Here is a 57,671-nt window from a genome sequence, read left to right as displayed (position 1 = left end):
TCCTTAAGTCCAGCGCCATAGTCCGTATTTAAGCCCGCTTGAGCCCCAACTGCTCTGCTTTCGCGAGCCACCGCTCCCGCTGCTGTGGCGTAGAACTGCTGACCGGCGTCAACTCGGTGATGCGCACCGGGTTCACCCCGCAGTATTGAAGCGTTGCGCGCTTCATGACGTGATGGCCGCCCTGCCGGTAGACGAGGCGGTTGTACCAGGACGGCGTATCCATCGTCACGAGGAGGCGCGCGGACTTGCCTTGCAGCAGCTTATCCCACAGGACGGAGCCTGCGCGTTTTTGGTATGCGAAGCCGGGGAGAAAGGTGCGGTCGATGAAGCCTTTTAGCAGGGCAGGGATCGTTCCCCACCACGTCGGATACACGAATACCAGGTGATCAGCCCAACGAATCGTTTCCTGCGCCGCGAGCAGATCAGCTTCCAGCTCCATGCGCTTCGAGTAGCCGTAGGCCAAATTAGGCTCAAAATGAAGAGTGCCCACATGGATATGACGGATTTCGGCTCCGCTGTTCAGCGCGCCTTTGGTATAGGCTGCCGCGAGGGCAGCGCAGTAGCTTTCGGAATGGGGATGTCCTTGAATCATCGCGATACGGGATGGCATTGGGGTCGTTCCTCCTTGTGATGCACAGCGGCGGCCGCCTGTGGCAGACTTAGCTATTCTACGGCGGCTTCCGTGCGTGGTAAGATATAGAAATCATACGTTAGACCGTGGAAGCGCGGTAGGATCATTCACGCGAAAAACATGCGCAAACGTGCAAAAAGGAGAAGCTTAACGATGAATAGGAGTCCGGTGAGCGGGGTGTCGATTTCGTTTGTGCATCCCATTTTAAAAAGGTGCGTCTTCAGCGGTCTTGACCAAGGGGAGCTGCTGCGCGAGGCGGGCATCGATCCTGCGCTGCTGCAGCAAATTGATGCTCGCCTCACTAACGAAGCATTTGAGAAGCTCACCATCCTCGCTGCGGAGATGACAGGGGATCCCGCCTTCGGCCTGCATCAGGGCCAGGCGATGGAGGTGTCCGATCTCGGCCTTGTCGGCTACGTGATGCAGCATTCCCAGACGCTGGGCCAAGCGATGGAGGCTTACGGTAAATACAATGCCATCGTATGCAGCGGTTTTCACGTGGATTGGGAGCAGGAGGGGGAGGCCGTCTGGATCACGCTGGCTTATCAGCATACACAACATCCGCCGACTCGGCACTGTGTCGAGGACATTGCAAGCTCCATCCATCACATCCTGCAGCGGCTCAGCTGCCGGCCGATTCCTCTGTTGGAGGCGAGTTTTGCGCACGGGCGAGGGGCGGCTGAAGAAGAATACCGCCGTGTGTTCGGCATCGTCCCGCAGTTCGGCCGACAGAGCAATCGGCTGCGGTATCCGATGGAGATTTTCGGCTATCCGGTTCTGTTTGCCGACAGCCAGTTGCGGGCGACGTTCGAAGGGATCGCGGAAGATGCGAAGGATCGGCTGCTGCGCGGACGCCTTTTCTCGGATGAGCTGTATGCGTGGATGTTAAAAAGCATGCCCGGCGGCCTGCCTGCACTGGGAGAAGCCGCGGTGGCGTTCGCGATGAGCACGCGCAGCCTGCAAGCGAAGCTGCAGCAGGAACAGACGACCTATCAGGAGATGCTGAACCGCGTCCGGCAGGAGCTTGCCGCGAGCTATTTGGCTAAGCCCGGCTACAAAATCTCCGAGGTCGCCTATTTGCTGGGCTTTTCGGAGCCGAGCGCCTTTCAGAACGCATTCAAAAAATGGACCGGCCAAACGCCGAAGCAATACCGGCTGGCGCACATGCTCTGAACGGGGCGGACGGCTCCAAAATTCACAAAATCATGGGCAGGAATTCCCGAAAAGTTTGTCGAAATATAGGGGACTGTTGACCTATCTTGTAAATTTGCAAGTCATTTTCATTATGCTTTCGTTGGACATTTTTGGAGGTGCTTTGTTAACCATGCCACAACCGCAAAAGCCTGGCAATCCATCATCCGTTTCTTATTTTCGTTCCATTGTGTTCAAAATCTCCGCGTTAACCGCGACGTGCTACATTATTCTCTGTGCACTGCTCACTTTCATTTCCTATACGCAGCATCAGGGGCAGATGACGGATGAACTGACGGCGATGGAGGAGATTTTCCATGCGCCGTTAGTACAGAAGATCGGCAGTATCGAAAAGTCCAAAGTTGAACTCAAAAAAAATCAGGAAGCCTACAAAACCGTACCGGAGGTCATTGAGGTCCAGCAGGATATGGACCGCGTTTCGACCAGTGAGCTGGTGGAAAACGCATATTTGTTCTACCCGGACTGGATCACGTCTGACGGTGAGCCTGCGCTGTTGAACTTGTTATCCAACTCGAATCTGTATGTGGACGAGAAGCCGGCAGAGCCGTATGTACCGGTGAAGGAGCTTCGCGATGCGCTGGAGGATGCGGAAAAAACAGGCTTCGGCATCACGGGTGTCTATAAAGATTCGGTGGGCACTTGGGTCAGCGCGGTGAGCGCGATCCGGGATAAGGACGGCAAGCTGGTTGCTTTTGCGGGGCTTGATTATGATTACAGCATTCTTCAAAAACAGATGCATGGCTATTTAATGCAATCGATCTGGACCGGCTTGATCGCGCTGGCTGTGGGCATGGCGTTCATCTCGACTGTTGTGCGTCTGCTGATGCGCCCGGTCCGTCCGCTGCTGAAGCTGATACAAGCCGCTTCGCAAGGCGATTTGTCTGTCGCGGATATGCCCTACAGTCGTCGGAAGGATGAGCTTGCCCTGCTCGGCAATCATTTTAAAGAGATGATAACGAACCTCAGGTCGCTCGTTCAGCATATCGGTCAAGCGGCGCAGCAAGTATCGTCTGCTTCGGAAACGTTGATTGCCGGCGCGCAATCGTCGTCGGCCTCGACGGAGACAGTCTCCGGCATGATGGGACGTCTGGCGACGCAGTCGGAGCAACAGCTCCAAGGCACGCAGGAAAGCTCGCTGGCGATGAACGAAATGGCCGTCGGCATCCAGCGCGTTGCGGAATCGGCCGGGCAAGCAACGGATTTGTCGGAGCATGCGCATGTGCGTACGGAAGAAGGCAATGAGCGCATGCAGAGTAACTTGAAACAAATTACCGAAGCGCTCGGCTCGGTGCAGCAGGCGGTGTCGGCGCTTCACAGCTTGAAGCAGCTGTCGGAGGAAATCGGCGACATCACCGTGCTCATCTCAACGGTGACGAAGCAAACGAACCTGCTCGCATTGAACGCCTCCATTGAGGCGGTGCGGGCCGGCGAGCACGGCAAGGGCTTCGTCGTCGTCTCCGGCGAGATCCGCAAGCTGGCGGATCAATCGAAGCAGGCGACGGAACGCATTGCCGACCTCGTGGAACGCGTCCAGTCGGAGACGGAAGCGGCCGTCGTGGCCATGGATCGCGGACTCGCCGAGGTCGAGGCGATGCAGTCCGTCGTGGAGCAGACCGACGGCACGTTCAAGGCGCTGGCGGCCACCGTGCAGCAGGTCGTGGACCAGATGGCCGAAGTGTCGGCCGTGTCCGAGCAGATGTCGGCATCCTCGGAGGAGGTGCTGGCCGGCATCGTCGAGATGGCCGACCTGACGCGGATGACGACGGAGCTGACGCAGGCCGTCGCGACCGCGTCCGAGCGTCAGCTGGCGACGATCGCCCAGGTGTCGCGCACCGCGTCTGGATTGAGCAGCATGTCGACGGAGCTGCAAGAGGCGGTTTCGCGGTTTAAGGTGTAAGCAGGTAGCCCCCGGTGTCCTATGGATGCCGGGGTTTCTCTTTTTCCAGCGAGAAATGCTTGACAATTATATTGATAATGATTATCATTACTGATAACTGGAATAGACCGAAATGTTACTCTGGCATACTTCTGTACCTATTTGAGCCAAAGGGGATGTTCGCCTTGCAATCGACCGCTACACGGATTTATACGGAACAGCTGCATGTTTCCTATGAGAAACTGAATATTATCAACGACCTCAATGTCGAAATTCCAACGGGCAAAATCACAGCGCTCGTCGGCGCGAACGGATCCGGCAAATCGACGATTCTCAAAGCCATGTCGCGTTTGCTGAAGCCGACGAACGGCACGGTGTATCTGGATGGGCACTCGATCCATCATCAATCTACGAAGGATATCGCCAAGAAACTGGCGATTCTTCCGCAATCCCCGACGGCGCCGGAAGGCATTACGGCGGAAGAGCTGGTCGGCTACGGCCGCTTCCCGCATCAGCGCGGCTTCCAGAAGATGACGAGCGCGGATCGCGACATCGTCAACTGGGCTTTTGAAGTAACCGGCATGACGGCGTTCAAGGATCGCCCGATTGACCACCTCTCCGGCGGTCAGCGTCAACGGGTATGGATCGCCATGGCCCTCGCGCAGCAGACCGATATGCTGTTCCTCGACGAGCCGACGACGTACCTCGATATGGCGCATCAGCTTGAAGTGCTCTGCCTGCTCAAGGAGATCAACGAGCAGCACAAAACGACGATCGTCATGGTCGTGCACGACTTGAACCATGCGACGCGCTATGCGGATCATTTGATTGCGATCAAGTCGGGCAAAGTGGTGTACGAAGGCAGCCCGCTCGAGGTTGTGACCCCGACGATGCTGATGGATGTGTTCGGGATTTTGGCCGACGTTATCGTAGACCAAAGAGCCGGCGTGCCGCTCTGCATTCCGTACGGTCTGAAAGAAGAGGCTTAAATGTGCGAGGTGCCCCAGGTTAAACTGGCGGGCGCCTTTTTTCTTGTGAGGACGGGTGCGCTGATGCGCCTGCGCCTCTTGTGTTCAGGGCAGATTTTTGGCACAATACTAAGAAGTACTCGTGGAATGTAACGGAGTCTCGAAAAGAGGATAAAGGCTATGAATAAACCTTCCATATATGGATTAACCTTCGACCAACTGGTCCTGTGGCTGCAGGAAAAAGGCTTCAAAAAATCTCGCGCCCTGCTCGTCTGGGACTATTTGTACCGCAAGCGGGTGCATGCTTTCGCGGACATGACGGACCTGAAAGCAGACTGCCTCGCGTGCCTGGAGGAGCATTGGGTCATCGGCACCCTAACCCAGCATACCCGCCAAGAATCGGCGGATGGCACGAATAAGTTCCTGTTCAAGCTGCAGGACGGCAACCTGATCGAAACGGTGCTCATGCGCCACAAATTCGGTCTCTCCGTCTGCGTGACGACGCAGGTCGGATGCAACATCGGCTGCAGCTTCTGCGCAAGCGGACTGCTTGCGAAAAGCCGGGATTTGTCCGCGGCGGAAATCGTGGAACAAATCATGCGCGTGCAGTTCATGCTGGACGAAGCGGGGGCAGGCGATCGCGTCAGCCACATCGTCGTTATGGGGATCGGCGAGCCGTTTGATAACTTCGAGAATATGACGAATTTCATCCGCATCGTGAAGGATCAGAAGGGCTTGGATCTCGCGGCGCGGCATATCACGGTGTCGACGAGCGGTCTGGCCAAAAAGATTAAGGAATTCGCGGACTCCGACCTGAAGGTCAACCTCGCGATTTCGCTGCATGCGCCGAACAATGCGCTGCGCTCGCGCATTATGAAGATCAACAACGCAATTCCAATCGAAACGCTGATGGAAGCGATTGAATACTACCTCATGCGGACGAAGCGCCGCGTGACGATTGAGTACATCCTGCTCAAGGATGTCAACGACCAGCGGGAGCATGCGCTTGAGCTTGCAGGGCTGATCGGCCACATCAGCCAGCTGGCGAACGTGAACCTGATCCCGTACAACCCGGTCGACGAGCACAGCCAGTACCAGCGGACGGATCGGGAGGTCGTGAGAGCTTTTTACGATACGCTGAAAAAGCAGGGCATCTCCGTCTCCGTGCGTCTCGAGCACGGCACGGACATTGACGCCGCCTGTGGACAGCTGCGCAGCAAGCAGATCAAAAAATCCGCCGCCGAGGAGAACGTTGTGGCGGGGTGAATTGAAAAGAGACTTGGCTCCGATGGAGCTAAGTCTCTTTTTTATGGATTTCGCAAGGCCTCATCATGGTGTCCACAATTGCGCAGGACAATCGTATCCGGCTTTTCGTAGTGGAAAGTCATTCGGATATCCATGTTAGCGCTAGCCTCAAAGATATGATCATGCCCTTCCATTTTCTTGGTCCGCACCGAGGGATGGCGCGGATTGTCCAGCATGATACGCAGCGCCTTCTGAATCGCTTTCCTAGATTGGCTGTCCAGTTCGGCAAGCTTTTCCTTAAAGTTATCCGTCAGTCTTAACTGCGCCATTACTTATCCAAGGTGTCGAAAAAAGCATCCAGCTCTTTTTCATCCGAGATGTCGGTTAAGCGGCCTTTTTCTGCATCCCTCTCTGCCTGCCGCTCTCCTTGCTGCCAAGATTCCGTCCAAAACCACGCCTGATCTTTCGCAATCGTGACCGTTGGAATCAGGATGATGCGTCCATCCTCAACCTGAATATTCAAATTATCGCCTTCATTCAAATGCAACTGTTCTACAATTTCGGTGGGAATGGTTAATTGAGCTTTTTTTCGGAGACGAACGAACTTTTGCACGTTGGACACCTCTTTCCAAGCGGCATTTGCCATCAGGATTTCCACCTTTCTATTAAGATATTCATAAAATCTGAAAACGTGACAATGGGAAAATCAAATTTTCCAACTTTCTGACTTTTATTGTACAACGGATTCCCTCTGCCTAACAAGGGAAGCATCTCCTTGCATGCGGTGCCGATTACAAAAAAAGCCCCAAATCCCACAAGGATTGGAGGCTTTGCACATGCGCTCCGCTACACCCGCGCCGCCAGCACCGGAAAGAGCCGGCCCTGCAGCGGCTCGCCGTCTTGCAGGCCGAGCTCCCGCGTGAGCTCGTGGTTGCTGCGGCCGTTGAACGTCGCCCGAGCGGACATGTACACGATCGTCAGCACCCGCCGGGGCTTATCGGTTTTATTGGCGTAGGCATAGTGGAACGTCAAGCCGTGGTGAACGGTGCAGCTGCCTTTGTGAAGCGGCACGATGACGGGTTGACGCATCTCGGTGTGCGGATTAGCCTCCCGAGCCAGCTCGAATATGTCGATCGGATTTACGAAGTCCACGTTCGTGAGCTTCCCGACGCGATGCGAATTCGGCACGAAGGAGAGGCAGCCGTTATTTTCGTCCACGTCATCGAGGGGAATCCACATCGTCAGCACGTCTGGCTCCTTCATCGGAAAGTAGGTAGCGTCCTGATGCCAAGGCGTCGGTTTGGAGTCGCCGGGCATTTTCCAGAAAGCCTGATCGTGGAAAAATCGTATCCCGTCCGTCTGCGCGAGCTTGAGCGCGATGTCCGCCAAATAAGGGCTAAGCGAATATTTGGCCATCCCGGCGGAGTCCTTCCAGGTGTTCATGCGGCTGTTCAGGATGCGATAGAAGTCGTCTGAGGCGCCACCGTCAGGCAGCGCTTGATCCAGCATGACATCGTTCAAGTAATAAGTGAGCTCCTCGATCTGAGCGGGCGTCAGCACGTTGTCCAACTGGACAAAGCCCTGGTTATGATAAAAAGCAATTTGTTCATCCGTGACATGATAGGTCATGGGATCCCTTCCTTTCTTATCAGCAGCATAGGTTCGAAACAACAAGCCTTATGAGTGTAGTCAGGTCGGGTCCCCTTCCATTGCGAAAATGGTGATCTACCTCCATCGTAATGCCGGCCGGAACCAAGGGTCAAACCGATTTGGCGGCAGTGCCAAAGGGGCTCGGCCTCTTTTATGCCGAAATCCAAAGCGATGCATCTGAAATGGACAAATCTCGCATATACTGAGAGTAAGAGAAGGCTGCTGAGAGGAGCGTGGCGTGTGTGCGGATGAAGAAATGGGTGCTTGGCGTTAGCGCCGGTGCAGTGATGGTTGCGGCTTCAGCAGCGTACGCCTCGGAGGTGCTGCCTAAGGGCAGGCAGGTCGCGGTAAATCATCAACTCCTGCACACCCCGGTTGAAGTGGCGAAGGACGGCACGACGATGACATCGGCTAGGGCGGTTGCCGAGGCGCTTGGCGCCAGCGTGAACTGGAACGAGCGAACGAACACGGTGGAAATTCAGCATGCGGATCCGGCGTATCAGCACGATCAGGCACAGGGGGCCTCTTTTCTCAGCTCGCTGCTCCATGGTCGATTCAGCTTGCAGGTCGAGGTGATCGGGCACAAAGAGCCGGGGACGACGATTGTTTTCTCCGATGGGTATGTGGATGTGCCGGAAAATACGGATTTCCAAAAGGTTTTTCTAATGCTGCTAGTAGAGCAGCTGAGGGATCAGACGAGCCAAAAGATAGAATTCTGGTCCAATAAAGAGCTTGCCCAGGCGTATGTGGAAGGCCGCTACAAAGCGGATACGCTGGAGGGCTGGTCAGGACTGAACGCCCGATTTGGGGAGTTGACGCGCGAGGGGGATCAAGCGTATCTCACACATATTTTGAGCGTGCATGAGCGCGATGCCGTTATCCTTGGCACATACAAAGAAAGGCCGCTCCGGTAAAGTCCGGAATGGCCTTTTCTTGTGTGCGGCTTAGGAAGCCTATGAACGACTCCGCATCAGCATCATGGCTCCGCCCACCACGATCAGCGCAATCGCGATGATGGATTGATTGTGGAACACGCTGCTGATCAGCGAACCGATCGAGAAAATCGCGAAGAACAGCAGGGACATCACGGCCAAAATGTTAATCGGAATCAGCAAATACCGGTTTCTTCCGCCGAACCAGTACAGTTCAAACAGTCCGACGGCGACTGCCATCATAAACCCCGGCCACATCAAGCCCCAGATGTTGAAAAGGGTGGAAAGTTGGCACACGATCCCGGCAGTCAGTAGGATGCCGCCCGGCACGAGAACCCCGACGCCTCTGCGCTGCAAGATGAAGAAGTACAGCCAGTGGAAGAACACCCCAACCGGAATGACGAACAGCGTCGGCCAAAAATTCGCGAAAATCGACCCCGTGCTGAACGTGACTTCCCCTTTTAGAAACAGAAATACGCCAAGCAAAATCAAGATCGGGCCGATGAATGCGCTGCGATTCATATTCATACTCAAGTCACTCACTCCTGCTCATTAGTTTTCATTGAACCCAGTATAGCACGGCGTTCGTCCAAGTGTCCTCCGACCTAGGGAGAGAACCTTTTCAGTCTCGAGACTGATTTCAAAATGAAAAACCTCCAACCGCGGGTAGGGGCTGGAGGTTGAAGTCGCCTGACGAGGCAGGGCGGACCAAGCTAAGTGGCTGCGCCATCCTTCACGGGATGTGCGTTTACGGGTGCATGGTTGCTTTAGAAGAAGTTGACGAGCTCGTCTTTGATCGCGTCGTTGGAGCCGCCGACGACCTTTTGGAATTGCGGCTTCTCGAACAGCGCCTGAATCTGCTCCGGATACGTCTGCTGAATGCCGCGGAGGCGGATCGACTCGTCGAATTTGGCCGGGTGCGCCGTGGAGAGCGTCACCGTGATCTCGCCCAGCGTCGCCAATTGATCGGCTGCGGCAATGCCGCAAGCGGTATGCGGGTCGAGCAAGTAGTTATACTTGCTGTAATAACCGCTGATCGTGTCGAGGCACTCTTCGTTCTGTACGCCGTAAGCCGCGAAATCGGCCTGTACGGCTTTCAGCTTGTCGGCAGGGATGACAATGCGGCCTTCTGCTTTGAACTGCGCCATCAGCGTCGTAACGGCCTCTGTGTCTTCGCCGTACAAGTAGAACAAGTAACGCTCGAAGTTGCTCGCCACCTGGATGTCCATGGACGGGCTGTACGTGCCGCGGAACTCGCCCGGCTGGTACACGCCTTCCTTGACGAAGCGCTCCAGGATATTGTTCTCATTCGTCGCGAGGATGAGCTTGTTGATCGGCAACCCCATTTTTTGCGCGAGGTAGCCAGCAAAAATATCGCCGAAATTGCCCGTCGGCACGCTGAAGTTCACGCGGCTGTCGCCGATGGCTGCGTTGTCCTTCGCCAACTGGAAGTAGGCGTAGAAATAGTACACTGTTTGCGCGAGGATACGCGCAATATTGATGGAGTTGATCGCGCGCAGGTGATAGCGCTCCTTGAACGCCACGTCGGCGAAAAGCTCCTTAATGATGCGCTGGCAGTCGTCGAAGGTGCCTTCGACGGACAAGTTCAGCACATTCGCGTCGTTCACCGTCGTCATTTGCAGTTCCTGCACCTTGCTGACCTTCTGGTGCGGATGCAAAATGCAGATGCGGATGCCTTCCTTGCCCCGCACGCCTTCGATCGCGGACGCGCCGGTATCGCCGGACGTCGCGCCGAGGATGTGAATGATCGAGTTCGTTCTGCGCGAGACGTAGCCGTACAGATTGCCAAGGAATTGCAGGGCAATGTCCTTGAACGCGAACGTCGGGCCGTGGAACAATTCGAGCACGTACGTCGTGTCGGACAGCTTCTTGACCGGTGTCACTTCCGCATCGCGGAACGTGCCGTAGCTGTCGTCGACCAGCTTTTTCAGCTCGTCGCGTGGAATTTCGCCTTCCGTGTACAGCGAGAAAATTTCAAGCGCCAGCTCCGGGTAGGAGAGCTTTTGCCATTGTTTGAGCGTGTCAGCTGAGAGCTGCGGGATCACCTTCGGAACGAGTAGGCCGCCGTCGTTGGCGAGTCCCATTAAGATCGCATCGATGAAGCCGAGAGGTGCTACTTTGCCGCGCGTACTAATGTATTCCATATGAATCCCCTTATACGATTGAATTTTCAGTTATTGTACCAAAAAACGCTACGTTTGGACAGTGTTCATCCGTCTGGAAAGGGAAAGGTGGGGGCGGCGCGGCATTGGTGCGAGTGGGAGCGGTTACATTGGGAGCGAGTGAATGGCATTCGGGATGGGGCATCGATCAAGCCTGCAAAAAAGCAGGAATTTCCCACCGTGCCCTCCTGATTCGATGTAATAGCTGCGAAATGGCAGGTATTTTGGGCGAGCGCCCCCTTAGCTGAGCCAATCTGGCCGAAAAACTGCTTTATCGCAGGCATTTTGAGAAAGCCGCCATATTTGTGGAAAAAGCCTGCTGATTTGCAGGAATCCGTTTTCTGCGCGGCTGCTGGCACCAGAATCTAAAAAGCTCCAGGCCTACGCAGTTCCCTGCGCGTTTAAACGCATGTGGAGCGAACGACACGCTTGGCAGCTCCACGCCACAAATGGAAAACCGCCCTCACCAAGGAGGGCGGCCCCGCATTACTCTTCCGTCGGCACGACGACGACTTTCCAGGCGTTGCCGATCGGCGGCAGGCTCTTCGTCAGCGCCGGGCCGTAAAAGCCAATGACAGACGCGCCTTTTACCAGCGCGGCTTTATTGACCGGCTCGCCGTTCGGGTTCACGACGGCGGTGTCTTCACTTAGGTGCAGCACGACTTCGTCCGGTGCTGTCTCAGTCAAACCGCTGCCTTTGATGAGCAGGCTGCCGTTGTCCCGCACGTCTTCAATCGTACCGGCGGTTCCCACCGTGCCTGGATGCAGCGCAGGATCCAGCACGGTCAGCTTCGTCGCTTGGGTCTGCGGCGGCAGGCTCAGGGTCATGGCCATCGAGTGCTCCGCAGACACCGTCAGGCCCGGGTGCAGGTCGGACAGGCTGAGCGCCTTGCCGTCCAGCGTCTGGTACGTAGTGTCTGCGCCCACGTTCAGTACAATGCCGTCCAAGCCGGCGCCTTGAATGTGGATGGCGGCGTTAGCACCGTCCACGCGGATCGTGGAGATGACGCCGGTGGATTGCACTTTTTTGGCCTCGTCGCTCAGCGAGACGGAGATGGAATTGCCCTTCGTTGCGACGGAACCGTGCAGCACTTTCGAGACAAAAGAAGCCGGCACGTACAGACGGCTGTCCACCAATTCCGGAGCGGTGCCGAGCGTTGTCAGCATTTTATTGATTGAATAGGTATCCTTGCCCGTCGTGACGATTGTATAGATGTTACCTCTGGTTAATTCGACAGCGTATGTGTCGGGATGCCATGTCAGTGCGAAGCCCAGACTTTCGGTCACAGCGCGCAGCGGCAGCATCGGCTCTTGGCCGGCAGGCTTCATAAAGCCAGTCTCTTCAATCGCCTTGCCATTGACTTGGATCGTGTATGGAGCTGGGATAGGAGCGGAGATGGGCACTATAGCGTTAATAGGGTCAGCCACAGGGACAGGGGCATCTGCGTACGCAGCACCGGCTCCCAGCACGCTGGTTACGGAGAGGATGGCCAAACTTTTTTTCATTAGAGATTTCATGCGTGATCGTTTCCTTTCTGTATGTAAATGTGATCGTGTGCTGCCCTACCTAACGGGAGGGGGGCAAGGAAAGTTGCAGGCAGGCTTGAGAAAAAGACAAAAAAAGGCCCGGGAATCCCCGAACCTAACATGAATCAAAGTGTGCTGCGCTCTCTGACGACGCTGCACAGCAGAAGGAGAAAGCCTAGTCCGGTCACGCCTGCACCGATCCAGGGCAGCGACGCAAGGCCGAGATGCGTGATCGCCCAACCGCCGAGAAAAGCGCCTCCGGCATTGCCTAGATTCAGGGCGGAATGCGTCGAAGTAGCGGCGAGTTCCGGGGCTTTTTTCGCCAGGTTCATGATGCGTATTTGCAGGCCTGGCAAAATGCCGAAAGCGGCTACGCCCCAGACGAAGATCGTGATCATCGCCGGAACCTTGGCATGATCGGTAAAGGCGAAAACGCACAAGATCAACGCCAGCACTGCGAAGTTGACCACCAAGGAGGGGAGCAGCTTCCAGTCCGCCAGCTTGCCGCCGATGATATTGCCAAGCGTCACGCCGCAGCCGAATAGTATCAGAATCCACGTCACGGCGCTTTCCGAAAAACCCGTAATTTGAATCAGAATCGGCGCAATATAAGTGAACACGGCGAACAGGCTGGAGCAGCCCAACGCACCGATCAGAAAAACAAGCAACAGCTTCGGCTTCACTAATTCGCGAACTTGTTGCATGAGACTGGTGTTCGTTTTTTGCTGAATGTTCGGGATGAAAATTAGTATGCCCACAAGTGAGATAATACCCATGATCATCACGGAGACAAAGGACGCGCGCCAGCCAAGATTGTGGCCGATGAACGTGCCGAGCGGCACGCCGACGATATTGGCAATGGCGAGCCCGGACATCATGAGGGCGACCGCGCTTGCGCGCTTATCGGGCCGGACAAGGCTTGCAGCGATGACGGAGCCGACACCGAAGAACGTACCATGTGCCAGCGCCGTAATGAGGCGCGCGAGCATGACGATGCTGTAGTTGGGCGCAGCCGCGGCGAGCCCGTTGCCCAGTACGAAGATGAGCATGAGCACGAGGAGCAGCCTTTTTTGCGGCAGCCGGTGGGTCAGCATCGCCAGGATTGGCGCGCCGAAAGCAACACCCAGCGCGTAGCCGGTAATCAGTTGTCCTGCCTGGGAAATACTAACGTGAAGGCTGTCCGCCACACCGGGCAAAATACCCATGATCACGAATTCCGTCATCCCAATAGCAAAGGCGCCGACCGTTAAGGATAAAAGGGAGATGGGGAAGCGTTCTTTCTCCGCCGTCGTCCCGGATAGTAAATTTGAAGCTTGCATACGGTTCTTCCTCCACCTTTTTTGAAAACTCATGATGAAAATGAATGAAATCGACTAATCATAGCACGCTTTTCTTGCTTTGTGCAGTGTTTTTTGATGTACTGGTGGTCAGTTGCAGGCAATGGCAAGTTATCTTCGCCACCTGCTGTTTGTTCAAGTCCAGGGCAAGGTGAAGGGCGGAAGCGGGGAGTAAAGATGTAACGGGCGCCACAGCGCTTATTGCTCTCAAAATCGGTCATTCCAAATTGTAACGGTTGTCCCAGTGCTTATTTACACCAAAATCGGTGGAGTCTGCCCGGTTTCATCTAAATAGGCGCTGCTGTAACCGTTATGCCCGAGAATCAAGGCTTTTTGCCAAAATAAGCTCGCTGGCGCCCGTTAGCGGCGGGGAGGGGCGTTCCGGTGAGGTGCTCGTCCATCACGCGCTCGCCCCGCTATTCTTCCCTCTACAGCCCCAGCATTCTACAAACCTCTCCACCCTCAATATCTGTGGCTTTTTTTCAATCCGGCAATTTGCCTGTTGACAATAATCTTAATTTGCATTATCTTTAATTCAAGACATTAAACAAAAACGAACCGAGGTGAAGGACATGAGTGATGCCAAGATCTCCGATAAAAATATCGCCCTGGATTTATACATTGCACTCTCCCGCGCCAGCGAATGGGTGAATGCTCACGGTGATCGCGATATTCGCAAGCACGGCTTGAATCGTACAGAATTCGGCGTTCTTGAACTGCTGTATCATAAGGGACCGCAGCCGATTCAACAAATTGGCAGCAAGGTGCTCATGAGCTCGGGGAATATTACGTACGTGGTCGATAAGCTGGTAAAGAAAAATTACGTGATCCGCAACACGTCGGCCGAGGATCGACGGTCGGTCTTTGCCGAGATTACGGCGGAGGGCAAGCAGTTTATTGAAGAAGTATTTCCAAGTCACACGGAAGTGATTGAGGGGGCCGTCGCCGGGCTTACACGCGATGAGCAAAGAGTGGCAAGCGCGCTGCTCAAGAAGCTTGGCAAATACGCGCAAGAAGGATTCAAGTAGAATCCTTCCATGCATGTGCCAATCCCTGGCATATCGTGTGCCGCAAATGCAGGGAAGGTCGAACTGCATGAGCAGAGTGAGAAGCGCAACGAGGAAGTTACTTTTTTAATCTCAAATATCTTAAATTAAAGAATCTTAATTATAAGGGAGTTGGCTAAAAATGACACAACAACAACAAACCGCAGGTATCCACCATATCACCGCTTTTGTACAAAGCGCGCAAGGAACCGTTGACTTTTATGCTGGCATTCTAGGGCTTCGCTTGGTGAAAAAAACGATTAACTTTGATGCGCCTGAGGTTTATCACCTCTACTTTGGGAATGAAATGGGCGGTCCCGGCACGATTATTACCTTTTTCCCATGGGCGGGCTCACGCAAAGGGCGCATCGGCGGCGGGCAAGTCGGCATCACAACCTATGCCGTTCCGGCAGGCAGCCTTGGCTTCTGGGAAGCGCGGCTGAACCAGTTTGGGGTCGCGTTTGAACGAACTGTCCGCTTTGGCGAAACCTACCTGCAATTCGCGGATCGCGACGGCCTGCAGCTGGAAATCGTGGAACGCGCTGGAGGCGCGCCGAGCCAATGGGCTTTCGGCGGCGTACCGCTTGAGCACGCGATCAAAGGCTTCGGCGGTGCGGTGCTCTACAGCACCGCGCCGGAACGCACCGCCCACCTCGTTGAACACGTGATGGGGCTGACTAAAGTCGGGCAAGAGGGTGCCTACGCCCGGTTCAAAGCTTTCGGTGACATCGGCAACGTCATCGATATCAACATCACGCCGATGGCTTATGGCGCAGGCGGTGCAGGCACAGTCCACCATATCGCATGGCGGGCGAAAGATGACGCTGAGCATGCGCTCTGGAGAAGCCATGTAGAAAGCCAAGGATACCATCCGACGCCGATCGTCGATCGTCAGTATTTTAACGCGATCTACTTCCGAGAAGAAGGCGGCATTCTGTTCGAGATCGCGACAGATCCTCCAGGCTTTGCCCGCGACGAAGAGCCGGACGCGTTGGGCGAGAAAATCATGCTGCCCGCTTGGTTTGAGGAGCACCGCGAGCAAATCGAGCGCAATCTGCCGCCGATTGCCGTGCGGGTTTTGGAGGAGGATGCGCAATGAGACATCTATATCAGCAAGGTTCGGATGCTGCGGCGCCAGTCTTGGTGCTCTTTCACGGCACAGGCGGGACGGAGACGGATCTCCTCCCGCTCGCCGAGGCGATTTCACCGGGGTCCTCGGTGCTTAGTGTGAGAGGAAACGTGCTCGAGAACGGCATGCCGCGGTTTTTCCGCAGGCTGGCGGAGGGGATTTTCGATGAAGAAGACTTGATCTTCCGGACGACGGAGCTGTATAACTTCCTCGACGAAGCTGCGGCTGAGCACGGGTTTGACCGCCGCAATCTGGTGGCGGTCGGCTATTCCAACGGCGCCAACATTGCCGGCAGTCTGTTGTTCCATTACCCGGATGCGCTGCGCGGGGCGATTCTGCATCATCCGATGGTGCCGCGGCGTGGAATCGCGCTGCCGGACCTCACGGATGTGCCGGTGTTTATCGGCGCCGGGCGCAATGATCCGATCTGCTCACCGGAGGAAACGACCGAGCTGGAGGCTTTGCTCAGCACAGCCGGCGCCGAAGTTCAAGTGCACTGGGAGTCGGCCGGTCACCAACTGACGCGTTCAGAGGTCATTGCAGCCGCTGCGTGGATGAAAAACAGCTTGCTGTGAGGGAGTGATGACAGATGGCGATGCGTGCGATTGATCCAGCAGCGCAAAGCGAACGGGACAATTATAAGCTGCTGATCGGCAGCATTATTCCAAGGCCGATTGCGTTCGTGACGACGCTGTCGGAGGGCGGTGTGCTGAACGCAGCCCCGTTCAGCTATTTCACGATTGTCACCGCGGACCCACCGATGGTCGCGGTGTCGGTCCAGCGCAAGCAAGGTGTTCGCAAGGACACCTCGCGCAATGCCGTCACGACGGGGGAGTTCGTCGTGCACATCGCGGATAGCTCCTATATCGGAGCTATCAATACGACCGCCGCGCCGCTCCCTCCGGAGGAGAGCGAAGCGGCGCTGGCGGGGTTGACGCCGGCGGCGAGCCTCGCCGTCGCCGTGCCCGGGATCGCCGAAGCCTCCATCCGCATGGAATGCGTGCTGGAGCAGGCGATCCCGCTCGGCGGCACCGCGGATGCGCCGGCCGCCGATCTGTTGATTGGCCGCGTCGTGCAGTTTCACGTCGCGGAGGATGTGATCGATGACCGGGGTCACATCGATGCTGGCCGGCTTCAGCCGGTAAGCCGCCTCGCCGGCAACAGCTATGCGAAGCTCGGCGAGCAGTTCGAGCTGGAGCGGCCGGTATGACGGCTGCACATGGATCCGCCCATTCCCACAGTCGAGGGGAATGGGCTTTTTGTGCGATCGGCTGTACATGTTAATCCGGCGAAGAAGTGTAGATTGCTGCAGCGACTTATCGTCGGTAAGGTAAGTCTGAAAAGCAATGAAGTGAACACTTGGATGGGAAGGGGACTCCATCATGACGAAACCTTGGGAACAGACGCCAGCTTGGCGCTGCCGTTGGGTGACTTGCCCGGAAGCGGGACGGCCTCCCTTCGTAACCATGTATCGCTGTACATTTACACTAAGTGAAGCGATTCGAGTGCGTATACATGTATCGGGAGACGAAAGGTATGAGCTTTATCTGGACAGGCAACGAATCGGTCGGGGAAGCGAACGGGGGGATCGCAGCAATTGGTTTTATGAAACCTACGAGGTTGAGATCGCCGCAGGGGAACACCAATGGATAGCGAGATGCTGGGCGCTGGGGACTTACAAGCCTTGGGCGCAGGCCAGTGTACAGCCCGGTTTCCTGCTTAGTCCGGAAGAGGAGGCGCTCGAGCCTCTGATGGGCACCGGGATTGCCCGGTGGGAGACAAAGCCTATGCTCGGCTATCAGTTCATTCCAACGCCTTCCGGTATCGGCACAGGCGCCAAGCTGGACATTGACGGCGTTGCCTTCGACTGGGACGCGATGTCGGGAGAAGGCGGCGGTTGGGTGCTTGCGCAGCCTGGGGAAGATGTTGTGCTTAGAGCGAATAACTATCATCTTTCATCCGTGCAGCGCCTGATGCGCCCGGCTGTTCTGCCCGCGATGCAGGAGGTTCGGTTCTATCCGAAAACGGTGCGATATATTGCGGAGGCCGGTGTGTTGGAAGCCGGCAGCCAGCCGATCGACACCGGCCGTGATCTATCAGAGGAGCACGCGCACTGGAGCGGCCTCTTAACGGGCAACCCTGTGGAGGTGCCGGCGCACACCCGCAGGCGTATCCTTTTGGACTTAGGCGACTATTATTGTTTGTATCCGGAACTCGTCGTATCGGGTGGGAAATCCGCGTTTATTCGGCTGCATTGGGCAGAGGCTCTTTATGAAGGGGAGACCAGCGAAAGGAAAACGAAAAGGGACGAGCTTGCAGGCAAATGGTTTCGCGGCGTTGGGGATACGTTTCGCCCGGATGGAGGAGCGTTCCGCAAGTTTGACACGCTATGGTGGCATGCAGGGCGGTATGCAGAGCTCATCATCGAAACAGGAAGCGACGCGCTCTGTCTGGAAGAACTGCGTTTACTGGAAACAAGATACCCTCTAGTCATGGAAGGTGCTATCCACAGCAGCGATGAACGATTAAATCGAGCGATGGCCGTATCGTTCAGAACGCTGCAAATGTGTTCGCATGAGACGTACATGGATTGTCCTTATTGGGAACAGCTGATGTATGTGGGAGATACGCGCATTCAGTCGCTGGTGACCTATGTCAGCACGCTTGACGACCGCTTACCGCGGAAGGCGCTGGAGATGTTCAACGCTTCCCGGAACAATCATCTGGGCCTGGTCAACTGTGCTTACCCGGATCAAACGGGGAAACATATCTCGACCTTTTCGTTTTGGTGGGTGGCGATGGTCTATGATTATGCTTTATGGCGAGGAGACCGCGAGTGGGTACGTCACCTGATGATCAGTGTCCGGGATGAATTGGAACGTCTGCTAAGCTCTCGCGCACCAAGCGGTCTAGTGAAGCTGCCTGTGGCGTGGAACTTTCTGGACTGGCAGACTTCGGATAACGAGGCTTGGAGCCATGGCGAACCGCCGGCTGGGCCGGATCGGCTGAACGCGGCTTACAATCTTTTGATCGTTCATGTTTTGGAGTTAACGGCCAAGTTGGAGGTCTATCTGGGCGAGGATGAGTTGGCAAGCAGAGCACGGCGAAAGGCCAAAGAATTAGGCGACCGGGTCCAGATGATGTTCTGGAACGAACAAAGAGGATTGTTCGCCGACGACACGGATCATCGACAGTACTCCGAGCATGCCCAAGTGCTTGCCATCCTTTGTGAGGGCACAGACCTTGAACGCTCTCGTCGTCTAATACCTGCCATGCTGCAGGGGGATGATGTCATGCGCACAAGCATTTATTTCGATCATTATACGCTAGAGGCGCTTGCCGCATCGGGGTACGGGGATACGATCATGGACCGACTCCACCCTTGGCTTCATATGGAGGAGGAGGGGCTCCGGACAACGCCGGAAATTTTTCTAGCCGAGACACGTTCAGATTGTCATGCTTGGGGGGCGCACCCGATTTACCATTTCTATACGAATATGCTGGGCATTCGTCCGGCATCGATGGGCTTTGCCACGGTTGTGATCCGTCCGCAGCCTGGTCCTTTAACCTGTTTGCGCGGTAAAATGCCGCATCCAAAAGGTTTTATTGAGGTGAAGGTAGAGCGCGAAGGGGAGGATTGGATGATTGACATCCAACTTCCGCAAGGGTTGCCGGGTACGTTGGTCTGGAGCGGGAAGGACTGTGTATTAGCGGAAGGTCGGAATCGTTTTCAATTCGGGATAAAGTGACGAAACGAAACGAAACGTTCATCTTTCTTGCACTTACTTATATTGCATTTTACAAGGGAGTGCTTCAACAGTATGATGAGGGGGCAGCAACTAAATATTTTCTGTGAAAACGGGAACCCATTTGGCATCGCGGCGTAGTACATCGAATGAGTAACGATACCAAATACTATCTGCGGTTTGACGCGGAGTGAGGGGTTCATAGTTAATGACAATGAAAAAAACCGGATGGCGAGCAGACATCGCGCCTTATGAAAAACCGCAATGGAAGATGAGCATGTGGCAGATTGTGAATACGGTAGGCCCATTCCTGGTACTATGGGTTTTGGCTTTTCTTAGTCTGTCGGTCTCAGTCTGGTTGACATTGCTGGTGGATGTGCTTGCAGCCGGGTTTTTAGTACGCATTTTTATCATTTTTCACGATTGCTGCCACAAATCTTTTTTTCGAAATAAATGGGCGAACGAAGCGGTTGGCACGCTAATGGGCATTTTGACGTTTGTCCCCTTTCATCAATGGCGGCATACGCATGCCGTGCATCACGCTTCCAGCGGCAATTTGGACCGGCGGGGAGTAGGGGACATCTGGACGCTGACCGCGCAAGAGTATGTGGAGGCATCCAGACTCCGCAAATTGACGTACAGGTTGTATCGCAATCCGGTTATCATGTTCCTGGTCGGCCCGATTTATATTTTTCTGATCGATTATCGATTTAACCGGAAGCGCGCGGGGATGAAGGAACGCATGAATACGTATTTGACTAACGCGGTGATTGTTGGCACATGTGGATTGCTGATCTGGGGCATCGGCTGGCAATCCTTTCTGCTGATCGAAGGACCGATGTTCCTGCTTTCCGGCATGGCCGGGATTTGGCTGTTCTACGTGCAGCACAACTATGAAGAGACCTACTATGAGAACGAGACGGAGTGGGACTATGTGAAAGCGGCGATGCACGGCAGTTCTTTTTATCGCCTGCCAAGGGTGCTGCAATGGATCACCGGCAATATCGGGTATCATCACATTCACCATTTAAGCCCGCGCGTTCCGAATTACCATCTGGAGAAAGCGCATCAGGCGAATGAAGTACTTCGCGACGTGCAGACGATTACTCTGAGGACAAGTCTCCAGTCTTTGAAGTTTCGGATTTGGCATGAAGAGAAGAAACGATTCATTACTTTTCGCGAAATGAAGGTTATGAAAGTCAAGCTTCCGCAGATGAAAGCGGCGGTGAAGCTCGACTAACAACTGTCGCCGCTTGGCTATACGCTGGGGGCGCTTTTTTTTGCTGCAATTTTGCCATAAACTCACATTGTCCACCAGTTGAATTCCTCGCAGCCCAGCAGTATAATACCAACTATGACGTCAAACAGTAAACAGGTGTTTATTAATGCAGATTCTAAAAGATGAAGTCAAACGCAGCATATGCACAGCGGCTTTGGCGGAGTTCAAACAGCACGGCTTCCTCAAAGCGTCGATGCGGCAGATCGCGGAAGCGGCGGGCATGACACCGGGGAACATTTATCGCTATTTTAAAAGCAAAGAGGATCTGTTCGGCGAACTGCTGCAGCCCGTCTACGAAGAGCTGACGATGGCGATGGGCACGATTAAGCAGGAAATCGACGGCAGCTTGTGCGTAGAAGTGAAGGATCATTTGAGCTTTTTGCGCCAAATCGATGCGACGCTGATCCGGCTGTTTCGCGAGTCGAGCACGGAGCTGAACATTTTGCTGAACCTCAGTGAAGGCTCGGAGTATCGGGCGGTGAAGGGCGATCTGGTTACGCTCGTAAATCAGATTATGCTCGATGTGTACGGCACGATGAGTGAAGTGCCAGGTATGCTGTCGCCGCGGGAGCAGGCTTCCGCACGGATGGTTGCCTCCACGATCATGGAGAGCATTTGCCTGATTTTGCGGGAGAATGAGGACGGCGATATGATTAAAATGCTGGTCGACGAGCTGCTCTTTATGTACTCTGTCGGTATCGGCGAAAAAATGAGACTTCGGCATACGTAAAATTTTTTTGACTCAATAATGAACAACTGTTTACTGCTTGGCAAGTTGGGATGGAGGAGACAAAGATGAAAAAAATCATACAATGGCGCTGGGCGATTCTAGCTTTGTGGCTGGCGGCGACCGTCGTGCTAACGGTGTTTCAGCCGGATGTGAACGCGATTCTCGGGCTGCGCGGCCAGGACCCGCTGAAGAGCGACAGTCCGTCGAAGGTGGCGGCGTCGATTGTGAACAAAATGAACGGCGTCGAAGGCACGAGCGATATTCTCGTGTTCCACAACCCGGATAAGTTGTCGCAAACGGATATGCAGGCGATTGAAGCGGGCATTGCGAGCATGAAAAAGCATCAGCAAGAGCTGGGCTTCGATCAGTTGCTTGATCCAATTTCAATGCCGGATGCCAAGTCATCGCTTATTTCGGAGGATGGCACGACGCTGATGGCGAGTTTTAGCCTGGATAAAAGGGGTCGCCACGTCGATGAGATTCAGAAGCAGTTCGATGAGGTTTTGGCCGATGTGAAGGTGCAGTACTACTTCTCCGGGGAAGATTTTATTCAAGATGACTATCTGAAAGCCTCCGAATCCGGTGTGGAAAAGAGTGCGATCCTGACAGTCTTGTTCATTCTGGTCGTGCTGATCGTGATGTTCCGGTCGGTCATCATCCCTGTCGTCTCGCTGTTTGCCGTCGGGGTCTCCTACATGGTGTCCTTCGGTATCGCGGCACAGCTCATCGACAAGTTCAATTTCCCGGTAACGAGCGTAACGCAGATGCTGCTCATCGCGATTTTGTTCGGGATTGGAACGGATTACAACATCCTGCTGTTCAACCGATTCAAAGAAGAGCTCTCGCATGGACGCTCCATTGACGATGCGATTCTGACGACGTATCGTACGGCGGGGAAAACGATTTTTTATAGTATTTTGACGGTGATTATCGCATTTGCCGGGCTGACGTTCTCGGACTTCGGCATCTATCAATCGGCCAATGTTGTGGCCATCGGCGCGGCGGTGCTGCTGCTGGAAATCGTCACGGTGACGCCATTCTTCATGAAGGTGCTGGGCGGCAAGCTGTTCTGGCCATCCAAAGGAACGTCCGGCCACGGCGAGAGCAAGTTCTGGGCAGGCTTGACGCGAACTGCGGTCAAACGGCCGATTGTGACGACGATGCTCATTCTCATTATTATGGTGCCGATTGCACTGCTGAATCATCAGAAGCTATCCTTTGATCAGTTAAAAGAGCTAGGCAACGGCTACGATTCCACGAAGGGCTTCTCCCTTGTGGCGGACCATTTCAGCCGCGGGCAGGCGCTGCCGACCATGGTCGTCATTGACAACGATCAGCCGCTGAATACGAATGACGGCATGGCGGCCATTGATAAGGTGACGGAGAAGCTGAAAAGCCTCCCTGGTGTCGACAAGGTGTCCAGCGTGACGCAGCCGCAGGCGAAGCCGATTGACGACTTCTATGTGTCGAACCAGACGGAGACGGTGGCCGAGGGCATCACCGCTTCGCAGAAGGGCGTCGATCAGATCCGCGACGGTCTGAACACGATGCAGAGCAAGCTGACCAGCCCGGATCTGTCCAGCGTGACGCAGCTCACGAACGGCACGGCGCAGGTGCAGGACGGCTATGTGCAGCTGGCTGCGGCGCTGAATCAGGTGGCGAGCGGCGTGGCGCAAGGCGCGGGCGGGGCCGGCGATTTGAAGGCCGGCATCGCGAAGTTGAAGGATGGCCTGGGGCAAGTTCAGGCCAATATGACGCAGCTCAGCGAGGGTCTGACGCAGCTGCAGCAAGGCTATGTCGGCGTGACGGACGGATACGCGCAGATTGAAGGGAAGTTAACGGACATTCAGCAAGGCCTTGCCGGGATGAATGCGTTGATTGGCGGGCTGGGCGCGAAGTATAGCGACCTGGCCGCCGACAGCGACTACGTCAAGCTGAAAGCGACGGGTGAGGGCTTGGCGTCCGGTCTGGCGCAGCTGACCGGGGGCTTGAAGGAGCTTGGCGCGAACGCTGCCAAGCTGAATGCGGGCTTCGCGGATGCCACGAAGGGCATCCAGCAGCTGGGTGACGCCCAGGCGCAGCTGGCGTCGGGTCTTGCGGCACTCGAGAGCGGCGCGGATGCGCTCGCGAAGGGGCTGGCGCAGGGCAGCGCAGGCAGCCGCGAGATCGCCGCGAACATGGCGAAGCTGAACGCTGCGCTGGGCAGTGTCAAAGACGGTCAGCAGAAGCTGAGCGACGGCTTGTCGGGGCTGGGTGAAGGTATGACCCAGCTCAAGGATGGCCTTGGCAAGAGCGGCGGCGGTCTCGGCGACGTATCCGACGGCCTCGGCAAAACGAGCGCGTTCCTGACGCAGCTCAGCGGCACGAAGACGTTCTTCCTGCCGAAGGAAGCGCTGGAGAGCGCGGATTTTGCGAAGTCCATGGACAATTTCATGTCCAAGGATCGCAAGATGACGAAGATGATCGTCATTCTGAAGGATGATCCGTATTCCTCGGAGGCCATGGATACGATTGAGGCCATCAACACCGAGCTCGCGGCCAGCATAAAAGGCACGGTGCTGGAAAAAGCGACGGTCGGCGCGGCAGGCCCAAGCTCGACAACGTATGACACGAATAAAGCGCAGCTGAAGTCGTTCAACTCGACGGCGGTCATCGTCATCATCGGCGTGTTCATCGTTTTGCTGTTCGTCATTCGCTCATTCTGGCCGGCGATCTATATCATTGGTTCGCTGCTCCTTTCGTACTATGCAGCGATGACATCGACGAACGTATTCACGAAGTATGTTATCGGAGCGGACGGTGTTTCCTCGTTCGTACCGTTCTTCTCTTTCATTATTATTATCGCGGTCGGCGTGGATTACAGCATCTTCTTGATGATGCGGTACAAAGAGCTGGGCCACATGTCGCCAGGAGCCGCGATTGTCGAAGCCGCGAAGCATATCGGCGGCGTGGTCATCTCCGCGATGCTGATTCTGGGCGGCACCTTCGCGACGCTGATGCCGTCGGGGCTGGTCTTGCTCATCGAGCTGGCGATCGCTTGTATTGTCGGTCTCGTGCTGCTCTGCTTCATCCTGCTGCCGATGCTGCTGCCGGCGCTGCTGGCGCTGCCGGAGTCGCTGCGCGCACGCAAGCAGGCAGCGAAAGGGCATGTGAAGGCGGAAAGCCAAACGGTGTAAGAATAAACTAAAAGAACCCCCTCAATGATGAGGGGGTTTTATGTGTTTCTATGACTTAGCGCAGCGTTTTCAACGCGCCGCTCCATGCGACAACTTGATCCAGCATGGCGTTGACATTCGCAAGATGAAGCTCAGCGGGTTTGAACGTGGAGTAGTTTTCAAAATCTGTAAACAACGACAAGGTTGGATGCACGCGTACATCGGCAATCAGCAGCTCGCCCAAAATGCCGCGCAAGTGTTCTGCCGCCCGCGCGCCGCCCGTAGAGCCGTAGCTCACGATGCCAGCTGCTTTGTTATTCCAAGCTTCGCGCGCGGAATCGAGCGCGTTTTTCAATGAGCCCGTAATGCTGTGATTGTATTCGGCCACGATGAAAACAAAGCCGTCCAAGGAGCCGATTTTTTCATTCCATGCAGCAAGTCCAGGCTCTTGTCCGGAACCTTCCCCAAGAAAAGGCAACTTGAACTCCGCGATGTCGACGATCTCATAGTCAGCGTCTTGTCTTTGATCTGCGATTTGTTTCACCCATTCGCCTACCTGCGGACTCACGCGTCCTTGGCGAGAACTGCCTAGAATAATACCGATTTTTAGCGCGTTGTTTGCCATCTGATCCATACCTCCACATAAAAGATAAGTAAATAGAAGAAAATTTGTTTCTTGTATAATTATAGCCTTCCCCCTGAGGGATGGGAAGGGGGCACTTTTTATATACCTAACCTAAAAAAAACACAAGTCCCCAAAAAGACATTCCATTGTTGCAAGCGTTGTCAACGGGTACCATAGAGCTATAACATCGACGATTTCAAGCGAAGGGGGCCAGAGGATGGCGATGAACGCGGAAGCGGTTGAGAAGATGAATCAGCGCGCGCAGGCGAAGAAGGGGAACGAATTCCTGCGGGCGTTTTGGAAGTATAGGGCGCTCTATTTGATCTCGCTGCCGGGGATCCTATATTTTATCGTTTTTAAATATGTGCCGTTGGTAGGATCTGTGATCGCGTTTCAGGATTACAACATTTTTGACGGGATTACGGGCAGCAAGTGGATCGGGTTCGACAACTTTACCCGGATGTTCGCGCATTACGATTTTCTTAAAATATTAAAAAACACGGTACTCATCGGGCTCTACGATCTCGTGTTTGCGTTCCCGGCGCCGATTATCCTCGCGCTCTTGCTCAATGAGCTCCGCGTGGTGCTGTACAAGCGTGTGCTGCAAACGATCGTGTACATGCCGCACTTCTTGTCCTGGGTCATCGTGGGCGGGATCGCGGTCGGTATTCTCTCCCCTTCCTCAGGCGCGGTGAATCAATTGCTGACATGGCTTGGTTTTGAACCGATTTATTTTCTTGGCGAAGAATCGTGGATTCGCACGGTGCTGATTTCGTCGGGTATCTGGCGGGATTCCGGGTACGGCACGATTATTTACTTGGCCGCACTCGCGGGTATTAACCCCGATCTGTACGAGGCAGCCGAGGTGGATGGCGCCAACCGCTGGAGACAGACAATCTCCATTACACTGCCTTCTTTGCTGCCGACGATTATGATTTTGTTCCTGCTGCATATCGGCAAGTTCCTGGATTTCGGGTTCGAGCGCGTGTTTGTTTTCCTGAATCCGCTTAACAAAGAAAACGGCGAAATTTTAGACACGTACATTTACACAGCTGGTTTGCTCGGTCAACAATTCAGCTATACGACGGCTATTGGCCTCTTTAAAGCACTTGTCGGCGTGATCTTCATCGTTATCGGCAACGTATTCAGCAAGAAAACGACGGGTGAAAGCTTGTACTAAACATTAACGGAGGTGGACGCATTATGAATCGCAAGCCGACAGCCGGTTGGCAAGTGTTCAATGGCTTCAATATCATTTTTCTCACGGTTTTATCGCTGGCGATGCTCCTGCCGTTCTTAAACGTGCTGGCCCAGTCGTTCAGTTCTTCGGAAGCGATTGTGAACGGGAAGGTCCTGTTTTCGCCGGTCGAATTTACATCAATTAACTATCGATATGTGTTCAGTGACGCTTCGATTTGGCGTTCTTTCGGGGTCACGGTGTATATTACGGTGGTCGGAACGTTGATTAACTTAATCGCAACAGCATCGCTGGCGTACCCGATTTCACGGCAGGAGTACAAAGGCAGCAAAGTCATCGTTGTGATGGTTCTGATTACAATGGTCTTTACGGCGCCGCTGATTCCGAACTTTATTTTGATGAAAAGCCTGCATTTGACGAACTCACTCTGGGCGCTTATGCTGCCTGGCGCAATCAGTGCCTTCAATTTTTTCGTGATGCGTTCGTTCTTCCTGCAAATTCCGAGTGAGCTTATTGACTCCGGCCGCATCGACGGCTGCTCGGAGCTGCGCATGATCTGGAGCATCATTCTTCCGCTGTCCAAGCCGGTGATGGCGTCTCTGGGGATTTTCTACGCGGTGAGCCATTGGAATACGTACCAAAGCGCCTTGTACTATATTTCTAAGCCGACGCTTTGGCCGCTGCAAGTAAAGCTGCGCCAGCTCATCCAGACAGATGACATTTCCATTGATCCGAACGCCGCGCAATTCAGCGGTCTCGCGCATATGGATCCGGAAGGTATCAAAATGGCGACAATCATTATTGCCACGGTGCCGATTATTCTGATCTATCCGTTCCTGCAGCGTCATTTCGTCAAAGGGATGATGGTCGGATCGGTCAAATCCTAAATTCTTGTGTTTTTTACACAATTCTAAAAAAATGACAAATCGAACTAAAGACTATCCATAGTACATGGATGTAAACGCTTTTACAATGAACTCATGAAAGCGCACGACACTCTAGCGACAAGAAAAGAGGGGTAGCAATGAAAAAGTGGATTCCGACAACGATGGCTGTTGTGATGATGGCCGGCATGCTGGCTGCTTGCGGCGAGAAAACCGAACAACCGGCTGCCAGCAGCGCGGCAGGTGCGGGAGCAGCAAGCGCAAAGCCTGCTGAGAAAACGAAGTTCTCCATTTCCTTGCGTACATTGGCATTTAACTACGTAGAGAAATCGCCTGACATCAACCAGGATAAATGGGTGAAAAAGCTCGAAGACATGACCAACACCGATATGAATATCGTGCTGGTTCCGCACAAAGAATATGAGCAGAAAATGATCCAAATGTTCGCAACGAACGACATTCCTGACGTGGTTCAGGGCAGCGGCGGCGTAAACGGGAAAGAAATGGCCGGTTCCGTGAAAGCGGGCGTTTTCCAACCACTTGACGAGCTGCTTCAAAAATACGGCCAAAATCTGCTGAAGAAAGTGCCGAAGGAAGCTTGGGACAATGTAACGTACAATGGCAAAATTTACGCGATTCCGGAATACTTGTCGAACCCTTCCCGCCGCGCGGTGTTTATCCGTAAAGATTTGCTGGACAAAACGGGCCTGGGCGTACCGAAAACGGTAGATGAGTACCTTGCGGTGCTTCGCAAGTTCAAGGAAATGGGCGTCGAGAACCCTTACATGGGCCGTGAGAACTTCAAGTATTCCGATACCTTCTTTGGCGCCTATGACGTGTTCCCTTATCTCTCGATGTTCGAAAAGCAAGGCGATCAAATTGTACCGAAATTTTTTGACACCGAGAATATGACGAAAGCGCTGCAAACGTACAAAACGATGTTTGACGAAGGCTTGATCAACAAAGAATTTGCAACGATCAACCCGACGGTGTTCAAGAACACGATCCTGGCCGGCAAAGCGGGCATGTGGTCGATGAATGCGAACGAAGTGCTGCAATGGGAAGCTCAGCTGAAAGCGACTGTACCTACTGGGGACATCGAGATTATCTCTGCGCCAACAGGCCCGGATGGCAAAGGCGGCCACTACTTGTACGGTCCGGTTACCCGTGCGTACTTCATTAACAAAAGCGTGAAAGATCCTGCCGGCATTATTAAATTCTTTGACTGGATGATGTCTGACGAGGCCGAGAAGTTCTTCACTTTCGGTATTGAAGGCGACACGTATAAGACTGTAGATGGCAAAATCGACTACAAGGCGCCGACAGAAGTGGCGGCGGTCGACGAGGAGCGCTACCGTCAATCTTTCTTGTGGCTGGTCCAAGATACGACGTATAATAAAGGTTCACTCAGCTTGACCGAAGACGGCAAGAAACTGATGAATATTTATGATACGACGCTCAAAAACGAAGGCCGAGACGGTATCCAATTTGAGCCTCGCCTTGATGCACTCACGAAGAACCCGGATATTGCTCCGCTTTCCGACCAAGCACCGCCTGTGATTTTGCAGCACATGGTGAAAATGGTGTACGGCAAAGAGCCGATCTCCGATTGGCCGAAGGTACTCGAAGAGTGGAAATCCAAGGGCGGCAATGATGTGATCAAGGAAGCCACTGAGAAATTCAATAGCAAAGACGGCGGCACAACGGTGTCGATGCCGCGTAAATAAGCTCAGGAACTGAGCAATGCACACTCCTCACGTACTGGTGTACGTGGGGAGCATGCTTTTCATCACCAGTCCGAAAGTCTACTCGCGAAGAGAGGAGCTCCTCATGTACCGCATACTCATTGTTGACGATGAACCGATGATACGCCGAGGGTTACAGAAATTAGTGGAACAATCGGAGCTGCCCATTGAAAGCCTCCGAACGGCTGATAATGGCGCTCAGGCAATGGAGCGGATTCAAGAGGAGCGTCCGGACTTTCTGTTTACAGACATTCGCATGCCCAAAATGGACGGGCTCGCGCTCTGCGAGCGGATCGCCGAAATGGATGCCGACATTCAGGTCGTCGTCATTTCCGGGTACGGCGATTTTGAATATGCGCAGAAGTGCCTGTCCTACGGAGTCAAGGAGTATCTCCTTAAACCCGTTAATATCAAAGCGTTTCAACAAGTGCTTGCAAAGCTGATTCAGAATAAAAGCAAGATCAGCTCCGAATCGTTCGTCGCCGTCACCATGCTGGAAGGCTGGGCGACGCAGCTGGAGCAGGCGGTGTGGCTGCTGCAGGAGGAAGAGCTGGCACGGTTGGTCGGAAGCATGAGCGTAGAGCTGTGTGGGTATAAGCTGAAGCTGAACCGATTCAGCGAAGTGCTGCAGGAGCTGCACATGCTCGTGCAGCAGCGCCTTAAGGCGCGCGACGTGTTCGGGGTGCAGGATGAGCTTGACCTGCAGGGCGCGGTGAGCGAGGAGGAACTGCTCGAGCGCTTCGAAGCGGCGGTGAGCGGAATTTTGCAAGAGCTGCGCGCGAAGCGTAAAGGCAAGCAGAAAGACCCCATCGAGGAAGCGAAGCAGTATATGGAGAAGCGGCTGGCGGAGGACGTCTCCCTGGAAGAGGTGGCCGAGTATGTCGGGCTGAACCCCTCTTATTTTAGCCAGCTGTTCAAGCAAAGCACGAATGAGACGTTCGTCCAGTACCGGACGCGGCGGCGGATGGAGAAGGCGAAAAAGCTGCTGGAGCAGCCGCAGTGGCGGATTACCGACATTTCCGGAGAGGTCGGGTACGCGGATCATCCGCATTTTACGAAGACATTCAAGAAATATGAAGGCTGCCTGCCCTCGGAATACCGGCATAAGATGGGGATTCGCTAGATGAAACGCAGAACCCTGTCGCGGCAAATTTATGCGTATTTTCTCATTGTGATCGTGCTGTCGCTCGTATCGGTGGGCGCGTTCTCTTATTTTCAGTCGTCCCGCAAGCTGGATGATCAGGCGAAGTTGTATATGGAGCAGATGGTGGACAGCGCGAATTATCAGACGGACAGCTATCTGCAGTCGTATGAGCTGCTGAGCAATGCGTTTTCGTCCAATTCGGACGTCAGGGCGTTCATGGAACTGAATCCGGATGATCCGTATGCGTATTATGATTTTTCGCGGCGGATCAAGGATTTTGCGCAAACATCCGTGACGTCGATTGTGACGCTTTATAAGCAACTCAATATGATCTATGTCACAGGCGAGCACGGTCGTTCTATCATTTATGAAAATCAAAATGTGCTCAATCTCGATCCGGTGCTGGTGAAGGAGAAATTCGATAAGTTGATGACTTCCACACCCTCAGATGGCAAGATCGCCCTGCTCAACATGAGCATCCGTCCCGTCGATGAGGGCTCCGTCGTCACGATGTCTGTCAAGGTGCGCGGGCCATCCTACGGGCCGAACCGGGGCGTCGTTGCTATTGAAATTAAGCTCGACGAGCTTGCAAAAACGTGGGATCGTGTAAGTTTGGGCAAGGACGGATTCTTTTTTATCATCGATGATACCGGCAAGTATATTTACCCTCCTGCGATGGGGAAGCGGGCGCCCATGGATGAGTTGGCTTCTGAAGCGCTGAGAAGCGGTAACCAGACGTTTATTACCAAATACAACGGTGAAGATCGGATGTTTGTCTCTCGCAAATCAGCCTACTCGGACTGGAATCTCGTCGCCTCCATGCCGGTTGCGGAGCTGCGCAAGCCGGCGGAGACGATTCGCACGACGACACTTGTTGTGGGCTTGGTGACATTGGTTGTGTCGCTTGGACTGGCGATCCGCTTCGGTCGTTCCATTATCGCGCCGATCCGCTGGCTCAAAGACAGTATGCGCGAGACGGAGAAGGGGAATTGGCAGTACATCGAGGAGAGTGGCCGTGCCGATGAGATCGGTGGACTCATTCACAGTTACAATCTCATGGTCACTCGTTTGCAAGGCATGATTGAGCGTGTGTATGAGGCAGAGCTGGAGCAGCAGAAAAACCTGCTCGAGCTCGGCGAGACGAAGCTGGAGCGGCAGCGGGCGGAGTTCCAGGCGCTGCAGCTGCAGATTAATCCTCATTTTCTATATAACACGCTGGAGACGATCAATATGTACGCCATCGTGCAAAATTCCGGCGAGATTACGGAGATGGTCGAGGCAATGGCCTTCATGCTGCGCTACTCGGTGCAGACGAATCTCGAGGAGATCACGGTGGCAAATGAGCTGAATCATGTGCGGAATTACATGATTATTTTGCAGCACCGCACGGACAGAGAGTTTGAAATTGATGTGGCGATACCGCCGGGTCTGCTGCTCGAGAAGATGGTGCGGCTCACGCTGCAGCCGTTGATCGAAAATATTTTCCAACATGCGTTCCCGGACGGGATTGAGGATCATCACACGATTCGTATTGATGCGAAGAAAGAAAGCGGCTTATTCCAGGTATTCGTGGAGGATAACGGCGTTGGCATGACACCGGAACGGCTCGCGGAGCTGCGGAAGAAGCTCAAGGAGAACCGGCTCGCGGAGCCCGAGGAGAGCGGCGCGAAGCGGGGCGGCGGCATCGGCCTCATGAATGTGCACCGGCGCATTCAGATGGTGTTCGGCGAAGCCTACGGCCTGTCTGTGGACAGCGAGCAAGGGCATGGCACCCGCATGACGATGACGATGCCGGAAACGGATCGGCCGCGGATGCGGGGGTAGGACCCGTGGCTGCTTATTTATGGTAAATCCCTTTGCGGAATGACGATTTGAGCAAATAAGATCTTGTTTACTATGAAAAAAATGTGTAGCGGTTGCCATGGAGCTTATTTCGCTTCCAATACGGCATTTCAAGTTCTAACGGTTGCGACAGCGCTTATTTGCTCAATAACCAGCAACATTTGACCGATTTGACCTAAATAGCCTCTGCTGCAACCGTTAGCCTTGGAAAAGTGGCGTTTAGTGCCAAATAAGCGCCAGGGCAACCGTTAGCGAATGAAGTGGTTGATCCGCAAGGCACCCAATGTCATGAAAGCCCTTGCCAAACCCTAAAATAAGACATCGTCGGTGTCTTATGCATCGAAGCTTAACAGTTAAACCAACACATGGGAGGAATTACAATGAACATCAACTTAACGGGGAAAATTGCACTTGTCACAGGATCGAATGCAGGGATTGGCCGCGGTATTGCCTTGGCGCTTGCTGAGCAGGGGGCGAAGGTTGGCGTGAACTGCCTGAGCAATGTGGCCCAGGGTCAGGAAGTGGTGGAAACGATTCGCGCAGCCGGCGGGGAAGCGGTGCTCGTTCAGGCGGATGTGACGGATGTGGAACAAATTGATCGCTTGGTTCGCGAAGTGGAGGAAGCGTTGGGCGGTACGATTGATATTCTGGTCAACAATGCGGGTCACCTGATTCAGCGTGTGCCGAACGTCGACATGACGGAAGAATTGTATGACCGCATTATGAATGTGAATTTTAAAAGCACGGTGTTCGTCTCCAAGCGGGTTTTACCGGGAATGAAGGAAAAAGGCTTTGGCCGCATCATCAACCTGACGTCGGTGGCGGCGCATAACGGCGGCGGCCCTGGTGCCAGCATCTACGCGGCGAGCAAAGGTGCGGTGCTGACGTTTACGAAAGGGTTGGCGAAGGAAGTGGCGGGAAGCGGCATTACCGTCAACAACGTATCGCCGGGCTTCATTGGCAGCACGATGTTCCACGCGACGTTTACTTCGGATGCAGCGCGTCAAGCGACGATTCAAGGCATTCCGCTCGGCCGCGAAGGCAAACCGGACGATGTGGCGGGCGCCGTCCTGTATTTTGCCTCTGAGCTGGGGGCCTACATTACAGGCGAAACGATTGAAGTAAACGGCGGGATGATGATGCGATGAGTACGCGCAGAGAGAACGTCGCACATGCTGCAGAGGGAGCGGGGGCGCTGGAGACGGCGGCCCTGCTCCGCCAAGATCTCGACAGGCTGCTGGCAGCCGGCAGTCTGGTCATTCCACAGGAACCCGGGGGCTGGTGGCACCAGTACGTCTGTCCGCACCATCACACCGAACTGGTGTTCCGTGATGAGGTCGTTTCGGAGACTGTGTTTGCCTGTCCGCACGGCTGTAGCATGGAAGGTGAAGCCTACCGCGGTGCTTGGCTGGTTTTCAAGCATCAGAGCTTGGCGCGGGCGGCTTTGCAGGCGGCTGCGGTTTATGCCGCAGGGGAGAATGTGCGGTATGCTGAGGTCGCGAAGGAGCTGATCGTCGGCTACGCGCGCCAATTCCCGCTGTATCCGGTGCATCCGGATGCGCAGGGCTGGATGCTGAAAGGGCGCGCTTTTCATCAGGCGCTGACGGAGGCGATCTGGTCGACAACATTGATTCGCGCTTATTTGCTGTTGCGCGATCAGGGGGTTCTGTTTGACGCCGAGGAACAGGCGGCGCTGGATGTGTTCTTCGAGCTGCTCGCGACGAGTATGGCGGAGTATCGCCATATCCTGATTCACGAGCGGAACAACGCGGAGAGCAACTACACGGCGTGGCTCAATGCTTCGCTGTCCTGCGTGCATGCGGCACGTGGGGAGCAAGCGTTGTTGGAGGCCCTGATCGAGGGGCAGGGCGGTTTCTTGCATCACTTGTCCATCGGCGTGAAGCCGGACCAGTTGGAATTTGAGGGCAGCACGTATTACCACGTGTTCGTGCTGCGGGCGTATTTGATCGTGGCGGAGATGGCGCAGCGCTTTGGTCTTGATCTCTACGCGGCTGCGGGCGCGGAGGGGCAGTCGCTGCGCGGCATGCTCGAGGCGGTCGCGGATCTCGCGGACGACCAGGGCGCGCTGCCCGCCCTGCATGACGGGCCGCTGGCACGGGGGCCGTACGCCCGCGAGATCGCCGAGATCGCCGAGCAGGGGCTGGCGATCTACGGCATCGTCGGGCTCGCGCCCGTGCGGCGCGAGGCATACCGGCAGCTAGCCGCTGCCGGCGAGGGCGAGGCGCAGCTCGAAGCGCTGCTCTACGGCAAAGGCACGGCGGCTGCCGTCGACGGGGCCCCGTCGCAGCCGCGCAGTGCAAGGCTTTGGCCGCAGTCCGGGTTCGTCCTCGGCCGGGTGGCTGGCAACCCGCTGTCGTTCCTCGCCGATTTCGGCGAGCACGGCGGGTCGCATGGCCACTACGACAAGCTGCATCTGACGCTGATGCATTCTGCCGGGACGCTCACACCAGACTTCGGCATGGTGCCTTACGGCTCTACCATGCGACGGACGTGGTTCGCGGAAACCGCCAGCCACAACACGGTGTCGCTGGGCGGGTACTCACAAGCGCAGCACGAGGGGCGCTGCCTGCGCTATGAAGCGACGGATGCCGCCGTGTCGGTCTGGCTGCAGTCGACGGACGCCTATGCCGGCTGCAAGCTGAACCGGCATCTTCTGCTCACCGGCGAATGGCTGCTGGACTGGTTTCAGGTCGAATTGGCCGGGGAAGCGCAGTCCATCGAATGGTGGCTGCATCCGGTCGTGCCGCCTGTCGCCGCCAGCGAGCCGGTAGAGGGGCAGGTGTTCCCGCTGCAGATTGCTGGAGCGAAGCATGCCGACGGTGAGGCGACGAGCTTCACCGTCGTGGAACTGCCGGTGACGGCGCGTTATGTGCCGTCTGTCCAAACCGATGGGCTGGGCGCAGCACAGCTCAACCTGACGTACCCGGCAGGCGCGGGTGCGATTGCGCATACGGCGCTTGTGCAGCCGGGCGACGAAATCGTCGCCGTGCAAACGCCGGGCGACAGCGTCGATCCGAGCCGCGCCTTGACGGCGGTGCTTCATCGCCGGATGGGGACGCGCGCGGATTTCATCCATGTCTACCGCGCTGGGGACCCGGTAGCGGTGAAGCGGGTTTCCGCCGACAGGGTCAGCTTGACGGTACCGGGCGCGGAGGAAAAAATGGTGCAGTTGACGCAGGAAAACGGACTTCTGTTCAAGTAATTAAGAGGTAGTTCAAAAAGTCGTCTTTTGATCACGAAGCAAGTCAGGAAGCGGATTCGACATCGAATCTTGCGTTCAGCTTTGAAGTGCGGTGCTCATGTAGTTTTGCCTACACTCCGCTCCTCCTTCTTCAGCTGATAAGACTTGATAAGGTGTGGCAACTTATCGCTTCGCATCAACCTTAGTAAACAGATACCGTCTTTTGCAAGACGGCGAGGCTGTTTATCCTGGGCTTCTCGCAACCTTCTCGGTGCTGAAAACCCGACTTTTTGAACTCTCACTAATATGTAAGAGAGCTGTTTGATTATAACCAGGGGGAATGGAAAATGACGTTGTCGCCTTTATATGAGCCGCAGAGCGGTGTGTTAACCGTTCAATACGAACCGAATGAACAAACGGCCCTGCTGGAGAATCCGCCGAGGTTCACCTGGATTCCGGCCAAGCTGGAACATGATCGCTACGTATTGCAAATCTCGCGCTCCGCTGCCTTCGAAGAAGCGGACACACGGACGATCCAGCCAATCCTGTATAACCTATATACCCCGGACGAGGCATTGGAACCGGGCACGTATCACTGGCGGTATGCCCTGCTGGAAGAAGACGGCGGCCACACGGCTTGGAGCAAGGTCCGCCGCTTCCACGTAGCGCCCGGCTTGCCCGAGACGCCGCTGCCCAGCCGGGCACGGCGTTACGCGGAGACGTCTGTGCAGCATCCGCGGCTCTGGCTGCAAGGCTCGGAGGTTGAAGCGTTCCGCGCTCAGCTCGAGACCGATCCAACCTATTGCGGCTTCGACGTCTTTTACGAGAAATCCGTGAAGCCATGGGCAGAGCGCGATCTGGTTGCTGAACCGCTGCCGTATCCGGGCAATAAGCGCGTTGCGAATCTGTGGCGCCAGATGTACATGGACACGCAGGAGGCGCTCTACGGTGTGCGCCATCTCGCCGTTGCGGGCCGACTGCTCGGCGACGAGGCCCTGCTGGACCGTGCCAAGGCGTGGCTGCTGCACGTGAGCTCCTGGAACCCGGACGGCACAACGAGCCGGGATTACAATGACGAGGCGTCCTTCCGGACGGCGGGTGCCATCGCTTGGGGCTATGATTGGCTCTACGACCGCCTGAGCGAGGAGGAGCGTCGTGAGGTACGCCGCGTCCTGCTGGCCCGGACCCGCCAAATCGCCCAGCACTGCATCGAGCATTCGAAGATTCATCATGTGCCTTTTGACAGTCATGCGGTGCGCTCGTTGTCCAGCGTCCTGGTGCCATGCTGCATCGTGCTGCTCCATGAGGAGCCGGAGGTGCAGGAATGGCTGGACTACACAATGGAGTACTATGCGTGCCTGTATTCCCCTTGGGGTGGAGCGGACGGCGGCTGGGCCGAGGGGCCGATGTACTGGACGACGGGCATGGCATTTGTGACCGAAGCGATGAATTTGCTGAAGAAGTACACGGGCATCAACTTCTATCAGCGGCCGTTTTTTACGAAAACCGGCGATTTCCCGCTCTATACCTTTAGTCCGGATACGTTGCGCTGCTCCTTCGGCGACCAATCGACGCTCGGCGACCCGGTCAGCTTGAAGACCGGCTTTAACATCCGCCAATTTGCCGGGTTGACGGGCAACGGCCTGTATCAATGGTACTTTGAGCGCGTGCGCGAGATCGATACCGATTCGGAAATGAAATTTTATAATTATGGCTGGTGGGATTTCCGTTTCGATGAGATGGTGTACCGCCATGACTATCCGCAGGTTGAAGCGGTCGCGCCGACGGATGCGAATATTGAGGGAGTCAAATGGTTCCGCGATATCGGATGGGTCGCGTTCCATTCGAATATGGCGGATCCGGAGCGCCACATTATGTTGTTGACGAAGAGCTCCCCTTACGGCTCTGTGAGCCACAGCCACGGGGACCAGAACGGGTTCTTGCTGCATGCCTACGGCGAACCCCTGGCAATCGAGAGCGGGTATTATGTCGCGTTCAACTCCACGATGCATATGAAATGGCGGAGACAGACGCGGTCGACGAACAATATTTTGATTGACGGTTTGGGGCAGTACGCCGAGAAGGATAAAGTGCTGAATATAGCGGCGAGCGGTATGGTGGAGGTTGCGGAACAGCGCAAAGGCTATGCTTACTCGCGCAGCAACGCGACAGCGGCGTATCAGGAGCATGTGCCTTATTTGGAGCGCTATGTGCGTGAGTTGTACTTCTTCGGTACCTATGTCGTTGTTGTGGATCACATCGACTTGGCGCAGGCCGGAACCGTGGACTGGTTGTTCCAGACGTTATACGAGATGAACGTAAGCGGACAGACGTTCACGGTGCAGGGGCGCAAGGCCGACATGGACGGCCGGTTCGTGTACAGCTCGTCCGGCGAGCTGTCGCTCTCGCAGCGTCAGAGCTTTACGGACGTCGATCCGTCCGAAATTGAAGGATTGCCGCCGCAATGGCATCTCAAGGCGACAACGAAGGCTGCGCGGAATCACCGCATCGCCACATTGCTCGTCCCGATCAAGCATGGCGAACCGAAGTACGTGTCCTATTTTATGGACGATCAGGGCTTTGATGTGCATATCTACTTTACGGAAGATGGCGTCACACATCGCGTGGAAGTGCCGAAAGCGTATTAATATAGGACCTCTCTGCGTGCAAGCGTGGGGAGGTTTTTTTGGTATTTCGAAAGGTGTGTCCCGGAGCGGCGGCTTCCTTCAGTAAAGTACGTCAGTTTCTTTGGGGACGGCGGAGCTGGAGAAGATATGTATCGGTTGGCACAGTGCTTATATAGCTTCCAATCCGTCATTTCAAATTGTAGCGGTTAATGCAGTGCATTCTGGTGCGGCGCTTGCTCTCCTCCCCACATTCCTTCATAAAATCCTCCCCCATCGGGCAACTTATCCCTGTCTGCCAATCTTGAAAAATCAAACATGATACCTAAAGTTCCTGCATTGTAAGGTGCATCCATCAGCAGGCATAATAAGAGCATAAAGAACATCACTCATTTGAGGGGGATATGACTTGTGAAAAAGTTCAAAGTACTTCCAGTCGTCGCGGCAGGCGTTCTTGCCATCAGTTTGACAGCTTGCGGCACCAGCAAAACCGACAACTCCAGCTCGGCTGCGCCTAGCGCATCGGCTAACACAGGCGGCAGCACCACAGAGAAAAAAGAAAACATTACGATTACATTCCAGAACATATATCCGGATCCAACGGACCCGAAAAACGGAATGTTGAAAAAGATCGTGAATGACTACCAATCCAAAAATCCGAACATCAAGATTGAGCTCGACTCCTTGAACACGGACCAGCAAAAGCTGAAGCTGAAAACGCAAGCCGCGTCCAAAGAAGTGCCGGACATTACGGTGGTGAACCCGGCCGCACAAATGAAGCCTTTCGTGGACGCAGGCCTGTTCGCGCCGCTGAACGATATGCTCGACCAAAACGGTTTGAAAGCGACGTTCCAAGAAGGCCTGCTGAACTGGTACACGTTCAACAACAATGTTTACGCGCTGCCTGACGGCAACAACATCGGCGTTGTGTACTACAACAAAGATCTGTTCAAGCAAGCCGGCATCGCCGATGTGCCAAAAACGTTTGAAGAAATGATTCAAGATGTGAAAACACTCAAAGCTAAAGGCATTCAGCCAATGGCGATCGGTGAAAAAGATACGTGGACCGGTTCCTTCTTGTTCATGAACATCCTGCTTCGCACAAACGGCGGTCCTGGGTTCCTGCAAGCGGTTGTGGATGGCAAGAAAACATTCAACGACCCAGCATTTACCGACGCAGTAGGGTCCCTGGAGGATTTGATTCAAGCAGGCGCATTCCAGGAAGGGGTAACCTCTTTCGACTACAACGCAGGCGAGAACTTGTTCAAAACAGGCAAAGCCGCCATGTACTACATGGGAAGCTGGGCAACGGGCGGTATCGAAACGTCTTCCGTTAACGGTAAAGTGGGCGTGTTCAAATTCCCGACGGTTAAAGGCAAAGGTAACCCTGACGAGTTCATGCTTGCACCAGGATCTGCATTCGCGGTATCGGCAAACAGCAAGCATCTGAAAGAAACGAAAGATTTCTTGAACTACTTCATGACGAACTTCCCGAAAGAAGCGTTTGCGGTTAAAGGCGCGGTTGGTCTGGGTCAAAAAGTAGACGGCGACTTCAAAGCTGCTGGTTACTCCGACATGGCGATGGACGTTCTGAACCTGTTCAAAGCTGTGAAAGGCGGCGACATCGCGTTCGACAACACGATGAACCCTGGTACGGCGCAAGGTCACTTGACCAGCATCCAAAACCTCTTCGTTGCCAAGAAAGATCCGGCTGAAGTAGCGAAAGAACATCAAGCAGCTTACGACGCAAATAACAAAAAATAATTTCGCATGAACACCTGCAGGAGATTTACCTGGGACGCCCCCGCGGCGCCCCGGGTAAGTTCCCGTTAGGTAATGCCATGAAGGAGGCAACCCAAGTGAATGTATTAAGAGTCTCCAAGTGGACGATTGCCGCTTTTGTTCTGCCCTGTCTGATCATCTATGTCTGCCTTGTCTTCGTTCCGATTCTGGTTTCGATGTACAGCGGATTGCTGGACTGGAACGGAATTGGCGAATCGAAATTCATCGGCTTGGAAAACTTCCGGACGATGTTGTTCCACGATCCTGTGTTTTGGCCGTCTGTTAAACGGACGCTGATGTTTGCTGTGTTTTCCATGGTGGAAATTCCGGTTGCGCTGGCTGTGGCTATGCTGCTGAACCGCTTTGTTAAAAAACCGAACTTTCTCGTCTCGGCCTATTTCATGCCGGTTATCTTATCCGTTGTTATTATCGGTCAACTATGGAAGACGATTTATAACCCTGCCGCGATGGGCGGGATGCTCAACCAAGTGCTGGAAATGCTTCACTTGAACAGCTGGGCGCATTCCTGGCTGACAGATCCGAAGATTGCCATGTACTCCCTATACTTTGTAGCCCTGTGGCAGTACTTGGGTTACCACACACTGATCCAGTTTACCGGTATCCAGAACATTCCGGCTGAAGTGTATGAAGCTGCGAGAATCGATGGCGCTGAAGGCCTCAAGGCTGACTGGTATATCACTTTCCCTATGAATATTCCGATTTTCAAAATATCGATTGTCCTGGCTTTTATCGGCTCCTTGCAAGCGTTCGACATGATTATGGTCATGACGGGCGGCGGACCTGCGCATGCCACGGACGTCATCTCGACGCTGATGTACAACAACTCGTTCCTGTCCATGAAATACGGATACGGAAGTGCGATGGCGGCATTCCTGGTTATCCTGTGCTTGGCGGCTACGATCATTATTAATGCCATCTTTAACAAACTTGAGAGAAGATTTTCGTGAGGGAAGGAAGTGTCACCATGTTAAACGCAAGGGAAGCGGTTTCGGCCAAACCTGCTATCATACGGAGACGCAAAAGCTTCTCGATCGTTAAGACGCTCGTCCTTCTGCTGCTATCCGTGCTCGTCGTCACCCAATTGTATCCGCTGGTGTGGCTGGCGATTTACTCGCTCAAAACGAATGAGGAAATTTTGTCAGGCCGGTTCTTCGCGCTGCCGCATGTGCTGCAGTGGAAGAACTTCACCGACGCCATCGATGCGGGACATTATTTTCAATACTTGAAAAACTCGTTGTTTGTCACCGTGGTCACCATGGTGTGCGTGCTGTTCCTCAGCTCGCTGGCGGCTTACGCGATAACGCGCTTTAAATGGAAGTACGGCAACATCGTCATGGTAATTTTCCTGATCGGGATGATGATTCCGATGCAGGCGACGCTGCTGCCGCTGATGATCATTTTCAAGCACATGCACATTCTCAACACGCATCTCGCACTCATTCTGCCGTATATCGCGTTCCAAACACCGGTAGCCGTCTTTATCCTCAGCGGTTTCATGCGGTCGATTCCGGCGGAAATTGAAGAGTCTGCGGTTGTCGACGGGGCGGGCGTGTTCAAAATTTTCACAGGCATCATGCTTCCCATTTCGGTGCCGCCTATGATGACAGTCTGTATCCTGACCTTTATCAACATCTGGAACGAGTACATTCTCGCGGCGACATTCATTTCGTCCGAGCGGCTCAAGACGCTGCCTTTCGGGGTTAATTCCTTCGTCAGCCAGTACTCGGTCAACTACGGTGCGATTGGTGCGTTCCTGGTCCTAGGGGCTCTGCCGGTCATCATCATTTACTTCTTATTAGCCGATAAAATTACCAAAGGCATGGTCGCGGGAGCGGTGAAGGGTTAACTTTCACCCCTCTCTTTTTTGCGTTTCCGCCTGTGTGATACAATTAACGTGTATGGCCTCCATGAAAGGGGAGCACGATCCATCTTGAGACGCGGAATGAATTCCATCCATAACCGGCTGTTCATCCTCTTTATGTCCGGTATGTTAGTGTTGGTTGGTATTGTAAGCGTTCTTTATTACCAACGGACGACTCAAATTATCCATAATAAGATCAGCGATCTGGCACAGAAAAATATTTCCCAAACCGTTGGTTTGTTCGACCTCCTGCTGCAAGGGTATGACAGCATTACGAAATCGCTGAACTCCAACTATGAAATGCTCCGTTTAATCGAGGAGCGGGATTCCAGCACAGAGCAGACTGTCAATATTTTCAATGAGCGGCAGATTACGAATATTTTAGGCGCAATCTACTATTCGCGGGACGATATCGTCGGCATTCATGTGATTTCGAGCGGCGGTAAAAACTACAACTATGCCCGCAACTTCGACAGTGTGATCGATGCCAATTTTTCCACGACGGAATGGTACCAAAAGCTGCAGGATTCCTCGGGGGAGATGGTATGGCTGGGCCTCTTGCAAGGCTCGGTCATCAATCAGTTCCAGAAGGAATCGATGTTCGTCTTCGGGCGCAAGCTGTTTGATCTGTCCGATCATCGCGTCATCGGCGTCATGCTGATTGAGACGAATCCGCAGCCGATTCTGGCCGCGCTGTCCAACGTGACGATTTCCCCGAACTCCAAGGTGTATATCGTAGATCAAAATGATCGACTCATCGCCACCACGGCGGAAGACAAACAGAACATCCCGTCTTTTGCCGGGATCCAGCGGCCGGAGGTTAATAAAATTATCGTCGACGACCGTACCGATCAGTTAATCGTGGCGGCTCGTGCGAAAATGTCCGACTGGACCGTCGTCGGCTTGACGCCGAAAGGGGATATTAACGCGGAGATCGTGAAAACCCGTGAATATCTGTACTACGTCCTGGTCATTCTCATCTTCCTGGCCACCGCGCTAGCCGGATTGGTGTCTCGTACGATTGCATCGCCGCTCAAGCTGCTGATCCGCGAGATGAAGCAGGTGGAGATGGGGAACTTCAAAGGCTCCGTGAATGTGAATTCATTCGAAGAGATCAACTCGCTTGTGTCCTCCTTCAATCGGATGGTATACAGGATGGAGGAGCTGATTGAGCGGATCACGCTCGCCTCCATGAGTGAGAAGAACGCGGAGCTGCAGGCGCTTCAGTCGCAGGTGAACCCGCATTTTTTGTATAACACCTTGGATATGATCTACTGGATGCTCGATGAGCAAGAGAACGACCGGCTGGGGAAGGTGATTCTGTCGCTATCCCAAATGTTTCGCTATAGCAGCGACTGGCAGGAGGCCTCGAAAACGACGCTCCGTCAGGAACTGGAGCAAATGCGTCATTACATGACCATTATCGAGAGCCGGCTGGAGGGCCGCGTACAGACCGTTGTGGACGTTAAGCCGGAGTGGCTGGAGGTCATTATGCCGAAGATGACCCTGCAGCCGATTATTGAAAATGCGGTCAAATACGGCCTCGAGCCGCTGCGGGAGCAGGGCGTGCTGCGGGTATGGGCAGAGGTCCACGAAGGGGATCTGCACATCGTGGTCTCGGACAACGGCGTCGGCATTGAGGAGGGTCAGCTCCAGGGCATGCAGGCGCTGCTGACGGAAGATTTTGTTGCTGGAGAAGGGCTGCGAAGCGCCCGAGCCGCTCAGCAGTTGGAGGAAGGAAGCGTGCGCCCTCGGCGGGGCATCGGCCTGACGAATGTGCACAGACGCATCGTGCTGATGTTTGGCGAAAGTTACGGTCTGCGCATCACAAGTAAACGTGAGGAAGGCACAACGGTGACCATTGTGATGCCGCTTCCTCGTAAGGGGGATCATCTAGCATGAATATATTGATCGTAGACGATGAAACGGTTATCCGGGAAGGGATTCAACGGACGCTGCATAATCGTTTTCCCGAGCATGCCATCCATTTGGCGGCGAACGCGGAGCAGGCAGTGTCTTTGCTGCGCAGTGAAGAGATCGATATTGTCATGACCGACATTCTGATGCCGGGGATGAACGGACTTGAACTCATGAAAATGTCCCGGAGCCGCCATCCCCATGTCAAATGGGTGGTGATTTCGGCGTATTCGGAGTTTTCCTACGCCCAGGAGGCGGTGCGGCTCGGCGCCAAAGACTATTTGCTCAAGCCGATCGGCAAGGACGTGCTCACGGATATGATCCGCAAGCTCGGTGAAGAAATCGCGAAAGAGAACGAGCTCATGGAGGAAGCGGAGCTGCTGAAGGTTAACCGCAAGTACCTGCAGGAGGCAGTATTCCAGCGCTGGGTGCAGGGGCTTGATACAGGGCGTATCGACATGGCACCGTTTATGGAGCAATATCCTTATTTTTATCTCATCATGGTGAAAATGGAGACCGATAAGCCTGTCAATCTCGAAAACTTCATTATCGAGAATGTCCTGCTGGAGCTTATCGAGCGCGACGGGAAGGGCTTCGTCACCGTACACGACAGCAAGAGTTTGCTCGGCTTGGTGAGGCCAAACGAAGGGACGACTGTCGCGGGCCTCGTGGAGGAGCTGCGCAGCCATCTCGTCAAATATTTGAAGGTGCCGTTCCAGATTATGAGCACGGAGCGAATCGAGCATATCCAGGACGTGCCGGCGGAAGTGCAGCGCATGCGCCAGGCGTCCACGACGCAGGTGTATGAGCATCACGCAAGCGGCAGCGACCGTTCGGTGGAGGTAGCCCTCCAGTACATCCGCACGCATTACCACGACGATCTCTCCTTGGAGAAAGTCGCATCAATCGTGTACTTGAACCCGGTCTATTTCAGTCAGCTTTTCAAACTGAAGACGGGCCAGGGGTTCAAGGAGTTCGTCATCAATCTGCGCCTGGAACAGGCGAAGCAACTGCTGTTGAATCCGAAGCTGAAGCTGGCGGATGTGGCCGAGCGCATCGGATATCAGGACATGCGCCATTTCTCGCAGGTATTTCGCAAGAAGTTCGGTTTCACGCCATCGGAGTTCAGGCAGGAGCATACTGGCAATAAAGCGGATACATTGCTGTCAAGGGAATAGCTCTCATGGAATTCTCAGACAATTTTAAGAATGCTCGGTAATCGTTGATAGGGCGGGGGTTGCACCCTCCTTTGCTAAATTTTAGGATAGGCGGATTATGCTATGGTAAATAGGCATAGGACGCAATCCTATGATTTCTGCTACTGGAGGAGGCCATAATCATGAAACGGATGAGCAGTAACCGCCTTTGGAAACTTTCCGAAATAAAGGACCGCCAACGATCAGGAAGCTCCCTTCGTGCAACTTTCGTAGGCCTTAGCCTAAGTCTATCTCTGATGGTGGGTTCCGCTTGGATACAACCGCATACGGCTTCGGCAGCGACGGCTGCATCTGTCACGGCCGATGCGACGACGCTTAGCGCGGATGCGACAAGTACGACACGTGCAGACCGCTTAGTCGCGACAGCGAAGTCTTACCTTGGCAAAGTCAAATACCGGTACGGCACGCGCGACACAAAGCGCCTGATACTGGACTGTTCGGCTTTTACGCAGCTTGTTTTCAGCAAGAACGGCATTTCGATTCCATGGGGCTCCAAAGCGCAGACTTCCGTCGGGACGAAAGTATCGTCCAAGTCGAAGCTGGTTAAGGGGGATCTGGTGATGTTCAGCACATCCACACCCGGCAAAATCAATCATGTCGGCATCTATATCGGGAGCGGGAAGTTTATCAGCAATACGACCAGCTCCGGCGTCGCGATCAATTCGATCTACACGGGCTACTGGGGCAGCCGGTTTATCCAAGGTCGTCACCTGAAGTAAGGCAGCTAGAGGCCGATTGCATTGACCAAGCTTCCCTGCACGTGGTATATAAAAGGAAACCATTTTTGGGGAGCTGAACGACCGTATGCCGCTAAAGAAAGCCTATGAAGCCGTTAAACAATTTCATGAAACGTTCGAGCATCCGATCGGCCGCTCACCGCAGCGGCTGACGGACGAACGCAAGGCCGCACGCCTTGCGTGGATGCAGGAGGAGCTCGACGAGTTCAAAGAAGCGGCAACGCTTGAGGACGAAGTCGATGCGATGATCGACGAGCTGTATTTTGTGCTGGGGACGCTGGTGGAGATGGGCGTGGAGCCTGGGCCGATTTTTGACATCGTGCAGCATGCGAACATGTCCAAGGTATGGCCGGACGGTCTCGTTCACAAGAACGAACTGGGCAAAACCATCAAGCCGCCGCACTGGGAAGACCCGTTCGACAAAATTAGAGCGGAAATTCATAGACAACAAATGAAGAAAGATTGAGGTGAGGCCTCCGTGGCCTTTCATATTCGGTTAAAAGAGCTGCGGCAGCAGCAAAATCTCACCATTCGCAAGCTCAGTGAGAAGGCCGGAATCTCGTATTCCGTCTTGAATGCCATCGAAAACGGTCGAACGCTGCCGTCGAAAGATGTCGCTTTAGCGCTGGCGATTGCCCTCCGTCTGGAGGATCGCGATGCCTTGATAGACCTAGCAAAAAATCCCTCCGAGGGTTAATTGCATTATGCAATTTTGTGTGATACAGTAGGTATAGACTTGGAGGTTTAACCTGGAATTGCATATTGCAAAGGGTTATCTTTTTAAGCAGACGGTACCCTTTTCAATATGTAATTTTTTTTGTACGAAAACTACGAAAAAGAACATGTTAATTTAATTTTGGAGGTAATATCCCCATGGCAGTAGGAACAGTAAAATGGTTTAACGCAGAAAAAGGTTTTGGTTTCATCGAAGTTGAAGGCGGCAACGATGTATTCGTACATTTCTCCGCAATTCAAGGCGAAGGCTTCAAAACACTTGACGAAGGTCAACAAGTTGAATTCAACGTTGTTCAAGGCAACCGCGGACCACAAGCTGAGAACGTTGTAAAACTGTAAGCTTGTTCATAAAACAGCCCCTAACTTTGGTTAGGGGCTGTTTTTTTGCGCCGGGCAAGAGAAACACAGTGGAGCAGCAGTCCGTTTGCATGGTGATGGAAGTAAGGCGAGTAAAGTAGCTGAGGTTTGCGTAGTGACGGAAGTGGGGGGGAATGAAACCGTTGTGTGGGAGGGGCGTTACCGCCGGCTGAAGGGCTGAGATCGAAGGTGATGCACGTAGGAAGAGCGGTGATCGGGCCGGGAACCAGCAGATTATACATCAAATTTAACGATTCGGGCGAGATTTGCTCAATTTCCTGCAGAATGTGCAGTTAAAATCAGCGTATTACCGTTAGAAAGCGCTTTCACATGGGTTTGCTTGAGGTTCTGCTGTAAAAAATGCAGGATCCCGTTGAACTTTCGCCGATTTCATTGAATTTGCTGTATGAAATGCAGGAAGCCCCCAAGGTGCACTTCACAGAGGGCTGTGATAGGATGAGCGACACCATCATAGTCGCAGTTGCCCTCTGTAAGCGAGCTTCTAAGAGAGACGCACGTTCGTCAGTCCTGTACGACAGTGATCACGTTTTCACTGCCGACGAACACCTGATTCGTACGCGGGTTAAGCGCGAGGCTGCCGCCGCGGTTGCGCACGGGCAGCAGGGCGAGCTTAGCGTAGCTGAGGCCGCTATAGACGGCCAGCGCTTTTCCTTCGCTGTTCCCGACGAAGATGTGGTGCGTCACCGGGTTCACAAGCAGTGAGGAGAACGTTGGCACGGGGAGCGATTTGACCACGCGGCGGGTGGCGCCGCTAACGACGTAGAGCTTGCCGCTGCCGCTCACTTGCGCAGAGGCGTAGTAGACGCGGTTCAAGCGGGGATTGACCGCGACCGCGTGCTGTCTGCGCCCGAGCCGAATCGGTTTGCTCGGCGCGAGGGAGCCGCCTTGCAGCACGGAGCCGTACGTGCTGAGGTTGTTCCCTAGATAAATCCGGTTCGTCACCGGATTGAGCGCCGGCGCAATGAGCGGATTGCGGCCGACTTTGCGCGTGGCGATCAGCGTAAGCATATCGCCGTTCAGGATATGAACGGAATCGCTGCCGGTATTCGTCACATAGATACGATTTGTGCGTTCATTAACGGCCAACAACGACGGTGATCCCCCGACATGCCAGACATGCAGGATGGCGGCGGTGAGGCCGTCAATGGCATAGATCGCACCGCTCGTACAGGCGACATAGACGCGGCCCGTACCTTGATGCACCGCGATACCGTAGGGATGCTCATCCACACCTAGCGCGGCGATGATTTGATGGGTATTCCCATCGATAAAGGTGACTTTCCCTTCGCGAAAGCTTGTTGCATAAATGCGGTTCGACGCCTCATGAACGGCGAGAAAAAACGTCCCCTCCCCAACCTGGATATACCCTTCCATCTGCCGTGTATCCCCATTCAGCACCCCGATGCGCGTATCCTGATTGGCAAAATAAAGCCGGTTGACCAGGCTGTTTACCTGCATATCCCCGACCGAGCCGTCCACCTTGACGGCGGCGATGACTTTTGGCTTGCGAAGCATGACGCTGCCCCTTTCCCTTAAACTTCCATCTATGGTTTACCCTATGCCATAGCGGAGGGAGAGGTGCCCACGGTTTTGCGAGGGGCGCCGGGTCCAAAGAAAAAACCTCCGCGGTTAGCGGAGGTTGGCGCGCTTCAAGAGCCACTGAATGGCGCGGTTCGCTTCGGGCAGGACGATCGCCTTGTCAATCGTCTTCATGATGCGGTTCTCCATGACGATCCGGCCCCCGATGATCGTCGTCTCCACATCGGCGCGCGTCGCGGAGTACACGATGCGCGAGATCGGGTCCACGTCAAACGACGGGTAGACGTGAAAGTTGTTGAGATCGAGGATCGCCAGGTCGGCTTTTTTGCCGACTTCGAGCGAGCCGATCTCGTGTTCCATGCCCACGGCGCGGGCGCCGCCGATCGTCGCCATACGGAACACCGCATGGGCGTTCATCGTCGTCGGCCCGTGGGCCGGCTTTTGAATCAGCGCGGCTAGCCGCATCTCATTGAACATATCGAGATTGTTGTTGCACGGCGCGCCGTCCGCCCCTAAGCTGACCGAGATGCCCTTCCCAAGCAAGTCGGGCGTCTCGGCGATCCCCGAGGCGAGCTTCAGATTCGAGCCCGGGCAATGGCTCACATGCACGCCGCGCTCGTGGATGATGCGCTTTTCCTCCTCGTCGAGCCAGATGCAGTGCGCCAGAATGAGCCGCTCATTGGCCAGCCCCAAATGATCGAGGTACACGATGTTGCGCATCCCCGTCTCCGCTTGCACAATCTCGATCTCGCCGCGGTTCTCGGAGGCGTGGGTGTGCACCTTGACGTTGTACCGCTGGGACAACTGCTGAACCTCGCGCAGCAGCTCCTCTGTACACGAGATAACAAAACGCGGCGAAAACGCGTACTGAATGCGCCCGCCGTCGTGGCCGTGCCATTTTTCCAGCAGATCGACGCTTTGTTGTAGAGACTCTGAAGTCTTCTCTTGCAGCGGAAACGGCACCTCGTCGCCTTTATCCATCATGACCTTGCCGGACAAGGCCCGGATGCCGCTCTCGGCAATCGCCTGAAAGGCATAATCCGTATGATGAACCGTCTCCATATCGACGATGGTGGTCGTGCCGCTTTGAATGAGCTCGCCGATGCCGAGCATGGCGGAGTAATAGAGCGATTCCTCGTCATGGGACGCCTCAAGGGGCCAAATGCGCTGTTTAAGCCAATCCATCAGTTCCAGATCGTCGCCTTTGCCGCGAAAGAGGGTCTGGCAGAGATGAATGTGCGTTTGGATGAAACCGGGGATGATCGTGCGGTGTGCAGCGTCAATGACGTACTCGCCCGGCGCGGCGATCAGCTCCGAGCCCATGGCCGTGATGCGATCACCCTCGATGCGCAGATCACCGGTGAAAATGTCGCCGTCCGGGTTCATCGTGATGATTTCGGCGTTTTTAATGAGAATGGTGGACATGGTCGCTACCTCCTACCTTCATTTTATGGCAATGAAGCATAAAAAAAACTAGCCCGGAAAAATATGCAGGCAGGGCCGGGCACATTTTTCGTAGCTAGAAATTTACGGTTTCCAGTAGAGACCCTTAATCCAATTATTAAGGTTATACGAAAAGATACTCTTAGGGTAAACCGGGAGAGGCGATTTTGTCAATGTGTATGTCATTAAACCTGACATCCCCTCCCTCTTTTTTGAAAATGAAGCTCTTTTCACTCCGGATGGTTACTCGTTGCGCTGCCCACCGAGTACGGCGTCGTAATCCCCTCGTACATGAGGTGCATCGACATACCTGCGGCGGCATGAGTCAGATTGTGGCAGTGGTCCATCCACAGGCCCGGGTTATTCGCGACAAAAGCGATTTCGTACGTGTCTCCCGGCAGGACGTCGAGGGTGTCGGACCACCAGGGGCTGCCTGCGGAAGGTTTACCGTTGTGGGACAGTACGAGCACATGATGGCCGTGCAGATGCATCGGATGCTCGACATTGCCGCGGTTCGAGATCGTCGTTTTGACGAGGTCGCCCTCTTTGACCATGAACATTGGCGCATTCGGGAATACTTCCCCGTTCAGCGTATACAAGAAGTTGAAGGTGCGATTATAAAAGCCCAATTTGTTATCCAGCACGAGGTTGAATTCCCGATCGAACTTGCTGTTCGCATCGAATGGCGTAGTCGCAGGCCTGCCGTAGTTCAGCATATCGAAAGCGACCGTTTGCGGGATGGCCGGCACCTCGGCTTGATCGCTGGCGGAGAGCAGCAGGCCGATTTTTTTATTGTTGCCGACGGCTAGATAGACGGGATGATCTGGCATCGCAAACGTTAAATCATAGCGCCCGCCGGTTGTCACCACGACATGTGTGTTCGTGAGCAGATCCGGCTTGTTCAGCTCCGTCCCGTCAATGGCCGCGACTTGGAAAGGCGTACCTACCAAGGTATACGTTTGATCGACCCAGTCATCCGTATTGATCAAACGCAGGCGAACTGGGGTGCCGGGCTCGACTTTTTCGTGGATGAGTTGATCGGACGCGCCGATGGCAAACGTGTTCTTCCACAGGTGGGTCAGCACGGTGATGTCTTTGACCGGCTGTGCCGGCGTTTCCTTGGGCTCGACGATCAGTGTGCCGAACAGCCCTTTGCTGACAGCTTCCTGGGAATCCTGATGCGAGTGATACCAGAACGTGCCCACCTGCTCGGCGCGGAATCGGTACGTATACGTTTCGCCGGGCATCACCGCGTTCTGTGTGGCGCCTGCAACGCCGTCTTCCGCATTGGGGACGTCCAGCCCGTGCCAGTGCGCGGTGACGCCCTCTTCGATATCTTGGTTGGTCAGCGTCACTTCGACCAGATCCCCTTCACGGACGCGCAGTTCAGGTCCCGGAATTTGCCCGTTAAACGTCCAGGCGTCGACGGTTTTGCCGGAGCTGAGGGTGACGGTTTTCTTTTGGGCAACGAGGGTAAAATGCTTGTCGGCCACGCCGTCCTGCGGGCCTTTAAGGTCCGCTACGGACACCATGCCCGGCGCCATGGCGGCGGTACTGCCGCTGTGTTGATGCAGGTTCGCGTCAGATGGCGTCTGACCCCCATAATCGGCGGCTCCGCTGGCCATATCGATCTGCGGCGGCAGCTCGCTCGCCTTGAGGGCGAAGTTGATGCCCAGGATGATTAAGCCCGCTGCGACGGCCAACACGCCAAACATGGTGCTAACGCGTTTCCAGATGTTCGGCACCGTATACGTCTTCAAGCCGATCGTTTGCTGATAGCGAAACTGGTGACGTCCCCACAGCACCACAGCGATTAGCAGCAGAACGCCCAGCGGAATCGCGACATCCAGCCATTTGAACGGCACCGGCGGCACCAGGGCAAAATATAACGCGGTCAACGCCCCAAGCGCGGCCAGCTGGTAGGGAATGATCAAGCCCGGCTGCGCCGCGCGCCCGAAAATCGCCGGTTCCAGGGTCTCCTGCTCCTCGGCCATCGCCTTTTTCAATAAGGAGCGAAGCTTTATCACTTTCGGTACAGCGATGAACCAGATCAGGATGACCGGCAGCGCGACAAGCGGCGCTTCTACATAAAGGCGATCCTGCCAAAAGGCTGCGTCCATCGTGCGCTGCAAGTAAACCGCACCGGCCGTAGTGGCTGCGGCGAGAAGCGCCGGGAACCAGGCCCAGAACAGCAGCTTCCGCGCTTTCCGGTTCATCCGCTCAAGACTGCCGCTGTACAGCAGCCGGCTGGCTTTGACGCCGCCAATCCAGGTGAAAATCACATAAAATAAACAAATGGATAGCATGCTTTGACTGATGATTACGTACACATGAAGCCCTCCTACGTTCTCTATAAGGGTAGTATAGATTTTGAACCCCTTTGCGAGTAACCGTCGGAAGACTAAAACGTACCTAGACCAAAGTTGGGGTTACGCTTCAACCCCTGCTATTCCGCAGAATGGAAGCGCAAACAAGAAAACACTGGAAATGGTTTGCGTTTTCAAAATGGCTGTGATATGATGAATCCAATCGACAAAAAGAACCTGAATTCATACATTGTAAAGGGTTTTCATTTTTGTTTGTGAACCTTATCCAATGTGTGAATTTTTTCTCTTTGCAGAATAAAAAAACATGTTAATAATTTGTTGGAGGTATTTCCCCATGGCAGTAGGAACAGTAAAATGGTTTAACGCAGAAAAAGGTTTTGGTTTCATCGAAGTAGAAGGTGGCAACGATGTATTCGTACACTTCTCCGCAATCCAAGGCGAAGGCTTCAAAACGCTTGACGAAGGTCAACAAGTTGAGTTCAACGTTGTTCAAGGCAACCGCGGACCACAAGCTGAGAACGTTGTAAAACTGTAATTTCAGCGAATTAGAGGGTATCCCGCCAGTCATGCAAATGGCTGAGGGGATACCCTTTTTTGATTTTGTCGGGCTGCCTCCGACGGTCGTATGCTTGGAAGAAAACGAATGTACGCGGCATGGTGAGGGACGGATGAGCGGGCGAATGGGTGGATGGATGCTAACGGTTGTCGCAGGGCTTATTTCATCCAAAAGGCGCCATTCCAGCACGTAACGGTTGCCACGGGGGCTATTTATGCGATTTTGACAAGATTTCACTGGATTTAGGGCAAATAGGCGTTATGGCAACCGTTAGCTTTTGAAAAGGGGCCATTGGCGTCAAATAAGCGCTAGGATAACCGTTATTCTGCGAAATATACATTGTTTACGACTGATGGGAAGGACTGGCATATGGGAAATAACAACGATGATCAATCCTGATATTGGTTTGGCTTGTCGCTTGATGCAGACACATAGGGGTAAGCCTGCTGCAATGCGAAAGGTAGAAATGCCACATCTATGACGCAATTTAGACTGAGAAGGAGCATGAATATGGCAAATCAAAATATTAAAACTTCAAAAAAAGCGATTGTGGATTATTGGTTTGCGAGCAGTTCTTATTTAAAAAAAGGATATGAAAAGCAGTTAACAGATTATATGTTATCTACCAAATACAAGAATGCATTTTATTTAATTGCTTGTTTCACGGATGATGAGTACGATAAAAGCAAGAGATTTATTAGAGAACATGTTTATACTGATACAGTACAGTTGTTCATAAATATATCTATATTAGACTTTAGAAAACGTAAGCCTGCTTCGATCTCATAAGAAATAGAAGTATTTAATTGATATTGGATGGATGAAGAGATGGAATCACCATGTGATATAGAAGCAGTCTGCTGTGTTATAATTTAGTTAAAGGTCGATACTAGTGATGGAAAGGTGAAACCTATGAATAAATTCAAAGATTTAGAGAAGCTTATTAAGCTCACTGGAGATCGCGCCAAGCTAGATGCAAAAGCAAATGACACTTACATCGTTTATAAAACCGTAGAAGGTCAAATTGTAAAGGAATACAACAATGGGGATATTGTTCCTGTCGTCAATTCGGATGGCCCTCATGCATGAACAAACGCCAATTATGTATGTATTCGCCGGCAATAATGGCAGTGGTAAAAGTACCATTCGAAACCTGATCGTTGATCGGTTAGGAATCAGTGTGAACATTGATCCAGATGCTTTGGCACGAGGGATTGATTCTTTGCATCCAGAAAGCCGAAAAGTATCTGCAGGTAAAGAGGCTATTAGATTAGCTAGAGATTGTATTCGCCAAGGGAGAGACTTTTCGGTTGAATCTACATTGGCAGGCGGCAACGCCATTCGTCTCATGCGGGATGCCAAGGACAACAAGTTTGAGATTACGATGTTCTATGTAGGATTGGGCGATTATCATTTAAATATAGAACGAGTTGCAGCACGAGTTAAAAATGGCGGGCATCATATTCCGACTGAGGATATTATCAGAAGACATGATACTTCGATTCGCAATTTACTTAAAAATCATCATTTAATTGATCATCTCGTTGTCATTGATAACAGCAGAGCTGGAGGCGAGATGGTGCTTCAAATCAGTGGTGGTGCGATTACCCATCGTACGGATGTAATTCCTGGTTGGGTAGAACAAATTGAGAAAAGATATTTGAACTGATGGGAGTTGTTATGATATACAGTAAGTGATGCAAGTTCTTTTTCTAAACCCAACACACAGCGTAGCAGGTGCCTAGCTCTCCTTGCAGGCAGTTTCGGATGCCCATCAAGGATTGAAAAAAACCGGCACTCCTTAACGAGTAAGGAATCCCGGTCACGGTGCCAGTTAGGTGATGCTTAGGCCTACGGATTTATTTTCGATGGTTACGACGTCCATGTTATCCTGGCTGCCGAAAGCGAAACTCTCCAGCAGTACATGCTCCTGCAAAACATGCTCAAAACACGTGATCGCTTCCTTCAACTCGTCATCAACGTCCAGAACAAGATGCACGCGCTGCTCAATCGGCAGATCGAGCTTCTTGCGATAGTCTTGCACCGCGCGGATCACTTCGCGGACAAGCCCTTCTTTTTGCAAATCTTCCGTCAGCATTGTGTTCAAGGCTACACTCAGCCCATATCCGGACGCGGAGGCGAACCCTGCTCTGGCCTGCTTGTCGACAAGCAGCTCATCCAGCGCGATCTGAAGCGTTTCGCCTTCAAGCTGAAGCTCCAGATAGCCGTTAGCGACAATGTCGCGGGCTTCTTGCGCGGTAAGCTCTTTCAGAACGTTTTGCAGCGGCCCGACGAATTTGCCGTATTTCTTCCCGGCTGCCTTCAGGTTCAGCTTCATTTTAAAATCCACAAACCCGCTATCCTGCCGCTCCATCCGGACCATCTTCACATTGATCTCTTCCGCAATCATCGCCTCAAATTTGGCCAAGTGAACATCGCCACTTCCCACAACGATCAGCTCTAGCAAAGGTTGCCGCGTTTTGATGCCGGTTTCGTTGCGGACGCTGCGCGCCAGCTCGACGATCCTCATGACGGTTGCCATATCCGCTTCCAGCGCCTGATCGATGAGGTCCTCCCTCACCTGAGGAAAATCAGCCAGATGAACGCTCTGCGTTCCGCCGAGATTGCCGTAGATGTCATCCGACAGGAACGGTGTGTACGGCGCCATCATCAAAGCGATCGTCCGCAAGGCTTCTTCCAGCGTCTGATAGGCGGCGACTTTATCTTCCGTCATGCCGCTTCCCCAGAAGCGATCACGTGAGCGGCGGACATACCAGTTGCTGAGATCGTCCACGAGCACCTCGATTTCTTTTGCGGGATTGAGGAAGTCGTAGGTTTCCAGCCCTTTCGTCACACGCTGCAGCGTGCTGTGTACCCGAGACAGCATCCAGCGATCTAATTCGTTGTCAGAAGTCTTTTTCGGATAGGCCGCCGCCTCATAATTGTCGATCGTCGCGTAGAGCGCATAGAACGAATGGACGTTAACCAGTGTGTCGATGACCTTCGATTTGGCTTCGGCCACGATCGCCTTTGAAAATTTCTTGCTGCTCCATGGGGCGCTGTCGGAAAGCAAAGCCCAGCGGAAAGCATCCGTCCCATAAGCCTCGATGATTTCCCAAGGGTCGATGACATTGCCTTTGCTTTTGGACATCTTCTGCCCGCCCTCATCCAGCACATGCCCCGTCGAAATCACCCCTTTATACGGCGCTTGCCCGTTGTAGAGCGTGGAGACGGCTAACAGACTGAAGAACCAGCCCCGCGTCTGGTCAATGCCCTCGCAGATGAGATCTGCCGGATATTGCTCATGGAACAGCTGCTCATTGCCGAACGGATAGTGATACTGGGCAAAAGGCATCGAGCCGCTGTCGAACCATACGTCCATCACCTCCAGTGTTCGCGACATGACGCCGCCACAGGTACAGCGCAGCTTCACGTCGTCGACGTAAGGCTTATGCAGTTCCAAATGCTCGTCAAGCGGCTGCACGGACCTGGCCCTTAGATCTTTCATGCTGCCCGGCGCATGCTCCGCCCCGCAGTCTTCGCAAACCCATAGATTGAGCGGCGTACCCCAGTAGCGGTTGCGGCTGATATTCCAATCGACGAGGTCCTCCAGGAATTTTCCAAAACGGCCTTCCTGAAGGTGTGAGGGATGCCAGTTAATCTTTTTGTTATTGGCAATGAGCTGGTCTTTGACCGCCGTTGTCTTGATGAACCAGCTCTCCGTCGCGTAGTACAGCAGCGGAGATTTGCAGCGCCAGCAGAACGGATAACTGTGCTCATAGCGTTCTTTGGCAAATAATAAGCCGCGGTCGGCCAAGCTGCGGACGATGTCAACGTCGCAGTCTTTGACGAATCGGCCGGCAAAATCCGTGATCTGGTCGCTGTATCGTCCATCCAGCTTGACGACGTTCACGAAATCGAGCCCATGCTGCTTGACGGTCCGATAGTCGTCCTCGCCGTGCGCCGGCGCCAAGTGGACGATGCCGGTTCCGCTCGCGTCGCTGACATAGTCGGCATCTACGACGACGTGTCCTTTGCCGAGCTGCAAATACCCGAAAGGCGGCTCATATGAGAGGCCAACCAGATCAGAACCTTGAAGCCTGGACAAGACTTCGTAGCCTTCTTTCAACACTTTGGCGGCGAGCTTTTCAGCGACAATGTAGACTTCGCCGTTTTGCCGCACTTTGACGTAAGTCACATCTTTGTTGACCGCTAAAGCCACATTGGCCGGAAGTGTCCAAGGCGTCGTCGTCCAGGCCAGCAAAAATTCCCCGCCCTGTTTGCTTCGAAATTTGACCGTCGCGCTTAAATCTTTGATGTCTTCATACCCTTGCGCGACTTCATGCGAGCTAAGCGTCGTTTGGCAGTCCGGGCAATAGGGGCTCACCCGATGGCCTTTGTACAGCAGCCCTTTGCCATGGATCACGGATAAAATGTGCCAAACACTTTCGATGTACCCGTTCGTCAAGGTGATGTACGGATTGTCCATATCCGTCCAATAGGCGATGGCTTCGGTGAGCTCCCGCCACTGCTTCTCATACTCAAAAACACTGCTTTTGCACTTCTCCACGAATTCCGCGATCCCGTATTTCTCAATTTCAGGCTTGCCGGAGATGCCGAGCTGCTTCTCAACGCCGAGTTCAACGGGCAGTCCGTGGGTATCCCAGCCGGCTTTGCGCACGACCCGATAGCCGGACATCGTTTTGTAACGGCCGATAAAATCCTTGATGACGCGACCTAGCACGTGCCCAATGTGCGGTTTCCCGTTAGCGGTCGGCGGGCCTTCATAAAAGACGAAATTCGGCTTTCCCTCCCGGTTCCGGATGGATTTCGGGAAGGTCTCCTCTTGCCTCCACTGGGCGAGAATGCGCAGTTCGCGGGTTCTTGCTTTCTCTTTGACATCGACTTTTTTCATGGAGAGTCATCCCTTTCTTTTTTATGAAAAAACAAAAAAATCCCGCCCCGTAAGGGACGAGATTGAACTCGCGATACCACCCTTGTTCCGTCGTGATCGTAATCATTACAATCCTCAGGCAACTCCACTACGTACTATCATACGCGTCCTTGGTAACGGCAGGATTCCGGGGCGGCTTACTTCGTATGCTTCAGCCTTCCTTCTCGGAGAGGATTTTCGGTTAACGCTTGAACATTGGCTTTCAGCTCTAGGCCAACTCTCTGGGGATCAAGGGGCTAACGTACTCTTTCTCGTCAACGAATTTAATAAAATATGGGTTCAAAAAGTCGGGTT

General features: G+C 54.0%; 47 protein-coding genes, 1 riboswitch and 1 other annotated feature. Of the genes, 34 read left to right on the top strand and 13 right to left on the bottom strand.

Annotated elements, in window-relative coordinates; all coding sequences use genetic code 11:
• Nucleotides 1-28 precede the first annotated feature (28 nt).
• Nucleotides 29-610: an NAD(P)H-dependent oxidoreductase gene (locus tag EJQ19_RS09610; protein ID WP_126140993.1), complete on the bottom strand. Its 582-nt coding sequence runs from the start codon at nt 608-610 to the stop codon at nt 29-31.
• Nucleotides 611-784: 174 nt separating this feature from the next.
• Between EJQ19_RS09610 and EJQ19_RS09605 the strand changes: the two genes are divergently transcribed.
• The 4 genes from EJQ19_RS09605 (at nt 785) to rlmN (ending at nt 5,953) form a co-directional block, all read left to right on the top strand.
• Entirely contained in the window at nt 785-1,804 is a 1,020-nt protein-coding gene (locus EJQ19_RS09605; RefSeq protein ID WP_164716427.1) for an AraC family transcriptional regulator, read from the top strand.
• Between the two features lie 151 nt (nt 1,805-1,955).
• On the top strand, nt 1,956-3,740 hold the full coding sequence (locus tag EJQ19_RS09600) for a methyl-accepting chemotaxis protein (protein WP_164716425.1): 1,785 nt from the start codon (nt 1,956-1,958) through the stop codon (nt 3,738-3,740).
• A 164-nt stretch (nt 3,741-3,904) separates the two neighbouring features.
• A complete protein-coding gene (locus EJQ19_RS09595) occupies nt 3,905-4,708 on the top strand; it encodes an ABC transporter ATP-binding protein (protein ID WP_241242814.1) in 804 nt (267 codons plus the stop codon).
• A gap of 159 nt (nt 4,709-4,867) precedes the next feature.
• Complete coding sequence (gene rlmN / locus EJQ19_RS09590; protein ID WP_126140989.1) at nt 4,868-5,953, top strand: dual-specificity RNA methyltransferase RlmN; 1,086 nt, start codon at nt 4,868-4,870, stop codon at nt 5,951-5,953.
• 41 nt (nt 5,954-5,994) lie between these two features.
• Here the strand turns inward: rlmN and EJQ19_RS09585 are convergent, their stop codons facing one another.
• From EJQ19_RS09585 to EJQ19_RS09575, 3 genes are all read right to left on the bottom strand, one after another.
• Entirely contained in the window at nt 5,995-6,261 is a 267-nt protein-coding gene (locus EJQ19_RS09585) for a cytotoxin (protein ID WP_126140988.1), read from the bottom strand.
• Nucleotides 6,261-6,578 (bottom strand): AbrB/MazE/SpoVT family DNA-binding domain-containing protein, encoded by a 318-nt coding sequence (locus EJQ19_RS09580; RefSeq protein WP_126140987.1) that lies wholly within the window; start codon nt 6,576-6,578, stop codon nt 6,261-6,263. The genes EJQ19_RS09585 and EJQ19_RS09580 overlap by 1 nt, the downstream gene beginning before the upstream one ends.
• A gap of 200 nt (nt 6,579-6,778) precedes the next feature.
• The gene (locus EJQ19_RS09575; RefSeq protein ID WP_126140986.1) at nt 6,779-7,561 is read right to left on the bottom strand and encodes a phytanoyl-CoA dioxygenase family protein; all 783 of its coding nucleotides are present in this window, start codon (nt 7,559-7,561) and stop codon (nt 6,779-6,781) included.
• Between the two features lie 269 nt (nt 7,562-7,830).
• Between EJQ19_RS09575 and EJQ19_RS09570 the strand changes: the two genes are divergently transcribed.
• Nucleotides 7,831-8,496: a stalk domain-containing protein gene (locus tag EJQ19_RS09570; RefSeq protein ID WP_241242824.1), complete on the top strand. Its 666-nt coding sequence runs from the start codon at nt 7,831-7,833 to the stop codon at nt 8,494-8,496.
• Nucleotides 8,497-8,535: 39 nt separating this feature from the next.
• Here the strand turns inward: EJQ19_RS09570 and EJQ19_RS09565 are convergent, their stop codons facing one another.
• The 4 genes from EJQ19_RS09565 to EJQ19_RS09550 all read right to left on the bottom strand — a co-directional run bounded on the left by EJQ19_RS09565 (nt 8,536) and on the right by EJQ19_RS09550 (nt 13,543).
• Nucleotides 8,536-9,042: a hypothetical protein gene (locus EJQ19_RS09565; RefSeq protein WP_241242823.1), complete on the bottom strand. Its 507-nt coding sequence runs from the start codon at nt 9,040-9,042 to the stop codon at nt 8,536-8,538.
• 239 nt (nt 9,043-9,281) lie between these two features.
• A complete protein-coding gene (gene thrC / locus EJQ19_RS09560) occupies nt 9,282-10,679 on the bottom strand; it encodes a threonine synthase (protein ID WP_126140984.1) in 1,398 nt (465 codons plus the stop codon).
• A gap of 504 nt (nt 10,680-11,183) precedes the next feature.
• Nucleotides 11,184-12,215 carry a copper amine oxidase N-terminal domain-containing protein gene (locus EJQ19_RS09555; protein WP_126140983.1) on the bottom strand — a complete coding sequence of 344 codons (1,032 nt, stop codon included), beginning with the start codon at nt 12,213-12,215 and terminating at the stop codon, nt 11,184-11,186.
• Nucleotides 12,216-12,349: 134 nt separating this feature from the next.
• A complete protein-coding gene (locus EJQ19_RS09550; protein WP_126140982.1) occupies nt 12,350-13,543 on the bottom strand; it encodes an MFS transporter in 1,194 nt (397 codons plus the stop codon).
• A gap of 590 nt (nt 13,544-14,133) precedes the next feature.
• Between EJQ19_RS09550 and EJQ19_RS09545 the strand changes: the two genes are divergently transcribed.
• The 8 genes from EJQ19_RS09545 to EJQ19_RS09510 all read left to right on the top strand — a co-directional run bounded on the left by EJQ19_RS09545 (nt 14,134) and on the right by EJQ19_RS09510 (nt 24,667).
• Entirely contained in the window at nt 14,134-14,589 is a 456-nt protein-coding gene (locus tag EJQ19_RS09545; protein ID WP_126140981.1) for a MarR family winged helix-turn-helix transcriptional regulator, read from the top strand.
• Nucleotides 14,590-14,749: 160 nt separating this feature from the next.
• On the top strand, nt 14,750-15,706 hold the full coding sequence (locus tag EJQ19_RS09540; RefSeq protein WP_126140980.1) for a ring-cleaving dioxygenase: 957 nt from the start codon (nt 14,750-14,752) through the stop codon (nt 15,704-15,706).
• Nucleotides 15,703-16,311 (top strand): alpha/beta hydrolase, encoded by a 609-nt coding sequence (locus EJQ19_RS09535; RefSeq protein ID WP_126140979.1) that lies wholly within the window; start codon nt 15,703-15,705, stop codon nt 16,309-16,311. The genes EJQ19_RS09540 and EJQ19_RS09535 overlap by 4 nt, the downstream gene beginning before the upstream one ends.
• A gap of 20 nt (nt 16,312-16,331) precedes the next feature.
• Nucleotides 16,332-16,946 (top strand): flavin reductase family protein, encoded by a 615-nt coding sequence (locus EJQ19_RS09530; RefSeq protein WP_126141053.1) that lies wholly within the window; start codon nt 16,332-16,334, stop codon nt 16,944-16,946.
• 172 nt (nt 16,947-17,118) lie between these two features.
• Entirely contained in the window at nt 17,119-19,485 is a 2,367-nt protein-coding gene (locus tag EJQ19_RS09525) for an alpha-L-rhamnosidase-related protein (protein WP_126140978.1), read from the top strand.
• A 205-nt stretch (nt 19,486-19,690) separates the two neighbouring features.
• On the top strand, nt 19,691-20,722 hold the full coding sequence (gene desA / locus EJQ19_RS09520) for a Delta(5) desaturase DesA (RefSeq protein ID WP_126140977.1): 1,032 nt from the start codon (nt 19,691-19,693) through the stop codon (nt 20,720-20,722).
• 145 nt (nt 20,723-20,867) lie between these two features.
• On the top strand, nt 20,868-21,491 hold the full coding sequence (locus EJQ19_RS09515) for a TetR/AcrR family transcriptional regulator (RefSeq protein ID WP_126140976.1): 624 nt from the start codon (nt 20,868-20,870) through the stop codon (nt 21,489-21,491).
• 65 nt (nt 21,492-21,556) lie between these two features.
• Nucleotides 21,557-24,667 (top strand): MMPL family transporter, encoded by a 3,111-nt coding sequence (locus EJQ19_RS09510; RefSeq protein WP_126140975.1) that lies wholly within the window; start codon nt 21,557-21,559, stop codon nt 24,665-24,667.
• A 55-nt stretch (nt 24,668-24,722) separates the two neighbouring features.
• On the opposite strand, the gene EJQ19_RS09505 is transcribed toward EJQ19_RS09510, so the two are convergent.
• Entirely contained in the window at nt 24,723-25,271 is a 549-nt protein-coding gene (locus EJQ19_RS09505; RefSeq protein ID WP_126140974.1) for an NADPH-dependent FMN reductase, read from the bottom strand.
• Nucleotides 25,272-25,518: 247 nt separating this feature from the next.
• Here EJQ19_RS09505 and EJQ19_RS09500 point away from each other — a divergent pair, with 247 nt between their 5' ends.
• From EJQ19_RS09500 to EJQ19_RS09420, 17 genes are all read left to right on the top strand, one after another.
• On the top strand, nt 25,519-26,451 hold the full coding sequence (locus EJQ19_RS09500; protein ID WP_241242822.1) for an ABC transporter permease: 933 nt from the start codon (nt 25,519-25,521) through the stop codon (nt 26,449-26,451).
• Between the two features lie 23 nt (nt 26,452-26,474).
• The gene (locus EJQ19_RS09495; RefSeq protein WP_126140972.1) at nt 26,475-27,356 is read left to right on the top strand and encodes a carbohydrate ABC transporter permease; all 882 of its coding nucleotides are present in this window, start codon (nt 26,475-26,477) and stop codon (nt 27,354-27,356) included.
• 137 nt (nt 27,357-27,493) lie between these two features.
• On the top strand, nt 27,494-29,080 hold the full coding sequence (locus EJQ19_RS09490; protein ID WP_126140971.1) for an extracellular solute-binding protein: 1,587 nt from the start codon (nt 27,494-27,496) through the stop codon (nt 29,078-29,080).
• A gap of 103 nt (nt 29,081-29,183) precedes the next feature.
• Entirely contained in the window at nt 29,184-30,221 is a 1,038-nt protein-coding gene (locus EJQ19_RS09485; protein WP_126140970.1) for a response regulator, read from the top strand.
• The gene (locus tag EJQ19_RS09480; protein WP_126140969.1) at nt 30,222-32,066 is read left to right on the top strand and encodes a cache domain-containing sensor histidine kinase; all 1,845 of its coding nucleotides are present in this window, start codon (nt 30,222-30,224) and stop codon (nt 32,064-32,066) included.
• 398 nt (nt 32,067-32,464) lie between these two features.
• Entirely contained in the window at nt 32,465-33,232 is a 768-nt protein-coding gene (locus EJQ19_RS09475) for an SDR family NAD(P)-dependent oxidoreductase (protein ID WP_126140968.1), read from the top strand.
• The gene (locus EJQ19_RS09470; protein WP_126140967.1) at nt 33,229-35,307 is read left to right on the top strand and encodes a heparinase II/III domain-containing protein; all 2,079 of its coding nucleotides are present in this window, start codon (nt 33,229-33,231) and stop codon (nt 35,305-35,307) included. Before EJQ19_RS09475 ends, EJQ19_RS09470 begins: the two co-directional genes overlap by 4 nt.
• A 326-nt stretch (nt 35,308-35,633) precedes the next feature.
• On the top strand, nt 35,634-37,934 hold the full coding sequence (locus tag EJQ19_RS09465; RefSeq protein WP_126140966.1) for a DUF4962 domain-containing protein: 2,301 nt from the start codon (nt 35,634-35,636) through the stop codon (nt 37,932-37,934).
• A gap of 387 nt (nt 37,935-38,321) precedes the next feature.
• The gene (locus EJQ19_RS09460) at nt 38,322-39,674 is read left to right on the top strand and encodes an extracellular solute-binding protein (RefSeq protein ID WP_126140965.1); all 1,353 of its coding nucleotides are present in this window, start codon (nt 38,322-38,324) and stop codon (nt 39,672-39,674) included.
• A 95-nt stretch (nt 39,675-39,769) separates the two neighbouring features.
• Nucleotides 39,770-40,660 carry a carbohydrate ABC transporter permease gene (locus EJQ19_RS09455; protein ID WP_126140964.1) on the top strand — a complete coding sequence of 297 codons (891 nt, stop codon included), beginning with the start codon at nt 39,770-39,772 and terminating at the stop codon, nt 40,658-40,660.
• Between the two features lie 17 nt (nt 40,661-40,677).
• A complete protein-coding gene (locus EJQ19_RS09450) occupies nt 40,678-41,559 on the top strand; it encodes a carbohydrate ABC transporter permease (RefSeq protein ID WP_126140963.1) in 882 nt (293 codons plus the stop codon).
• Between the two features lie 84 nt (nt 41,560-41,643).
• Complete coding sequence (locus EJQ19_RS09445; RefSeq protein ID WP_164716423.1) at nt 41,644-43,476, top strand: sensor histidine kinase; 1,833 nt, start codon at nt 41,644-41,646, stop codon at nt 43,474-43,476.
• A complete protein-coding gene (locus EJQ19_RS09440; RefSeq protein WP_126140962.1) occupies nt 43,473-44,669 on the top strand; it encodes a response regulator transcription factor in 1,197 nt (398 codons plus the stop codon). Before EJQ19_RS09445 ends, EJQ19_RS09440 begins: the two co-directional genes overlap by 4 nt.
• 161 nt (nt 44,670-44,830) lie before the next feature.
• Nucleotides 44,831-45,427 carry a C40 family peptidase gene (locus EJQ19_RS09435; RefSeq protein ID WP_241242813.1) on the top strand — a complete coding sequence of 199 codons (597 nt, stop codon included), beginning with the start codon at nt 44,831-44,833 and terminating at the stop codon, nt 45,425-45,427.
• An 85-nt stretch (nt 45,428-45,512) separates the two neighbouring features.
• Nucleotides 45,513-45,911, top strand: coding sequence for a pyrophosphohydrolase domain-containing protein (locus tag EJQ19_RS09430; protein WP_126140961.1), 399 nt, complete (start codon nt 45,513-45,515; stop codon nt 45,909-45,911).
• A gap of 12 nt (nt 45,912-45,923) precedes the next feature.
• A complete protein-coding gene (locus tag EJQ19_RS09425; protein ID WP_126140960.1) occupies nt 45,924-46,142 on the top strand; it encodes a helix-turn-helix domain-containing protein in 219 nt (72 codons plus the stop codon).
• A 176-nt stretch (nt 46,143-46,318) separates the two neighbouring features.
• Nucleotides 46,319-46,519, top strand: coding sequence for a cold-shock protein (locus EJQ19_RS09420; RefSeq protein ID WP_126140957.1), 201 nt, complete (start codon nt 46,319-46,321; stop codon nt 46,517-46,519).
• Between the two features lie 540 nt (nt 46,520-47,059).
• On the opposite strand, the gene EJQ19_RS09415 is transcribed toward EJQ19_RS09420, so the two are convergent.
• The 3 genes from EJQ19_RS09415 to EJQ19_RS09405 form a co-directional block, all read right to left on the bottom strand.
• Nucleotides 47,060-48,073: a YncE family protein gene (locus EJQ19_RS09415; RefSeq protein ID WP_126140959.1), complete on the bottom strand. Its 1,014-nt coding sequence runs from the start codon at nt 48,071-48,073 to the stop codon at nt 47,060-47,062.
• Nucleotides 48,074-48,187: 114 nt separating this feature from the next.
• Nucleotides 48,188-49,522, bottom strand: a complete 1,335-nt coding sequence (locus tag EJQ19_RS09410) for a 5'-deoxyadenosine deaminase (protein WP_126140958.1) — start codon at nt 49,520-49,522, stop codon at nt 48,188-48,190.
• Between the two features lie 71 nt (nt 49,523-49,593).
• A riboswitch (purine riboswitch) is annotated at nt 49,594-49,692 on the bottom strand.
• A 78-nt stretch (nt 49,693-49,770) separates the two neighbouring features.
• Nucleotides 49,771-51,870 (bottom strand): multicopper oxidase family protein, encoded by a 2,100-nt coding sequence (locus tag EJQ19_RS09405; protein WP_241242812.1) that lies wholly within the window; start codon nt 51,868-51,870, stop codon nt 49,771-49,773.
• A gap of 331 nt (nt 51,871-52,201) precedes the next feature.
• Between EJQ19_RS09405 and EJQ19_RS09400 the strand changes: the two genes are divergently transcribed.
• The 4 genes from EJQ19_RS09400 (at nt 52,202) to EJQ19_RS09390 (ending at nt 54,092) form a co-directional block, all read left to right on the top strand.
• Nucleotides 52,202-52,402, top strand: a complete 201-nt coding sequence (locus tag EJQ19_RS09400) for a cold-shock protein (RefSeq protein WP_126140957.1) — start codon at nt 52,202-52,204, stop codon at nt 52,400-52,402.
• 531 nt (nt 52,403-52,933) lie between these two features.
• Complete coding sequence (locus EJQ19_RS09395) at nt 52,934-53,212, top strand: hypothetical protein (RefSeq protein ID WP_126140956.1); 279 nt, start codon at nt 52,934-52,936, stop codon at nt 53,210-53,212.
• Between the two features lie 123 nt (nt 53,213-53,335).
• A complete protein-coding gene (locus EJQ19_RS31770; RefSeq protein WP_164716421.1) occupies nt 53,336-53,512 on the top strand; it encodes a hypothetical protein in 177 nt (58 codons plus the stop codon).
• Nucleotides 53,505-54,092: an ATPase gene (locus EJQ19_RS09390; protein ID WP_126140955.1), complete on the top strand. Its 588-nt coding sequence runs from the start codon at nt 53,505-53,507 to the stop codon at nt 54,090-54,092. The genes EJQ19_RS31770 and EJQ19_RS09390 overlap by 8 nt, the downstream gene beginning before the upstream one ends.
• A gap of 165 nt (nt 54,093-54,257) precedes the next feature.
• On the opposite strand, the gene ileS is transcribed toward EJQ19_RS09390, so the two are convergent.
• On the bottom strand, nt 54,258-57,338 hold the full coding sequence (gene ileS / locus EJQ19_RS09385; protein WP_126140954.1) for an isoleucine--tRNA ligase: 3,081 nt from the start codon (nt 57,336-57,338) through the stop codon (nt 54,258-54,260).
• Between the two features lie 49 nt (nt 57,339-57,387).
• Nucleotides 57,388-57,644, bottom strand: a binding site (T-box leader).
• Between the last annotated feature and the right edge of the window lie 27 nt (nt 57,645-57,671).

The sequence above is a fragment of the Paenibacillus whitsoniae genome, assembly GCF_003955665.1.
In the GTDB taxonomy this organism is placed as follows: domain Bacteria; phylum Bacillota; class Bacilli; order Paenibacillales; family NBRC-103111; genus Paenibacillus_E; species Paenibacillus_E whitsoniae.
Note: the sequence above shows the minus strand (reverse complement) of the source record. Positions and strands in the feature narration are given on the sequence as shown.

Bases quoted from the DNA above. Each gene is read 5' to 3' on its own strand.
- ileS (WP_126140954.1), bottom strand. From the start codon at position 57,338: ATGAAAAAAGTCGATGTCAAAGAGAAAGCAAGAACCCGCGAACTGCGC.
- EJQ19_RS09565 (WP_241242823.1), bottom strand. From the start codon at position 9,042: ATGAATATGAATCGCAGCGCATTCATCGGCCCGATCTTGATTTTGCTT.
- EJQ19_RS09430 (WP_126140961.1), top strand. From the start codon at position 45,513: ATGCCGCTAAAGAAAGCCTATGAAGCCGTTAAACAATTTCATGAAACG.
- EJQ19_RS09515 (WP_126140976.1), top strand. From the start codon at position 20,868: ATGCAGATTCTAAAAGATGAAGTCAAACGCAGCATATGCACAGCGGCT.
- EJQ19_RS09540 (WP_126140980.1), top strand. From the start codon at position 14,750: ATGACACAACAACAACAAACCGCAGGTATCCACCATATCACCGCTTTT.
- EJQ19_RS09435 (WP_241242813.1), top strand. From the start codon at position 44,831: ATGAAACGGATGAGCAGTAACCGCCTTTGGAAACTTTCCGAAATAAAG.
- EJQ19_RS09465 (WP_126140966.1), top strand. From the start codon at position 35,634: ATGACGTTGTCGCCTTTATATGAGCCGCAGAGCGGTGTGTTAACCGTT.
- EJQ19_RS09395 (WP_126140956.1), top strand. From the start codon at position 52,934: ATGGCAAATCAAAATATTAAAACTTCAAAAAAAGCGATTGTGGATTAT.
- EJQ19_RS09530 (WP_126141053.1), top strand. From the start codon at position 16,332: ATGCGTGCGATTGATCCAGCAGCGCAAAGCGAACGGGACAATTATAAG.
- EJQ19_RS09550 (WP_126140982.1), bottom strand. From the start codon at position 13,543: ATGCAAGCTTCAAATTTACTATCCGGGACGACGGCGGAGAAAGAACGC.
- EJQ19_RS09415 (WP_126140959.1), bottom strand. From the start codon at position 48,073: ATGCTTCGCAAGCCAAAAGTCATCGCCGCCGTCAAGGTGGACGGCTCG.
- EJQ19_RS09495 (WP_126140972.1), top strand. From the start codon at position 26,475: ATGAATCGCAAGCCGACAGCCGGTTGGCAAGTGTTCAATGGCTTCAAT.
- EJQ19_RS09400 (WP_126140957.1), top strand. From the start codon at position 52,202: ATGGCAGTAGGAACAGTAAAATGGTTTAACGCAGAAAAAGGTTTTGGT.
- EJQ19_RS09500 (WP_241242822.1), top strand. From the start codon at position 25,519: ATGAATCAGCGCGCGCAGGCGAAGAAGGGGAACGAATTCCTGCGGGCG.
- EJQ19_RS09535 (WP_126140979.1), top strand. From the start codon at position 15,703: ATGAGACATCTATATCAGCAAGGTTCGGATGCTGCGGCGCCAGTCTTG.
- EJQ19_RS09485 (WP_126140970.1), top strand. From the start codon at position 29,184: ATGTACCGCATACTCATTGTTGACGATGAACCGATGATACGCCGAGGG.
- EJQ19_RS09580 (WP_126140987.1), bottom strand. From the start codon at position 6,578: ATGGCAAATGCCGCTTGGAAAGAGGTGTCCAACGTGCAAAAGTTCGTT.
- EJQ19_RS09505 (WP_126140974.1), bottom strand. From the start codon at position 25,271: ATGGCAAACAACGCGCTAAAAATCGGTATTATTCTAGGCAGTTCTCGC.
- desA (WP_126140977.1), top strand. From the start codon at position 19,691: ATGACAATGAAAAAAACCGGATGGCGAGCAGACATCGCGCCTTATGAA.
- EJQ19_RS09470 (WP_126140967.1), top strand. From the start codon at position 33,229: ATGAGTACGCGCAGAGAGAACGTCGCACATGCTGCAGAGGGAGCGGGG.
- EJQ19_RS09420 (WP_126140957.1), top strand. From the start codon at position 46,319: ATGGCAGTAGGAACAGTAAAATGGTTTAACGCAGAAAAAGGTTTTGGT.
- EJQ19_RS09585 (WP_126140988.1), bottom strand. From the start codon at position 6,261: ATGGCGCAGTTAAGACTGACGGATAACTTTAAGGAAAAGCTTGCCGAA.
- EJQ19_RS09450 (WP_126140963.1), top strand. From the start codon at position 40,678: ATGTTAAACGCAAGGGAAGCGGTTTCGGCCAAACCTGCTATCATACGG.
- EJQ19_RS09575 (WP_126140986.1), bottom strand. From the start codon at position 7,561: ATGACCTATCATGTCACGGATGAACAAATTGCTTTTTATCATAACCAG.
- EJQ19_RS09525 (WP_126140978.1), top strand. From the start codon at position 17,119: ATGACGAAACCTTGGGAACAGACGCCAGCTTGGCGCTGCCGTTGGGTG.
- EJQ19_RS09440 (WP_126140962.1), top strand. From the start codon at position 43,473: ATGAATATATTGATCGTAGACGATGAAACGGTTATCCGGGAAGGGATT.
- EJQ19_RS09480 (WP_126140969.1), top strand. From the start codon at position 30,222: ATGAAACGCAGAACCCTGTCGCGGCAAATTTATGCGTATTTTCTCATT.
- EJQ19_RS09490 (WP_126140971.1), top strand. From the start codon at position 27,494: ATGAAAAAGTGGATTCCGACAACGATGGCTGTTGTGATGATGGCCGGC.
- EJQ19_RS09570 (WP_241242824.1), top strand. From the start codon at position 7,831: ATGAAGAAATGGGTGCTTGGCGTTAGCGCCGGTGCAGTGATGGTTGCG.
- EJQ19_RS09390 (WP_126140955.1), top strand. From the start codon at position 53,505: ATGCATGAACAAACGCCAATTATGTATGTATTCGCCGGCAATAATGGC.
- EJQ19_RS09555 (WP_126140983.1), bottom strand. From the start codon at position 12,215: ATGAAATCTCTAATGAAAAAAAGTTTGGCCATCCTCTCCGTAACCAGC.
- EJQ19_RS09410 (WP_126140958.1), bottom strand. From the start codon at position 49,522: ATGTCCACCATTCTCATTAAAAACGCCGAAATCATCACGATGAACCCG.
- EJQ19_RS09510 (WP_126140975.1), top strand. From the start codon at position 21,557: ATGAAAAAAATCATACAATGGCGCTGGGCGATTCTAGCTTTGTGGCTG.
- thrC (WP_126140984.1), bottom strand. From the start codon at position 10,679: ATGGAATACATTAGTACGCGCGGCAAAGTAGCACCTCTCGGCTTCATC.
- EJQ19_RS31770 (WP_164716421.1), top strand. From the start codon at position 53,336: ATGAATAAATTCAAAGATTTAGAGAAGCTTATTAAGCTCACTGGAGAT.
- EJQ19_RS09600 (WP_164716425.1), top strand. From the start codon at position 1,956: ATGCCACAACCGCAAAAGCCTGGCAATCCATCATCCGTTTCTTATTTT.
- rlmN (WP_126140989.1), top strand. From the start codon at position 4,868: ATGAATAAACCTTCCATATATGGATTAACCTTCGACCAACTGGTCCTG.
- EJQ19_RS09610 (WP_126140993.1), bottom strand. From the start codon at position 610: ATGCCATCCCGTATCGCGATGATTCAAGGACATCCCCATTCCGAAAGC.
- EJQ19_RS09605 (WP_164716427.1), top strand. From the start codon at position 785: ATGAATAGGAGTCCGGTGAGCGGGGTGTCGATTTCGTTTGTGCATCCC.
- EJQ19_RS09545 (WP_126140981.1), top strand. From the start codon at position 14,134: ATGAGTGATGCCAAGATCTCCGATAAAAATATCGCCCTGGATTTATAC.
- EJQ19_RS09475 (WP_126140968.1), top strand. From the start codon at position 32,465: ATGAACATCAACTTAACGGGGAAAATTGCACTTGTCACAGGATCGAAT.